General features: G+C 71.7%; 42 protein-coding genes (1 of these 42 cut by a window edge). 24 read left to right on the plus strand and 18 right to left on the minus strand.

Features of this window, described 5'->3' with window-relative positions:
* The 7 genes from QMF80_RS25255 to QMF80_RS25280 all read right to left on the minus strand — a co-directional run.
* Positions 1–182: the 5' portion of a DUF3099 domain-containing protein gene (locus tag QMF80_RS25255; RefSeq protein WP_283456995.1), read on the minus strand. It extends 109 nt beyond the left edge of the window; only the first 182 of its 291 coding nucleotides appear in the window; the start codon lies at positions 180–182; its stop codon lies beyond the left edge, outside the window.
* Between the two features lie 133 nt (positions 183–315).
* The gene (locus tag QMF80_RS25260) at positions 316–606 is read right to left on the minus strand and encodes a DUF1416 domain-containing protein (RefSeq protein WP_283456997.1); all 291 of its coding nucleotides are present in this window, start codon (positions 604–606) and stop codon (positions 316–318) included.
* Positions 607–659: 53 nt separating this feature from the next.
* Positions 660–1505: a sulfurtransferase gene (locus QMF80_RS25265; protein ID WP_283457000.1), complete on the minus strand. Its 846-nt coding sequence runs from the start codon at positions 1503–1505 to the stop codon at positions 660–662.
* A gap of 199 nt (positions 1506–1704) precedes the next feature.
* A complete protein-coding gene (locus tag QMF80_RS38375; RefSeq protein ID WP_356413286.1) occupies positions 1705–1794 on the minus strand; it encodes an Ms5788A family Cys-rich leader peptide in 90 nt (29 codons plus the stop codon).
* Positions 1795–1964: 170 nt separating this feature from the next.
* A complete protein-coding gene (locus tag QMF80_RS25270; protein ID WP_283457001.1) occupies positions 1965–2663 on the minus strand; it encodes an LmeA family phospholipid-binding protein in 699 nt (232 codons plus the stop codon).
* A 63-nt stretch (positions 2664–2726) separates the two neighbouring features.
* Positions 2727–4403: a hypothetical protein gene (locus tag QMF80_RS25275; RefSeq protein ID WP_283457003.1), complete on the minus strand. Its 1677-nt coding sequence runs from the start codon at positions 4401–4403 to the stop codon at positions 2727–2729.
* Positions 4404–4407: 4 nt separating this feature from the next.
* Positions 4408–4662: a MoaD/ThiS family protein gene (locus tag QMF80_RS25280; RefSeq protein ID WP_283457005.1), complete on the minus strand. Its 255-nt coding sequence runs from the start codon at positions 4660–4662 to the stop codon at positions 4408–4410.
* Positions 4663–5153: 491 nt separating this feature from the next.
* Here QMF80_RS25280 and QMF80_RS25285 point away from each other — a divergent pair, with 491 nt between their 5' ends.
* The 7 genes from QMF80_RS25285 (at position 5154) to QMF80_RS25315 (ending at position 11586) form a co-directional block, all read left to right on the plus strand.
* On the plus strand, positions 5154–5969 hold the full coding sequence (locus tag QMF80_RS25285) for a response regulator transcription factor (RefSeq protein WP_283457007.1): 816 nt from the start codon (positions 5154–5156) through the stop codon (positions 5967–5969).
* A 24-nt stretch (positions 5970–5993) separates the two neighbouring features.
* Positions 5994–7016 (plus strand): LacI family DNA-binding transcriptional regulator, encoded by a 1023-nt coding sequence (locus QMF80_RS25290; RefSeq protein ID WP_283457010.1) that lies wholly within the window; start codon positions 5994–5996, stop codon positions 7014–7016.
* Positions 7017–7068: 52 nt separating this feature from the next.
* Positions 7069–7515: a helix-turn-helix transcriptional regulator gene (locus QMF80_RS25295; RefSeq protein ID WP_283457011.1), complete on the plus strand. Its 447-nt coding sequence runs from the start codon at positions 7069–7071 to the stop codon at positions 7513–7515.
* Between the two features lie 10 nt (positions 7516–7525).
* On the plus strand, positions 7526–7936 hold the full coding sequence (locus tag QMF80_RS25300; protein ID WP_283457013.1) for a VOC family protein: 411 nt from the start codon (positions 7526–7528) through the stop codon (positions 7934–7936).
* 159 nt (positions 7937–8095) lie between these two features.
* Positions 8096–9337 (plus strand): S1C family serine protease, encoded by a 1242-nt coding sequence (locus tag QMF80_RS25305; protein ID WP_283457016.1) that lies wholly within the window; start codon positions 8096–8098, stop codon positions 9335–9337.
* A gap of 90 nt (positions 9338–9427) precedes the next feature.
* Positions 9428–10171 carry a response regulator transcription factor gene (locus tag QMF80_RS25310; RefSeq protein ID WP_283457018.1) on the plus strand — a complete coding sequence of 248 codons (744 nt, stop codon included), beginning with the start codon at positions 9428–9430 and terminating at the stop codon, positions 10169–10171.
* Positions 10168–11586 (plus strand): sensor histidine kinase, encoded by a 1419-nt coding sequence (locus QMF80_RS25315; RefSeq protein WP_283457021.1) that lies wholly within the window; start codon positions 10168–10170, stop codon positions 11584–11586. The genes QMF80_RS25310 and QMF80_RS25315 overlap by 4 nt, the downstream gene beginning before the upstream one ends.
* A 17-nt stretch (positions 11587–11603) precedes the next feature.
* Here QMF80_RS25315 and QMF80_RS25320 read toward each other — a convergent pair whose 3' ends face one another.
* Both QMF80_RS25320 and QMF80_RS25325 read right to left on the minus strand, forming a co-directional pair.
* Entirely contained in the window at positions 11604–12548 is a 945-nt protein-coding gene (locus QMF80_RS25320; protein ID WP_283457023.1) for a phosphatidylinositol-specific phospholipase C, read from the minus strand.
* Between the two features lie 174 nt (positions 12549–12722).
* Complete coding sequence (locus QMF80_RS25325; protein ID WP_283457025.1) at positions 12723–14540, minus strand: bifunctional metallophosphatase/5'-nucleotidase; 1818 nt, start codon at positions 14538–14540, stop codon at positions 12723–12725.
* 214 nt (positions 14541–14754) lie between these two features.
* Here QMF80_RS25325 and mshD point away from each other — a divergent pair, with 214 nt between their 5' ends.
* From mshD to pstB, 7 genes are all read left to right on the plus strand, one after another.
* Positions 14755–15684 (plus strand): mycothiol synthase, encoded by a 930-nt coding sequence (gene mshD, locus QMF80_RS25330; protein ID WP_283457027.1) that lies wholly within the window; start codon positions 14755–14757, stop codon positions 15682–15684.
* A gap of 268 nt (positions 15685–15952) precedes the next feature.
* Positions 15953–18184, plus strand: a complete 2232-nt coding sequence (locus QMF80_RS25335) for an RNA degradosome polyphosphate kinase (protein WP_349372237.1) — start codon at positions 15953–15955, stop codon at positions 18182–18184.
* Entirely contained in the window at positions 18165–19151 is a 987-nt protein-coding gene (locus tag QMF80_RS25340) for a CHAD domain-containing protein (RefSeq protein ID WP_283457030.1), read from the plus strand. The genes QMF80_RS25335 and QMF80_RS25340 overlap by 20 nt, the downstream gene beginning before the upstream one ends.
* A 571-nt stretch (positions 19152–19722) precedes the next feature.
* Positions 19723–20862 (plus strand): phosphate ABC transporter substrate-binding protein PstS, encoded by a 1140-nt coding sequence (pstS, locus tag QMF80_RS25345; RefSeq protein ID WP_283457031.1) that lies wholly within the window; start codon positions 19723–19725, stop codon positions 20860–20862.
* A gap of 128 nt (positions 20863–20990) precedes the next feature.
* Complete coding sequence (pstC, locus tag QMF80_RS25350; protein WP_283457033.1) at positions 20991–21980, plus strand: phosphate ABC transporter permease subunit PstC; 990 nt, start codon at positions 20991–20993, stop codon at positions 21978–21980.
* Positions 21980–23062 carry a phosphate ABC transporter permease PstA gene (gene pstA / locus QMF80_RS25355; protein WP_283457035.1) on the plus strand — a complete coding sequence of 361 codons (1083 nt, stop codon included), beginning with the start codon at positions 21980–21982 and terminating at the stop codon, positions 23060–23062. Before pstC ends, pstA begins: the two co-directional genes overlap by 1 nt.
* A gap of 55 nt (positions 23063–23117) precedes the next feature.
* On the plus strand, positions 23118–23894 hold the full coding sequence (gene pstB / locus QMF80_RS25360) for a phosphate ABC transporter ATP-binding protein PstB (RefSeq protein ID WP_283457037.1): 777 nt from the start codon (positions 23118–23120) through the stop codon (positions 23892–23894).
* 144 nt (positions 23895–24038) lie between these two features.
* Here the strand turns inward: pstB and QMF80_RS25365 are convergent, their stop codons facing one another.
* Together QMF80_RS25365 and QMF80_RS25370 are read right to left on the minus strand one after the other, a co-directional pair.
* A complete protein-coding gene (locus tag QMF80_RS25365) occupies positions 24039–25037 on the minus strand; it encodes an inorganic phosphate transporter (protein WP_283457039.1) in 999 nt (332 codons plus the stop codon).
* 5 nt (positions 25038–25042) lie between these two features.
* Positions 25043–25663, minus strand: a complete 621-nt coding sequence (locus tag QMF80_RS25370; protein ID WP_283457041.1) for a DUF47 domain-containing protein — start codon at positions 25661–25663, stop codon at positions 25043–25045.
* A gap of 194 nt (positions 25664–25857) precedes the next feature.
* On the opposite strand from QMF80_RS25370, the gene QMF80_RS25375 reads away from it, so the two are divergent.
* Positions 25858–26202, plus strand: a complete 345-nt coding sequence (locus QMF80_RS25375) for a metal-sensitive transcriptional regulator (RefSeq protein WP_283457043.1) — start codon at positions 25858–25860, stop codon at positions 26200–26202.
* 27 nt (positions 26203–26229) lie between these two features.
* On the opposite strand, the gene QMF80_RS25380 is transcribed toward QMF80_RS25375, so the two are convergent.
* Complete coding sequence (locus QMF80_RS25380; protein ID WP_283457082.1) at positions 26230–26385, minus strand: hypothetical protein; 156 nt, start codon at positions 26383–26385, stop codon at positions 26230–26232.
* 148 nt (positions 26386–26533) lie between these two features.
* A complete protein-coding gene (locus QMF80_RS25385; RefSeq protein ID WP_283457045.1) occupies positions 26534–27358 on the minus strand; it encodes an SCO4651 family lipoprotein in 825 nt (274 codons plus the stop codon).
* Between the two features lie 177 nt (positions 27359–27535).
* Here QMF80_RS25385 and QMF80_RS25390 point away from each other — a divergent pair, with 177 nt between their 5' ends.
* Both QMF80_RS25390 and QMF80_RS25395 read left to right on the plus strand, forming a co-directional pair.
* A complete protein-coding gene (locus tag QMF80_RS25390; protein ID WP_283457047.1) occupies positions 27536–27688 on the plus strand; it encodes a hypothetical protein in 153 nt (50 codons plus the stop codon).
* Positions 27689–27847: 159 nt separating this feature from the next.
* Positions 27848–28072, plus strand: a complete 225-nt coding sequence (locus tag QMF80_RS25395; RefSeq protein ID WP_283457049.1) for a hypothetical protein — start codon at positions 27848–27850, stop codon at positions 28070–28072.
* A 140-nt stretch (positions 28073–28212) separates the two neighbouring features.
* On the opposite strand, the gene QMF80_RS25400 is transcribed toward QMF80_RS25395, so the two are convergent.
* The 4 genes from QMF80_RS25400 to QMF80_RS25415 form a co-directional block, all read right to left on the minus strand.
* Complete coding sequence (locus tag QMF80_RS25400) at positions 28213–28920, minus strand: phosphatase PAP2 family protein (RefSeq protein WP_283457051.1); 708 nt, start codon at positions 28918–28920, stop codon at positions 28213–28215.
* 249 nt (positions 28921–29169) lie between these two features.
* On the minus strand, positions 29170–30180 hold the full coding sequence (locus QMF80_RS25405; protein ID WP_283457071.1) for a C40 family peptidase: 1011 nt from the start codon (positions 30178–30180) through the stop codon (positions 29170–29172).
* Between the two features lie 84 nt (positions 30181–30264).
* Positions 30265–32079, minus strand: coding sequence for a serine/threonine-protein kinase (locus QMF80_RS25410; protein ID WP_283457053.1), 1815 nt, complete (start codon positions 32077–32079; stop codon positions 30265–30267).
* Between the two features lie 21 nt (positions 32080–32100).
* Positions 32101–32940: a thioesterase family protein gene (locus QMF80_RS25415; protein WP_283457055.1), complete on the minus strand. Its 840-nt coding sequence runs from the start codon at positions 32938–32940 to the stop codon at positions 32101–32103.
* Between the two features lie 220 nt (positions 32941–33160).
* On the opposite strand from QMF80_RS25415, the gene QMF80_RS25420 reads away from it, so the two are divergent.
* A complete protein-coding gene (locus QMF80_RS25420; protein WP_283457073.1) occupies positions 33161–33961 on the plus strand; it encodes a pentapeptide repeat-containing protein in 801 nt (266 codons plus the stop codon).
* A gap of 422 nt (positions 33962–34383) precedes the next feature.
* On the opposite strand, the gene QMF80_RS25425 is transcribed toward QMF80_RS25420, so the two are convergent.
* Entirely contained in the window at positions 34384–35046 is a 663-nt protein-coding gene (locus QMF80_RS25425) for a hypothetical protein (RefSeq protein WP_283457057.1), read from the minus strand.
* Positions 35047–35453: 407 nt separating this feature from the next.
* Here QMF80_RS25425 and QMF80_RS25430 point away from each other — a divergent pair, with 407 nt between their 5' ends.
* The 6 genes from QMF80_RS25430 (at position 35454) to QMF80_RS25455 (ending at position 42584) form a co-directional block, all read left to right on the plus strand.
* Positions 35454–35762 carry a DUF8827 family protein gene (locus QMF80_RS25430; protein ID WP_136213834.1) on the plus strand — a complete coding sequence of 103 codons (309 nt, stop codon included), beginning with the start codon at positions 35454–35456 and terminating at the stop codon, positions 35760–35762.
* Positions 35763–35859: 97 nt separating this feature from the next.
* Entirely contained in the window at positions 35860–36696 is an 837-nt protein-coding gene (locus QMF80_RS25435) for a hypothetical protein (protein ID WP_283457059.1), read from the plus strand.
* Entirely contained in the window at positions 36686–38038 is a 1353-nt protein-coding gene (locus QMF80_RS25440; protein WP_283457061.1) for a hypothetical protein, read from the plus strand. Before QMF80_RS25435 ends, QMF80_RS25440 begins: the two co-directional genes overlap by 11 nt.
* A complete protein-coding gene (locus tag QMF80_RS25445; protein WP_283457063.1) occupies positions 38035–39597 on the plus strand; it encodes an SCO6880 family protein in 1563 nt (520 codons plus the stop codon). The genes QMF80_RS25440 and QMF80_RS25445 overlap by 4 nt, the downstream gene beginning before the upstream one ends.
* Positions 39598–39618: 21 nt before the next feature.
* On the plus strand, positions 39619–41043 hold the full coding sequence (locus QMF80_RS25450; RefSeq protein WP_283457065.1) for an ATP-binding protein: 1425 nt from the start codon (positions 39619–39621) through the stop codon (positions 41041–41043).
* A 2-nt stretch (positions 41044–41045) separates the two neighbouring features.
* Positions 41046–42584 (plus strand): type VI secretion protein, encoded by a 1539-nt coding sequence (locus QMF80_RS25455; RefSeq protein ID WP_283457067.1) that lies wholly within the window; start codon positions 41046–41048, stop codon positions 42582–42584.
* Positions 42585–42704 lie beyond the last annotated feature (120 nt).

A 42704-nucleotide genomic window follows, 5' to 3' on the forward strand; every position in this document is an offset into this window, starting at 1 on the left:
CGGTCGTCCGGGCCGCGCCGGTTCGCCGTCATCGCCGCCACCGGCGGGATGAGCATGGCGACCACGCACATGGCCACCGCCGCGGGCACCGACCACAGGCGCACGAAGGACCAGGCGGACACGAAGAGGAACAGGCATCCGCCCATGAGCAGGAAGTACACGCGTCGACGCCGGGCGTACATGTCTCAAGGATAGGACCGGACGGGGACATAGGACCGGACGGGGACGGCGCGAAGGACCGCACCCCGTTCCAGTGGCGTCCAACCCCCGGGGGTGCGGCCCTTCGGCCGGTTCATCGGTACGTGCCGTACGGACTCAGACCGCGATGGCCACGTCCGTCACGCCGCCGGAGTCGGCGACCACGACGGTACGGTCCGCCTTGGCGCCCGGGACCAGCGCCCGCAGGGTCCAGGTGCCTTCGGCGGCGTAGAAGCGGAACTGCCCGGTCGCCGAGGTCGGGACCTCGGCCGTGAACTCACCGGTCGAGTCCAGCAGACGGACGTAGCCGGACACCGGCTCGCCGCCCTGGGTGATCTGGCCCTGAATGGCCGTCTCGCCCGGCTTGAGCGTGTCGAGGGAGGGCCCGCCGATCTGTGCTCCACACATGTTCTCTGTCCTGTCCTAGAGAGGTAGTACGCGCGTACAGGTCGTACGGGTGGTTACTTGTTGGCGCCGAGCTCGATCGGCACGCCGACCAGCGAGCCGTACTCGGTCCACGAGCCGTCATAGTTCTTGACGTTCGTCTGGCCGAGCAGCTCGTGCAGCACGAACCAGGTGAGCGCGGAACGCTCACCGATGCGGCAGTACGCGATGGTGTCCTTCGCCAGGTCGACCTGCTCGGCCTGGTACAGGGCCGTCAGTTCCTCGTCGGACTTGAAGGTGCCGTCGTCGTTGGCGTTCTTCGACCACGGGATGTTGCGGGCGCTCGGGATGTGGCCCGGACGCTGCGACTGCTCCTGCGGGAGGTGCGCCGGGGCGAGCAGCTTGCCGCTGAACTCGTCGGGCGAGCGGACGTCGACGAGGTTCTTCGTGCCGATCGCGGCGACGGCGTCGTCACGGAAGGCGCGGATCGAGGTGTCCTGGGCCTTGGCCTTGTACGCGGTGGCCGGACGCTGCGGGACGTCGGCGCCGTCGACCAGGTCGCGGGAGTCGAGCTCCCACTTCTTGCGGCCGCCGTCGAGCAGGCGGACGTCCTGGTGGCCGTAGAGCTTGAAGTACCAGTAGGCGTAGGACGCGAACCAGTTGTTGTTGCCGCCGTAGAGGACGACCGTGTCACCGTTGGCGATGCCCTTGGCCGAGAGGAGCTTCTCGAAGCCCTCCTGGTCCACGAAGTCGCGGCGCACCGGGTCCTGGAGGTCGCTCTTCCAGTCGATGCGGACGGCGTTCGTGATGTGGTTCTTGTCGTAGGCGGACGTGTCCTCGTCCACCTCGACGACGACGACGTCGTCGTCGTTCAGGTGGGCCTCGACCCAGTCGGCGTCTACAAGGACGTCGCTGCGGCTCATGGTGTTCTCCTCCGGGCAGTGTGCGGCGGGGCGGTGCGGGTGCTGCGGGCTGCTGCTGTGGCGCTGCGTCGGCCCGGCCGCGGGGCGGCTCGGGCGGGGTCCGGGTGCGCTCGGACGTCCCGTGCGGGAAGGCGAGGGGCTGGCGGCGCGTGCGGTCACGCACGGAAGGCCGTCGTCCGGCCGGATGGGAGCGGGTCGCTCAGAAAGGGCGACAGAGCATGGCGGCGACGCGACACAGGTCTACTGCCCGTCGCTTCGTGAGGTCCGCCTGCTGATGCTTCATAGCCATGGATCGTAGGGACGAATCGGCCGCCCTGTCACCGCCGTGTCATATGTCGAGACAGGATCGTCCGAATATTGGGATAGGGTCCTCCCCACACCCCCTCCGAGGGGCCCCGGAACCCCCTCGGAACAGGCCGGAAGGCCCGATCCGCCTGCGGATCGGACCTTCTTGTCTCACTATCCGGCCAACGCCACGTCCGAGCCGTCCACCACGAGATGCACACCGCCCTCGTCGGAGGTCAGCTTGGACAGCTTCAGCCCGGCGGGAAGCGCGCCGTCGAGGTTGCGGTCGAAGTCCGTCCGCTTGCGCACCAGCGTCTCGACGCCGGGAACGCCCTCACCCGGCACCTCGTCGGCGCGCACCCGCACCGTCGTCCCGTCCACCAGGCTGATCGTGGACACCACGCTGCGCGTCAGGGTCCGGCCCAGCACCTCGACGGAGGCGGTCACCTTCACCTTGCCCGGGGCCCCGCCGTAGGTGACGGTGACCCCGTTCTGCGAGGCCTCGGTCAGGTCCGCGTACGTGATCAGCGCGGAACCGTCGGCGCGCGCCGCCTTGCCGCTGGTGTAGCCGCTGTCCAGCTTCACGTCGTGGAAGCGCGCGCCGAGCTCGGATATCCGGATCTTGCGCCCGTCCGGCCCGGCGGCCGAGACCCCCCGCAGCTTCACGTCGACCTGTTCGAGCCGGTGGTCCAGGGCCTGGGTGAGGAACGGAAACCCGTGGATGTCCACGTCCGTCTCCCCCGCCAGGCCCCGCCCCGACTGCACTTTGGCGGCCAGCTTGTCCTCGGCGTAGCCGACCGCCAGCCGGTCCACACCCGCCAGGATCCCGGCCAGGACCACCGCGATGATCACGACTACTCGCAAGAAACGCACGTTCCACTCCCCCTACTAATCGGTACGTGCGTTCTAGTTGACCATGACCCCGGCCCGCCGGGGTCAGCCCACGACCCGCCCGATGAGGTAGACCGCGGGCGCCGCGGCGGCCAGCGGCAGCGCGACTCCGGCCGTCATGTGGACGAACTTGGACGGGTAGTCGTACGCCGCCACCCGCAGCCCGACCAGGGCGCACACCCCCGCGGCCAGGCCGAGCAGCGCCCCGCCCGGCCCGACCGGGGTGAACCCGCCGACCACGATGCCGGCACCCGCCGCCGCGACCAGCGACACCACCACGGAGGGCACGGTGGGCAGCGGCAGGGCGCGCGCGAACACGGCCACCGCGACGGCGGCCGCGCCGACGCTGACGGCGGCCGTACCGGCGGCCAGGTACCCGGCGCAGACGATCGCCAGGGCCGCCGAAGCCACCGAGGCCATCAGCCCGTACATCCGCTCGTCCGGGTCGGCGTGGCTGCGCAGCTGGAGCATCAGGGTCAGCAGCACCCACGCCCCCAGCGTCCCGATGATCGCGCCCGGCCCGTACGGACGGCCCACCGCGAGCACCGCGACGTCCGCCACGACGGCTCCGGCGAAAGCCAGCGCGATGCCCTGGCGGGCGGGCCACATTCCGTTGAGCCGGAACCAGCCCGCGGCCGTGAGCCCCTGGAGCGCGATGAGCGGGACCAGCAGCGCGAACTGCCCGAGGGCGGCGGCCCCGGCCAGCAGCAGCCCGAGCGCGGCGGTCAGTATCGCCGCCTGCGGACCCGGGTCGATGATCGGCGAGCGCCCCTCGGCGCGGGCCTGCCCGGGGTCCACGACGCGGGTGCTGCCGCCGAGGGTCGGGTTCGAGTACCCGGCGCCGGTCCCGGCGTCCGCGGCTTCCGCCACGTCCGCCGCCGGGGCCGGGGCCGGGGCCGCCGGGGCCCCGTAGGACGGCTGCGGCTGCGGCTCCTGCTCCTCGCGGTAGGGCGGCAGGTACGCGGTCCGCTCGGCCGCCGCCTCGGCCGGGGCGGGCCAGGGGGCGCCCGTACCGGCCTGGGACCAGTCCTGCGCGGGCGCCGGGGCCTGGTACTGATGCTGGTACTGCCCCTGCTCCTGCTCCTGCTCCTGGTACTGCGGCTGGGCCTGGGCCTGCTCCGGGGCCCGGACCGGGGGCTCCTCCCGGAACCAGCCGTCGGGAGCCACCGGCTCCGGGGCCGGCGCGGGCGCGGGGACGTACGACTGCTGCTGCGGGTAGCCGTCCTCGCGGTAGGGCGGCAGGTACGCCGTCTCGACGGCCGCGGCCGCACCGGAGCCGTCCGGCCAGGGCACGCCCCGCACGGGCTGGACCGGCTGTACGGGCTGCGCCGGCTGCTGGGCCTCTTCGCGGAACCAGCCCTCGGGAGCCGCGGGCTGCTGGTGCTGCTGCGGCTGGTGCTGCTGCTGGTCCCAGAGCGGGGGCTGCGGCTGCTGGTACTGCTCGTGCTGCGGCTGCTCGTGCTGCGGCTGCTCGTGCTGCGGCTGGTACTGCTGGTGGTGCTGCTGCTCGTACGGCTGCTGCTGGTGCTGCTGCTCGTGCGGCGGCCGGTCCGGGATGCCCTCCACCGGCTCCTGGCCCGCGGCCGGGGGCTGGGGCTGGGGCTGGACCGGCTGGTAACTGGTGTCCCAGGTGTCCGACTGCCAGGTCTGGGTTCCGTACGGATCCGCGAAGGGATCCTGCGGCCGCTCGGGCCGCTGCTCTTCCGGCGTGGGAGTGGTCATCGGATCACCCGCCCGCGAACGGCGGCAGCACCTCTACGGTGCCGCCTTCGGTCAGTCGCACGGACGCGTGCGGGCGCAGTCCCACGGGCTGCTCGTCCACCAGGAAGGAGCAGCGCTGCAGGACCCGGGTCAGCTCCCCGGGGTGGCGTTCCCGCACGGCGTCGAGCGCCTCGGCGAGGGTCTGTGCCGAGTACGCCTCCTCCGCCGTCTTGGCCGCGGACTTGGCCGCGGCCCAGTAGCGGATGGTTCCGGTTGCCACTGCAGCTCCTATCGTCGGCTCCGTACCGTCGGGCTCCATGATGGCCCCTCCCGCCCGCAACCCCGGCGTGCCTCCGCGCGCCCCGGGTGCGCCCAACCGGCCGCACGCCGGTCCACCGATCCGGTGAAACCGGGCGCAACCAGGCCCGGAGGGTGGCGGGGACCACAGAATCCGGGCTCACCGAAACCTCGGCCCCCGGCCGACAGGTGGGCTATTCTGGCGTTGAAGAGGATCCGGGCAACGTAGCCCCCGGGTCCTTTTGTGCTTTCAGCACGTTGAACAGAGCGAGAACAAGCAGGACGACAAGCAGAACGAAGAGCAGAACAGTGGCGGCCACGCGGTCCTCAGGGCGCGGGGACCCGGAGCCGCCGCCCAGACGTACGAAGCAGTGCCGCATGTCCTCGACGGGACCGAGGAGGAACCGACGTGATGGCCCAGCGAACCGTGCACCACCGGCCCGACCGCCAGACCCTGGCAGGGGGGTGGCGGCGATGAGTTCCCTGCTGCTGCTGACCAACGCCCTGCAGCCGTCCACCGAGGTGCTGCCCGCCCTCGGACTGCTGCTCCACAGTGTCCGGGTGGCGCCCGCGGAGGGCCCCGCCCTCGTGGACACCCCGGGGGCCGACGTCATCCTCATCGACGGCCGCCGCGACCTGCCCCAGGTCCGCTCCCTGTGCCAGCTGCTCCGCTCCACCGGGCCCGGCTGCCCGCTGATCCTCGTGGTCACCGAGGGCGGCCTCGCGGCCGTCACCGCCGACTGGGGCATCGACGACGTACTCCTCGACTCCGCGGGCCCCGCCGAGGTCGAGGCGCGGCTGCGGCTGGCCACCGGCCGCCAGCAGCTCGGCTGCGACGACTCCCCCATGGAGATCCGCAACGGCGACCTGTCGGTCGACGAGGCGACGTACTCCGCCAAACTCAAGGGCCGGGTCCTCGACCTCACCTTCAAGGAGTTCGAGCTGATCAAGTACCTCGCGCAGCACCCGGGCCGGGTCTTCACCCGCGCCCAGCTGCTCCAGGAGGTGTGGGGCTACGACTACTTCGGCGGCACCCGGACGGTCGACGTCCACGTACGGCGCCTGCGGGCCAAGCTCGGCCCCGAGCACGAGTCGCTGATCGGGACCGTCCGCAACGTCGGCTACCGCTTCGTGACCCCCGAGAAGGTCGAGCGCGCGGCCGAGGAGGCCCGCAAACAGGCCGTCACCCAGGCCGCCGCCGGGGTGGTCGCCGAGGCCGCCCAGGCCATCCCCCGGATGGCCGACACCACCCCGCACACCCGGACGCCCGGCCGACCTGCCCAGACCTAGTTCCCCCCGCGTAGACTCCAGCCCGTGGCCAAGGTGACGCGGGACGATGTGGCACGACTTGCGGGAACTTCTACCGCGGTCGTGAGCTACGTCATCAACAACGGACCCCGGCCGGTCGCCCCGGCCACGCGCGAGCGTGTCCTCGCCGCGATCAAGGAGCTGGGCTACCGCCCGGACCGGGTCGCGCAGGCCATGGCCTCGCGGCGCACCGACCTCATAGGCATGATCGTGCCGGACGCGCGCCAGCCGTTCTTCGCGGAGATGGCGCACGCCGTCGAACAGGCCGCGGCCGAGCGCGGGAAGATGGTCCTGGTCGGCAACTCCGACTACCGGGACGAGCGCGAGGTGCACTACCTGCGCGCCTTCCTCGGCATGCGGGTGTCCGGGCTGATCCTCGTCAGCCAGGGCATGAGCGAGCGCGCCGCCACCGAGATCGAGGCCTGGGACGCCCGGGTGGTGCTCCTGCACGAGCGCCCCGAGGCGATCGACGACGTCGCCGTCGTCACCGACGACATCGGGGGCGCCCAGCTCGCCACCCGCCACCTGCTGGAGCACGGGCACGAGTACGTCGCCTGCATCGGCGGCGTCGAGAACACCCCCTCCGTCGGCGACCCGGTCGCCGACCACGTCGAGGGCTGGCGCCGGGCCATGCGGGAGTCCGGGCGCTCGGTGGAGGGGCGGCTCTTCGAGGCCCCGTACAACCGCTACGACGCGTACAAGGTCGCCCTGGAGGTCCTGGCCGGACCCCAGCGGCCCCCGGCGATCTTCTGCGCCACCGACGACCAGGCCATCGGGGTCCTGCGCGCCGCCCGCGAGCTGCGGATCGACGTCCCCGGGGAGCTGGCGGTGGCCGGCTTCGACGACGTGAAGGAAGCCGGGCTGACGGACCCGCCGCTGACCACGGTCGCCTCGGACCGCCCGGCGATGGCCCGCGCGGCCGTGGACCTCGTCCTGGACGACGCCCTGCGGGTGGCGGGCTCCCGGCGCGAGCGGCTGAAGCAGTTCCCGTCGGCGCTGGTCATCCGCCGCTCCTGCGGCTGCCGCTGACCCGTTTTCACAGGTCAGAAGCCCTGTCGGGGGTGGCTGTTAGGCTCGGAACATGACCCCGCAAGAGCTCGCGGCCCTCGGGCACCTGCGGCGGGCACGGGACCTGATCGACCGGGAATACGCCCTTCCGCTCGACGTTCCCACCATCGCCCGCCACGCGCTCATGTCGCCCGCGCACTTCTCCCGTCAGTTCCGCGCGGCCTACGGCGAGACCCCGTACGGCTACCTCATGACCCGCCGGATCGAACGCGCCACGTACCTGCTGCGCGCGGGCATGAGTGTGACCGACGCGTGCATGACCGTCGGCTGTACCTCGCTCGGTTCGTTCAGCTCGCGGTTCACCGAGCTGATGGGCGAGACCCCGAGCGCGTACCGCGCGCGGGAGCACCCCGCGGTGGCGGCGATGCCCTCGTGCGTGGCGAAGGCCACGACCCGGCCGATCAGAACCGCTTCCGAGAGGAGCAGGATTCGAGAAGCGGGTGGCGGGGCCGCCGCCTAGCGTGGTCCGCATGAACATCTCACTCCAGTACTGCCACATCACCGTCAACGACGTCGACGAGTCGCTCGGCTTCTACCGTGACGCGCTCGGCCTCGACGTCCGCAACGACGTCGCCTCGGGCGGGTTCCGCTGGGTCACCCTCGGCAGCCAGGCCCAGCCCGACCTGGAGATCGTCCTCTCGCAGCCGCACGCCGGCCGGTCCCAGGCCGACGGCGACGCCCTCCAGGAGCTGCTCACCAAGGGCGTCCTGACCCAGGTCGTCTTCCGCACCGACGACCTCGGCACGGCGTTCGAGAAGGTGCGCGCGTCGGGCGCCGAGGTGCTCCAGGAGCCCATCGACCAGCCGTGGGGCCCGCGCGACTGCGCGTTCCGCGACCCCTCCGGCAACATGGTCCGCATCTCGCAGGCGCCGAAGGCCTGAGCAGCCGCCGTCGTACGGGCCGTCCGCGCTCCGTCCGAGCTCTTCGCCAGCTCGGTCCGAGCGGTCGCGGGCGGCGCTTATATCGGGCATACGAGGTTCTGTCGGGCTTCTCAGCGGGGACTCAGGAAGCTCTCATGATCCGCGCCCAGAGTCATATCCATGACCGAGAGCTTCCGCCGCGAAGGCGACCCGCAGGAGAACCGCCCGGCTCAGGACGCGCCCTTCGGCGAGGACTGGCAGCGGGGCCACGACCGGCTCGCGCAGGAGGCCCGGGGCGGGGCCGGGGCGTACCCCCCGCCCCCGGTCCACCCCCCGGCAGCTCCGGCCCCCGGCTGGTTCGAGGCCCACGAGCCCCCGCCGCAGGGCGCGGGCATGGGAATGGGCACGGGCGCGGGCACAGGCACGGGTCCGGGTCCGGGTCCGGGTGGGGACATGGCCGGGGGCGCCAGTCACGCCCGCCGCCCCCGCCGTCCCGTCGTCCTGCTCGCCGCGGTCGCCCTCGCGGCGGCGATCGTCGGCGGCGGCACCTCCGCCGGGATCCAGCAGTACCTCAGTCACCGTGACGCCGGCGCCACCGGCATCTCCGGCTCCAACGTCTCGCAGTCCACCATCGGGACCGTCTCCGGCGTGGCCGAGCAGGTCAGCCCCTCCGTCGTGCGCATCGACACGAAGACCGCCGCGGGCACCGGTACCGGCTCCGGCGTCGTCGTCACCGCCGACGGGGAGATCGTCACCAACAACCACGTGGTCAGCGGCGCCACCGAGGTCCAGGTGACGATGAGCGACGGCAAGAAGTACCGCGCGAAGGTCCTCGGCACCGACCCGGACAAGGACCTCGCCCTGATCAAGCTGCAGGGCGCCGGCGGCCTCAAGCCCGCCAAGCTCGGCAACTCCGACGCCCTCAGGGTCGGCGACCAGGTCGTCGCCATCGGCTCCCCCGACCGCCTCACCGGCACCGTCACCAGCGGCATCGTCTCCGCGCTGAACCGCGACGTGAACGTCCCCAAGTCCGAGCAGCAGTCACCGCAGAGCCAGCGCCAGCAGGGCGGCAGCGGCGGCTGGCCGTTCTCCTACGGCGGTCGCCAGTTCAACGGCGACACCGGCCAGAACACCACCTCGTACAAGGCCATCCAGACGGACGCCTCCCTCAACCCCGGCAACTCCGGCGGCGCGCTCGTCAACATGAACGGCGAGATCGTCGGGATGCCCTCCGCGATCTACTCCCCCTCCACCGACAGCTCCGGCGCGGGCAGCGTCGGCCTCGGCTTCGCCATCCCCGTCAACACCATCAAGGCCGACCTGGACTCGCTGCGCAAGGGCGGCCCCGGCGGCGCCGGTGGCGGCAGCACGGACAACGGCGCGGACAACGGCACCGGCACCGGCTTCGGCACCTCCTTCTGACACCGTGGCACGCTGGAGCCCCAAAGCCGCGGCCCGCCGACCGCTGACCGCTGACCGCTGACCGACGAACCTTGACTGGGGAGCCCACCGATGAATCCCGCCGAAGGCGAAGCGCGCGTACTCGTCGTGGACGACGAACCGGCCGTCCGTGAAGCCCTGCGCCGCAGTCTCGCCTTCGAGGGATACGGCACCGAGACCGCCGTGGACGGCCTCGACGCCCTCGACAAGGCCGCCGCCTACGCCCCGGACCTGATCGTCCTGGACATCCAGATGCCCCGGATGGACGGCCTCACGGCGGCCCGGCGGCTGCGCGCCGCCGGATCCGTCACCCCGATCCTGATGCTCACCGCCCGCGACACCGTCGGCGACCGGGTCACCGGCCTCGACGCGGGCGCCGACGACTACCTCGTCAAGCCCTTCGAGCTGGACGAGCTCTTCGCCCGCGTCCGCGCCCTGCTGCGCCGCAGCTCCTACGGCGCCGCGGCCGGCTCCCCGGAGGCCGCCGCGGACGTACTGACCTTCGGCGACCTGCGCATGGACCTGGCCACCCGCGAGGTGACCCGCTCGGGGCGCGCCGTGGAGCTGACCCGCACCGAGTTCACCCTGCTGGAGATGTTCCTCGCGCACCCGCGCCAGGTCCTCACCCGCGAGCAGATCCTCAAGGCCGTCTGGGGCTTCGACTTCGAGCCCAGCTCCAACTCCCTGGACGTGTACGTCATGTACCTGCGCCGCAAGACGGAAGCGGGCGGCGAACCGCGCCTCGTGCACACCGTCCGCGGGGTCGGCTACGTCCTGCGCGCCGCCGTCTCCGGCGACAGCGGCGGCCCGGAATGAGTCCAGCCGCCAGATTCCGCGGGCTGCCGCTGCGCTCGCGCCTGGCCCTGCTCGTCTCGGTCGCCGTCGCCGTCGCGGTGGCGGCGGTCGCCGCCGTGTCCTGGGTGATGGTCCGCACCCAGCTCAGCGACCAGCTCGACCGCTCCCTGGTGTCCACGAACGTCAGCGGACAAGTGGCCAGATCGCTCCGTGAGGGCTGTGTCGTGCGGCCTCAGCAGCCCACGCAGCAGATCGCCGGGAACCTGAACGCGACCGTGCAGATCGTCCTCGCCGACGGCACCCGGTGCTGGGTGAGCGGCCTGGCGAACCTCCCGGTCACCAGGGCCGACCAGGCGGTCGCGGGCGACGAGGGCGCCCGGTCCATCCTGCACGACGTGACGACCGCGGACGGCGTGGACATGCGCGTCTACACGATGCAGAGCAACCCCGGCGGGCCCGCCTTCGGCGTCTCCATCGCCAAGCCGCTCGCCGACATCGACAAGCCGCTGTCCACCCTGGCCTGGGTCCTGGTCCTCGTCGCCGGCATCGGCGTGATCGGCGCGGGCGCGGCCGGCCTGTGGGTGGCCCGTACCGGCCTGCGGCCCGTCGACGAACTGACCGGCGCCGTCGAGCACATCGCCCGCACCGAGGACCTCACCGTCCGCATCCCCGACACCGGCGACGACGAGATCGCCCGGCTCTCGCGCTCCTTCAACTCGATGACCAGCGCGCTCGCCTCCTCCCGCGACCGGCAGGCACAGCTGATCGCCGACGCGGGCCACGAACTGCGTACGCCGCTCACCTCGCTGCGCACCAACATCGAGCTGCTCGCCCGCAGCGAGGACACCGGCCGGGCCATCCCCCCGCAGGACCGCAAGGAGCTCCTCGCGTCGGTCAAGGCCCAGATGACCGAGCTTGCCTCGCTCATCGGCGACCTCCAGGAACTGTCCCGGCCGGACGCCGCACAGCACGGCCCGCTCCAGGTCGTCGCCCTGCACGACATCGCGGGCAACGCCCTGTCCCGGGCCCGGCTGCGCGGCCCCGAGCTGACGTTCACGGCGGACCTGGAGCCCTGGTACGTACGCGGCGAGGCCGCCGCCCTCGAGCGGGCCCTGGTCAACATCCTGGACAACGCCGTCAAGTTCAGCCCGCCCGGCGGCGCGGTCGACCTCGCGCTGCGCGCGGGCGAGCTGACCGTACGGGACCACGGCCCCGGCATCCCCGCCGAGGACCTCCCGCACGTCTTCGACCGGTTCTGGCGCTCCCCCTCGGCCCGGGCGCTGCCGGGCAGCGGGCTGGGCCTGTCGATCGTGGCCCGTACGGTCCACGGCGCGGGCGGCACCGCCGAACTGCGGGCCGCCCCGGACGGCGGTCCGGGCGCGCAGGCCGTCCTGCGCTTCCCTGGCGCGCCGACCCCGCCGCCGCAGGTGCCTTAGCCTCCTGGGCCGAGGGCCTAGGCGGGGTTGTGCCGGATCAGTGAACCGACCAGGCCGGAGCGGGTGTTGGGGAAGTCCATGGGGACGATCCCGAGGCCGGTCCGCCCGCTCAGCTCTCCGCCGTCCACGAAGGACTGCACCTGCGGGTTGAGCCGGTCGGAGTTCCAGCGGGGCGGCAGGGCGGCCGCGGTGCTGGTGTAGTTCATGAACAGCTTGCCGGGCTGCTGCACCGAGCGGCGGAACTGGCCCTCGATCTCGCCGCGTTTGGCGAACGGCTCCGCCATGTAGTCGTCCTGGATGTCGAAGACCGAGCCGTCGCCGTACCGCAGGCCCGGCAGCCCGCCGTTGTCGGCGAGCAGGACCACCGCGCCGCGGGCCTGGCCGAGCGAGCCGGGCAGCGCGTCGGCGATGCGGAACAGCGGCCGCCAGCCCCGGTTGTCGAGGTAGTCGTCGAACACGGCCCGGAAGGTCGCGTCGCTCTCCTGCGAATACTCCTGCTTGACCCGCATCAGTACGGTCTCGGTGGGGTGCGCGGCGAGGAAGTTCCAGCAGGCCACCAGGACGTCGCCGAACATCAGGTTCTGGAAGTACGCGGCGTGGTGGATCGCGAAGGACCCGCCGGTGACCCGGCAGCGTACGTCGAGGAAGCGGATCCCGGAGTCGAGCTGCTCGGCTATCGAGGTGTTCTGGCAGGCGACGTACAGGCCGCCCTGGCGGGCACCGGAGTCGTGGGTGCCGGGGATCGTCATCCGCTGGAGCGCGGTGGCGTCGGGGACCCCGGCCATCCAGTCCTGGGCGCCGAGCGCCCTGGCCGAGGCGGGCGCCGTCGCGAGCCCGAGCGCGGCGCCCGCGCCCACGGCCGCCGCCCCCGCCAGGAACCCCCGCCGCCGCAGCCCCGTACTCGAACCGCCGCCCGCGCCGCCGCCCGTACCGGTGCCGCCCGTACCGCTGCCGATGCCCATGCCCGCCCCTTCGCCGTCCCAGTGGTGGCCCGGATTATGGCGTGCGGGGCCCGCGTTTACTACCCACGGGTACGTACCGGCTCTCCGACCGGATGTGAGGGTCGGCACGGCCGCAGACACGGAAAGGGGCGGCGGGCCATCAGGCCCACCGCCCCTCCGGAGTCTCCGCGCCCGCTACTGGACGACGGTGATCCGGTCCGCCACCGGCGGGGCCAGCGGGGCGGCCTCCGACGAGTGGTTCGCCAGGTAGGCGTTGAAGCAGTCCAGGTCGGACGCGCCCACCAGCTTGTTCTTGTGGTCCTTCAGGACGGTGAAGCCGTCACCGCCGCCCGCGAGGAACTCGTTCATCGCGACCCGGTAGGTCGTGGCGGGGTCGATGGCCGCGCCGTTCAGCTTCACCGAGTCCACGACGATCCGGTCCGCGCCCGTCTTCGTCGTGTCGAGGGTGTAGGTGAAGCCCTTCGACACCTGGAGGATCTTCGGGTTCGGGCCGTTCACCGTGCCGCTGACCTGCTGCTGGAGCGCCGTGACCAGCTGCGCGCCGGTCAGGTCCACCACGTTCATCATGTTGGTGAAGGGCTGGACCGTGTACGACTCGCCGTACGTCACCACCCCGTCGCCCTCGGCGCCCGCGGCCTTGAAGGCCAGGTCCGCCCGGATACCGCCCGGGTTCGTGATGGCCAGCTGCGCGCCGCCCTTGTCGGCCGGGGCCAGTGCCTCCAACTGCGCGTCGGCGATCACGTCACCGAGCGGCTTCTCGAACTTGTCGGAGCCGCGGCCGGGGATGTCCGCCGAGATGTACCCCTGCGGGCGGCCCGCGATCGGCGCCGCGAGGGTGTTCCAGCGCTTGATCAGCTCGCTCATGTCCGCGGCCTTGGGCTGGTCGCGGGAGACGACCTTGTTGACCGGCTTGGGCGCGCCGAGCGGCGTGCGGACGATGTCCTTGGTCTGCCGGTCGTAGGTCAGCGTGGTGTCCGTGAACACCCGGCCGTAGGAAGCGGCCGAGGTGACCATGCGCGGGTTGCCCGCCGGGTCGGGGATGTTGCAGGCGTACGCCTGGTGCGTGTGGCCGGTGACCAGGGCGTCGACCTTCGGGTTCACGTTCTTGGCGATGTCCACGATCGCGCCGGAGATGCCCGCGCCCGCGCCGGGGCTGTCGCAGTCGTAGTTGTAGGCGCCGCTGGCGGGCAGGCCGCCCTCGTGGATCAGCGCGACGATCGACTTGACGCCCTGCTTGTTCAGCTCGTCGGCGTACTTGTTGATCGTCTCGACCTCGTCGCCGAACGCGAGGCCCTTGACCCCGGCGGCGGTCACGACGTCCGGGGTGCCCTCCAGGGTGACGCCGATGAAACCGATCTTCACGTCGCCCTTCTTCCAGATGAAGGTGGGCGACATCATCGGACGCTTGGTCTTCACGTCCGTCACATTCGCGGCGAGGTACTGGAACTCGGCGCCGGTGAAGGTCTTGCCGTACTCGGAGCAGCCGTCGACCGGGTGGCAGCCGCCGTACGCCATGCGGCGCAGCTCGGTCTTGCCCTCGTCGAACTCGTGGTTGCCGACGCTGGTGACGTCGAGGCCGAGCTTGTTCATCGCCTCGATGGTCGGCTCGTCGTGGAAGAGCCCCGACAGCAGCGGGCTGGCCCCGATGATGTCGCCGGCCGCGGCGGTGACGGAGTACTCGTGCCCCTTGCGGGCGTCGCGCAGGCTGGAGGCGAGGTACTCGACCCCGCCCGCCGGTATCGACTTGGTGCTGCCGTCCGCCTGACGCTCGCTCACCGCGCCGGAGGAGCCCTGCGGGGGCTCCAGCGTGCCGTGGAAGTCGTTGAAGGACAGCATCTGCACATCGACGGTCCGGCTCGCGCCGGCACCGCCGCCACTGGCGGCCCCGGCCGGGAGGGCGGCGGCGACCATGGCCCCGGCCCCGGCAGTGAGGGCGAGAGCGGCGAAGGTCAACCGGCGGGCTCGGCGGTGCCGTTGTGGCGTCGCTGACATTTAGTCCCCTTTTGGACAGCGATACGGACATGGGAGGTGCCCCGCAGCCTATGGTCAACGCGCGTAGCACGACAGGGGGTAACGGGTTGCGAGCCGGTTACGCACAAACTTCGCGAGCGCACCCCCCGCCCGCCGTCCCCTCAAAAGGCGGGAACCTCCGGGGCCGCGGCCGGGAGGGCAAGTCAAGGCGAGGTCGCGGTCGTAGGCTCGTCGCATGACTGACGCAGCAGCGGCCCAGGAGCCGGGACGGCAGATTGACACCCTTGACGAACTGACGGAGGAACAGGCGGTCGCCGTACTCACGCTGATCCAGGACGCGGCCCGTACGGACGGCACCACCGCCGTGTCGGAGCAGGGACGGCTCCAGCTCCGCGGCGGGCGGCGGCCCGGCATCCGGCACCTGCTCCTCACCGCGGGCGGCCAGCTCGCCGGGTACGCGCAACTGGAGGACACCGACCCGGTGGAGGCGCCCGCCGCGGAACTCGTCGTGCACCCCTCGCTGCGCGGCCGCGGGCACGGGCGGGCGCTGGGCTCCGCGCTGCTCGCCGCCTCCGGCAAGCGGATCCGGGTCTGGGCCCACGGCGGCCGCTCCGCCGCCCGCCACCTCGCGCAGGTCCTCGGCCTGACCCTCTTCCGGGAGCTGCGCCAGCTGCGCCGCCCGCTGGGCCCGGACGCGGACCCGCTGCCCGACCCGGCCCTGCCCGCCGGGGTGACCGTACGCACCTTCGTACCCGGCGCCGACGACGCGGCCTGGCTCGCGGCGAACGCGGCGGCCTTCGCCCACCACCCCGAGCAGGGCTCCCTCGACCAGCGGGACCTCGACGACCGGATCGCGCAGCCGTGGTTCGACCCGAAGGGCTTCTTCCTCGCCGAGCGGGACGGGAAGCTCGTCGGCTTCCACTGGACCAAGGTCCACGACGAGCAGCGGCTCGGCGAGGTCTACGTGGTCGGCGTACTGCCCGGCGCGCAGGGCGGCGGCCTCGGCAAGGCCCTCACCGCGATCGGACTGCGCCATCTGGCCGCGTCCGGACTGCCCACCGCCATGCTCTACGTGGACGCCGACAACCCGGCGGCCCTCGCCGTCTACGAGGGCCTCGGCTTCGTCACCCACGAGGTCGACCTGATGTACCGCACCGAAAGCTGAGCACCGGGGACCGGGGCGCCCGCGCGCCCCGGGCCCCGCGCACCACCCCCGGGGACCCCGCACCGCCCCCGGGACCCGCACCACCCCCGGGACCCCGCACCACCGGCACCCCGCACCGCCCCGGACGCCAGCCGCACCCTGGATGCCACACGCCATTAACCGGGCATTCAGCCACGCTTGCGACTCTCCGTGCATGCAGCCTGGACCTCGACCACTCACGGACGCCTCCGACGCGCCTGTCCTTCCGCGTGCGCGGAAGAATGGAGTCATGAGCCACAAGCCCGGCGCCAGCCCCACCGAGGTCCCCGTCCAGCACTCCCAGGCAGAGCGGCACGCGCGCCTCGGCTCCATAGCCGCGCACCGCCCCCACGTGGACCTCGAACCCGACCTCGACGCGGATCTCGAGGCCTACGAGTTCAAGGACGACGGCGAGCTGCCCGCCGGCCGCTTCCTCGACCGGGAGCGCAGCTGGCTCGCCTTCAACGAGCGCGTGCTGGAGCTGGCCGAGGACCCGGGGACCCCGCTCCTGGAACGCGCCAACTTCCTCGCCATCTTCGCGAGCAACCTCGACGAGTTCTTCATGGTCCGGGTGGCGGGCCTCAAACGGCGCATCGCCACCGGCGTCGCCACCCGTTCGGCCTCCGGCCTCCAGCCGCGTGAGGTCCTGGACCTCATCTGGACCCGCTCGCGCGAGCTCATGGCCCGCCACGCCGCCTGCTACCAGCAGGACGTCGCCCCCCAGCTCGCCGAAGAGGGCATCCACCTCATCCGCTGGGCCGACCTCACCGAGAAGGAGCAGGCGCGCCTCTTCACCCTGTTCCGCAACCAGATCTTCCCGGTGCTGACCCCGCTGGCCGTGGACCCCGCGCACCCCTTCCCGTACATCTCCGGGCTCTCGCTCAACCTCGCCGTGGTCGTCCGCAACCCGGTCAGCGGCCACCGGCACTTCGCCCGCGTGAAGGTCCCGCCGCTCCTCTCCCGCTTCCTGGAGGCCTCCCCGCAGCGCTACGTCCCGCTGGAGGACGTCATCGCCGCGCACCTGGAGGAGCTGTTCCCGGGCATGGAGGTGCTGGCCCAGCACAAGTTCCGGGTGACCCGCAACGAGGACCTGGAAGTGGAGGAGGACGACACCGAGAACCTCCTCCAGGCCCTGGAGAAGGAGCTCATGCGGCGCCGCTTCGGCCCGCCCGTCCGCCTGGAGGTCGAGGAGTCCATCGACGCGGGCGTACTGGACCTGCTCGTCCAGGAGCTGAAGATCTCCGCGGCCGAGGTGTACCCGCTGCCCGGTCCGCTGGACCTCACCGGCCTCTTCGGCGTGGCCTCCCTGGACCGGCCGGAGCTGAAGTACCCCAAGTTCATCGCCGGGACGCACCGCGACCTCGCCGAGGTCGAATCGGCCTCCGCCCCCGACATCTTCGCCGCGCTGCGCGAGCGCGACGTACTCCTGCACCACCCGTACGACTCGTTCTCCACCTCGGTGCAGGCCTTCCTGGAGCAGGCCGCGTCCGACCCGGACGTCCTCGCGATCAAGCAGACGCTGTACCGGACCTCCGGCGACTCCCCGATCGTCGACGCCCTGATAGACGCCGCCGAATCCGGCAAGCAGGTCCTCGTACTCGTCGAGATCAAGGCCCGCTTCGACGAACAGGCCAACATCAAGTGGGCGCGCAAGCTGGAGGAGTCCGGCTGCCACGTCGTCTACGGCCTGGTCGGCCTCAAGACGCACTGCAAGCTCTCGCTCGTGGTCCGCCAGGAGGGCGAGACCCTGCGCCGCTACGCGCACGTCGGCACCGGCAACTACCACCCCAAGACCGCCCGGCTCTACGAGGACCTCGGCCTGCTCACCGCCGACCCGCAGGTCGGCGCGGACCTCTCCGACCTCTTCAACCGGCTCTCCGGCTACTCGCGCCGCGAGACCTACCGGCGGCTGCTGACCGCGCCGAAGTCGCTGCGCGACGGCCTGATCGCCAGGATCGACAAGGAGACCGCCCACCAGCAGGCGGGCCGCCCGGCGTACGTACGGCTCAAGCTCAACTCGATCGTCGACGAGGCCCTGATCGACTCGCTCTACCGGGCCTCCCAGGCGGGCGTACCGGTGGACATCTGGGTCCGCGGCATCTGCGCCGTGCGCCCGGGCGTCACCGGGCTCTCGGAGAACATCCGGGTCCGCTCCATCCTCGGCCGCTTCCTCGAACACTCCCGGGTCTTCGCCTTCGCCAACGGCGGCGAGCCCGAGGTGTGGATCGGCAGCGCCGACATGATGCACCGCAACCTCGACCGCCGCATCGAGGCGCTGGTCAGGGTCGTCGACCCGGCCCACCGCGCGGCCCTGGACCGGCTGCTGGAGACCGGCATGTCCGATGCCACCTCCTCCTGGCACCTCGGCCCGGACGGCGACTGGACCCGGCATTGCACGGATGCCGAGGGGCAGCCGCTGCGGCACGTACAGGAGATGCTCATAGACGCCCGGAGGCGCCGGCGTGGCTCAGCGAAACCATGACCTGACAGCGGGCACGGGTACGGAGGCGGCGGGCGACGTGCTCGGCGCGTACCTGCGCTCGCAGGCCACCGCGTTCCTGCGCGGGCTGCGCCTGCACGAGGAGAGCGGGGCCGACGCGGCCGAGGGCAGCGAGGCGGCGCGCGCCCTGCGGGGGGCCGCGCGCCGCATCGGCGGCTCCCTGGCCACCTTCCGCCCGGTCACCGAGTCCTCCTGGGCCGACGGGCTGCGCACCGAGCTGGTGTGGCTGTCCGCGACCCTGGCCGACGAACACGCCTACGGGGCCCGGCTGACCCGGCTCCTGGACGCGCTGCACCGGCTGTCGGGCGCCCCCGAGGTCCCGGCGCAGCGCGGGGCCGCCGGATCGGGCTCCCTCACCGTGGGCGCGGCGCGGGCGGCCGCGCTGCTGGAACGACAGCTGACCCTGGCCCGTACGAGGGCCCACTCGGCCACCCTCCAGGCCCTCGGTTCCTCCCGCTTCCACGCGGTGGCGGACGCGGTGGCGGTACTGGCCTCCGAGGTGCCGCTGAACGAGGTGGCGGCCCGGGGGCGGGTCGCGGACGTCCTGGTCCCGCTGGCCGAGCTGGCCGGGTCCCGGCTGGATGCGGCGGTGGCGGCGCTGCCGCTGACCCGGGCGGCCCACCCGTACAACGCGGACGCGCTGATCGACGACGCGCACCAGGACGCGCCGTGGCACGAGGTACGCCGCCTGCTGCGCGCGCGCCGCTACGCGCGGGAGGCCCTCGGCGAGGACGTGACCCGGCTGGCGGCGGCCTGCGAGGCCCTGGACCGGCACCGGGACGCGGCCGAGGCGGCGGCGGCCTCCGCGACGGCGGCCCGCACTCCCCGCATCGCCCCGGCGACGGCCTACGCCCTGGGTGTCCTGCACGCGGACCAGCGCCACGAGGTCGAAGCCTCCCGCTTCGCCTTCCACCACCTCTGGCTCCGCCCCCCGGTCCCCACCCCCTGACCCCGCCCCCGACGAACACCCTCAAGCGCCGGGCGGGCTGTAGGGGTGCCCTCAAACGCCGGGTGGCCTCCGGCATGCCCTCAAACGCCGGGCGGTCGGCACCGGCCCGCCGCATCCAGCCCGTCCGGCGTTTGAGGACCCGCCGGAGGCCACCCCAGCCCGTCCGGCGCATTGAGGCGACCCCGAGGGCAGGGCGACCCGCCGCCGCCACCCGCCGCCCCGCCCGGATCCGCCCGCCCCGCCCGGGGAAGGGGGCACTTTCCGGCCACCCCGCCCAGGGGGGCGACGTACCCCCCGCCCCCGCACCGCGATACCGTCACAGCCCAATAACGGCCAGGTAACGACGGTGTGCACCCCACCCGAACCCCCACCCCCCGCACCAGGCCGTCCGCCACGGTTCACCGTCCGTTCACTCACCCCCGTCGGCCGCTTCACCTGTTCTGCCTAATTTCGGAAGTGCACGGTGCGAGTCGCAGCCGAAAGGCACGACCCCCGGGCAACGACGTAGTCCTCTTCGCACGCCGCCCCGATACAGAAAGCGGTCGGCGGCTTCTGGAAGGAACACCCGATAGTGAAGCTTCAGCGCAACAACCGGCTTCGTGCCTCCGTGCTCGGTGCGCTCGTCGTGTCCGGTGCCCTGGTCCTCACGGCGTGCGGCTCGGACGACAACACCACCAAGGACAACGGCTCGGCCTCGGCCAAGCCGCCCGTCGCCGCCGGTGACGTCAAGTGCGACGATGCCAAGGGCCAGCTGCTCGCCTCCGGCTCCTCCGCGCAGAAGAACGCGGTCGACCTGTGGGTCAAGAACTACATGGCCGCCTGTTCGGGCGTCGAGGTGAACTACAAGTCCTCCTCCTCCGGTGAGGGCATCACCCTCTTCACCCAGGGCACCGTCGGTTTCGCCGGTTCGGACTCGCCGCTCAAGCCCGCCGACGTCGAGGCGTCGAAGAAGGTCTGCACCGGCGGCCAGGGCATCAACCTGCCCATGGTCGGCGGCCCCATCGCCATCGGCTTCAACGTCGCCGGCGTGGACAAGCTGACGCTGGACGCCCCCACCCTCGCCGCGATCTTCAACGACAAGATCAAGAAGTGGGACGACGAGGCGATCAAGAAGCTGAACCCGGGCGTCACCCTCCCCTCCACCGCCGTCCAGGCCTTCCACCGCTCCGAGGACTCGGGCACCACCGAGAACCTCACCAAGTACCTCAAGGCCGCCGCGCCCGACGCCTGGCCCTACGACCCCGCGAAGAAGTGGGCGGCCCCCGGTGGCCAGTCCGCCAACGGATCCGCCAGCGTCGCCTCCCAGGTCAAGTCCGTGGACGGGGCCATCGGCTACTTCGAGCTGTCCTACGCCTCCTCGCAGAGCATCAAGACGGTCGACGTGAACACCGGCGCCGCCGCTCCGGTCAAGGCCTCCGGCGAGAACGCCTCCAAGGCCATCGCCGCCGCCAAGGTCACCGGCACCGGCTCCGACCTGGCGCTGAAGCTCGACTACACCACCAAGGCCGAGGGTGCCTACCCGATCGTCCTGGTGACGTACGAGGTCGTCTGCGACAAGGGCAACAAGCCGGAGACGCTCAAGACGCTCCAGTCCTTCCTGAACTACACCGCCTCGGACGCGGGCCAGAAGCTGCTGATCGACAACGGCTACGCGCCCATCCCGACCGAGATCAACGCCAAGGTCCGCGAAGTCGTCAAGTCGCTGGCCTGATCCAGAACCCCGTGGTGCCCGTCCCTCCCCGTCCGGAGGGCCGGGCGCCCGGGGGCCCTCCCCTTCACCCGGGGGAATCCGGTGCACCGCCGCCAGGGGGCCTGCCCCCCACACAGACCGGAAAGACCATGGCTTCCACCACACCCACCCAGACAGACACGGCTCCGCCTGTCGCCAAGAGCGGAAGGTCCACCGGCCGCGCCGGTGACAAGATCTTCGCCGGGCTCTCCAAGGGCTCCGGCATCCTGCTCCTGGTCATCATGGCGTCGATCGCCATCTTCCTCACCTACCGTGCCTCGATCGCCCTGGCGGACAACAAGGGCAACTTCCTCACCACGTTCGACTGGAACGCGTCGGGCACGCCCCCCGTCTTCGGCATAGCCGTCCTGCTCTTCGGCACGGTCGTCAGCGCGGTCATCGCGATGGTCATCGCGGTTCCGATCGCCGTCGGCATCGCCCTCTTCATCTCGCACTACGCGCCCCGCAAGCTGGCCCAGCCGCTCGCCTACGTGGTCGACCTGCTCGCCGCGGTGCCCTCGATCGTCTACGGCATCTGGGGCGCGCTCTTCCTCGTCCCCTACCTCGGCGGCCTGAACTTCTGGCTCGACGAGTACATGGGCTGGACCTACGTCTTCGACAAGACCCAGGTCGGCGTGGCGCGCTCACTCTTCACCGTCGGCGTCCTGCTCGCGATCATGATCCTCCCGATCGTCACGAGCGTCAGCCGCGAGGTCTTCCTCCAGGTCCCGCGCATGAACGAGGAGGCCGCCCTGGCCCTCGGCGCGACCCGCTGGGAGGTCATCCGGATGTCGGTGCTGCCCTTCGGCCGCTCCGGCGTCATCTCCGCCTCGATGCTGGGCCTCGGCCGCGCGCTCGGCGAGACCATGGCCGTCGCGACCGTCCTGTCGCCCAGCTTCTTGATCTCCGGCCACATCCTGGACCCGGGCGGCGGCACCTTCGCGCAGAACATCGCCGCGAAGTTCGACGAGGCCAACGAGTTCGGCCGGGACGCGCTGATCGCCTCCGGCCTGGTCCTCTTCGTACTCACCCTGCTGGTCAACGGCGCGGCCCGGCTGATCATCGCCCGCCGCAAGGACTTCTCGGGGGCGAACGCCTGATGAGCCACGTACTCCAGGACCAGCGCCCCACCCGGGCCCGCACGTCCGTCGCCCCCACCAGCCTCACCCGCGGTGGTCTGCCCCGCTGGGCCCCGGCGGGCATCGCGGTCCTCGCCGTCGCCCTCGGCTGCGGCATCGGCGCGGTCTCCGGCCTCGACAGCAAGATCCAGTGGGGGCTGATCGCCTCCCTGCTGTTCGTCGGCATCACCTACACGGCCAGCGCGGTCATCGAGAACCGCCGCCAGGCCAAGGACCGGGTCGCCACCTCCCTCGTCTGGGTCTGCTTCATCCTTGCCGTCATCCCGCTGCTGTCGCTGCTGTGGACCACGGTGAGCCACGGCATGAAGGCCCTCGACGGGGGCTTCCTGAGCCACTCGATGAACGGCGTGACCAGCTTCGAGCAGGGCGGCGGCGTCTACCACGCCCTGCTCGGCACCATGGAGCAGGTCGGCCTGGCCACCGCGATCGCGGCCCCCGTCGGCCTGCTGAGCGCCGTCTACCTGGTCGAGTACGGCAAGGGCGCGCTGGCCAAGGCCGTCACCTTCTTCGTGGACGTCATGACCGGCATCCCCTCCATCGTCGCGGGTCTGTTCATCCTGACGACGTGGAACCTGATGCTCGGCTTCGGCCCCTCCGGCTTCGCCGGCGCCATGGCCCTGTCGATCCTGATGATGCCGGTCGTGGTCCGCTCCACCGAGGAGATGCTCAAGCTCGTCCCGAACGAGCTGCGCGAGGCCGCCCTGGCCCTCGGTGTCCCGAAGTGGCGCATGATCCTCAAGGTGGTCCTCCCGACCGCCATCGGCGGCATCGCCACCGGTGTGATGCTGGCGGTCGCCCGCATCGCCGGTGAGACCGCCCCGATCATGCTGCTGGTCTTCGGTACCCAGCTGATCAACGGCAACCCCTTCGAAGGCGCGCAGTCCTCGCTCCCGCTGTACATCTGGGAGCAGTACAAGGTCGGCAGTGACGCCTCCTACGACCGGGCCTGGGCCGCTGCCCTCGTCCTGATCGCCTTCGTCATGATCTTGAACCTGGTGGCTCGCGGCATCGCGCGCTGGAAGGCCCCGAAGACCGGCCGCTAGGTATCGACTATGCGGCTCCGCCGCGTGTGACCGCATGAAAGAGAAGTGACCCCTCATGGCCAAGCGCATCGATGTCAGCGGCCTCTCCGCCTTCTACGGCAACCACAAGGCCATCGACGACATCTCCATGACCGTCGAACCCCGCTCGGTGACGGCCTTCATCGGCCCCTCCGGCTGCGGCAAGTCCACCTTCCTGCGCACCCTGAACCGCATGCACGAGGTCACCCCCGGTGGCCGCGTCGAGGGCAAGGTGCTGCTGGACGACGAGAACCTGTACGGTCCCGGCGTCGACCCGGTCGCGGTCCGCCGTACGGTCGGCATGGTCTTCCAGCGCCCGAACCCCTTCCCCACCATGTCGATCTTCGACAACGTGGCGGCGGGCCTGCGCCTGAACGGCAGCTTCCGCAAGTCCGAGCTGGCCGAGATCGTCGAGAAGTCCCTCAAGGGCGCCAACCTCTGGAACGAGGTCAAGGACCGCCTGAACAAGCCCGGCTCCGGCCTCTCGGGCGGCCAGCAGCAGCGCCTGTGCATCGCCCGCGCCATCGCGGTCGAGCCCCAGGTCCTGCTGATGGACGAGCCCTGCTCGGCGCTCGACCCGATCTCCACCCTCGCGATCGAGGACCTGATCGGGGAGCTGAAGGAGCGCTTCACGATCGTCATCGTGACGCACAACATGCAGCAGGCGGCCCGCGTCTCGGACCGCACCGCCTTCTTCAACCTCTCGGCGGTCGGCCAGCCCGGCAAGCTCATCGAGATCGACGACACCGACCGGATCTTCTCCAACCCGTCCGTGCAGGCCACCGAGGACTACATCTCGGGCCGCTTCGGATAAACCCCCCACACGTCCTGCGGTGCTGCATGGCGGTGCCACCGCACGGCGAAAAAGGGCCGGCTCCCCCTGGGTGGGGGGAGCCGGCCCATTCTCTTCTTCACGGTGGTCCGTAGCCGGGAGACCGGTACGGGCCTCAGCTCGCCCTCACTCGAAGGCGAGGTGGACGAGACCGAAGCTCACCGCCGCGACGGCCGCCGCGGCGGGCATGGTGATGAACCAGCCCAGGATGATGTTCTTGGCGACGCCCCAGCGGACCGCGTTGACCCGCTTGGTCGCGCCCACACCCATGATCGCCGAGGTGATCACGTGAGTGGTGGAGATCGGCGCGTGGAAGAGGAACGCCGAGCCGAACATGATCGAGGCGCCGGTGGTCTCCGCCGCGAAGCCCTGCGGCGGGTCCAGCTCGATGATCTTCCGGCCGAGCGTCCGCATGATGCGCCAGCCGCCCGCGTACGTACCCAGCGACAGCATCACGGCACACGCGATCTTGACCCAGATCGGGATCGCGTCGCCCGCGGCCTGCACGTCCGCGATGACCAGGGCCATCATCACGATGCCCATGGTCTTCTGCGCGTCCTGCAGACCGTGGCCCAGCGCCATACCGGCCGCCGAGACGGTCTGCGCGATACGGAAACCGCGCTTGGCCTTGTGCGGGTTGGACCGGCGGAACATCCACAGGATGGCCACCATGACCAGGTAACCGACGACCAGACCGACGACCGGCGAGATGAACATCGGGATGACGACCTTGTCGAGCACGCCCGACCAGATCACGTGGGTGCCACCGGCCAGCGCCGCGCCCACCATGCCGCCGAACAGCGCGTGCGAGGAGGACGACGGCAGCCCGAAGTACCAGGTCACCAGGTTCCACACGATCGCACCGACCAGTGCGGAGAACAGGATCCACATGCCGTGGTTGCCGTGGGGCGTCTCGATCAGGCCTTCGCTGACCGTCTTGGCGACCCCGCTGCCCAGGAAGGCACCGGCGAGGTTCATCACCGCGGCCATCGCGAGGGCGGCGCGCGGCGTCAGCGCCCGCGTCGAGACCGAGGTCGCGATCGCGTTCGCCGAGTCGTGGAAGCCGTTCGTATATGTGAAGCCGAGCGCGACACCGATGGTGACGATCAGCGCAAAGGTGTCCACGAGGTTCAGGACTCCTTGACCGCGATGGTCTCCACCGTGTTCGCGACGTGCTCGAACGCGTCGGCGGCCTCTTCAAGCACGTCGACGATCTGCTTGAGCTTGAGCACCTCCATGGCGTCGTACTTGCCGTTGAAGAGGTGGGCGAGCAGCTTGCGGTGGATCTGGTCGGCCTGGTTCTCCAGCCGGTTGATCTCGATCCAGTACTCGGTGAGGTTGTCCATCGTCCGCAGGTGCGGCATGGCCTCGGCGGTCAGCTCGGCCGCCCGCGCCAGGACCTCGATCTGCTGCTCGACGCCCTTGGGGAGTTCCTCGACCTGGTAGAGAACGACCAGGTCGACGGCCTCCTCCATGAAGTCCATGATGTCGTCGAGGCACGAGGCGAGGTTGTAGATGTCCTCGCGGTCGAACGGCGTGATGAAGGAGGAGTTCAGCTGGTGGAAGATCGCGTGGGTGGCATCGTCCCCCGCGTGCTCCGCCGCCCGCATCCGCTCCGCGATCTCGGCCCGCGCGGACGAGTCCGCTCCGAGCAGTTCCATCAGGAGCTTCGAGCCCGTGACGATGTTGTCCGCGGAGGCGGCGAACATGTCGTAGAAGCTCGTCTCCCTGGGGGTCAGACGAAATCGCACGTGAGGTCCTCGGGGTGCATTGGATTCGGTCAGGCTGATGCTAGGCGCATCCTCCAGCCACGGCTAACCGGCGGTTCCCCAGTGTCCTCCATCAGGCAGAGTGAGCGGTACGGACCCCCGCCCACCCGCGCGGCGGCCGGTACCCTATACCCATGAGGGGTATGCCCCCCTCATGACGGACCACGGGAGGACGCATGACGACCACCGAGGCAGCGGCGGCGGACCCCGCGCAGGGCGACGGGCCCGGCGCTCCCGCCGTACACGGCTACCACCACCAGAAGGACGAGCACCTCAAGCGCCTGCGCCGGATCGAGGGCCAGATCCGCGGCCTGCAACGGCTCGTGGACGAGGACGTCTACTGCATCGACATACTCACCCAGGTCTCGGCCAGCACGAAGGCGCTCCAGTCCTTCGCACTCCAGCTGCTGGAGGAGCACCTGCGCCACTGCGTCGCCGACGCGGCGGTCAAGGGCGGCACCGAGATCGACGCCAAGGTCGAAGAAGCGACGAAGGCGATCGGCCGCCTGCTGCGGACCTGAGCGCGCACGCTTCCCGGCCCGATCCGGCTACGGGCAGCAGATAGCGCCGAGCACCTCGTCGATGCGGTCCTGACTGAGCCGCTCCTCGGCGGCGGCGGAAGCCGCGATGATCAGCTCGCCGCACAGCTCGATCTCGGCGAGCGCCACGTGGTCCTGCACCGTTGTACCGCCCGCGGGAGTCACGCGTGTCACCTCTCTCTGCCGTCTTCGGGCATCAGGCTTGCGGTCTCCCAGCGTAGGGAGCGCGGCTCGCTGCGCGCATGACACGGATGGACCATTTCCAGCTACCCGGCCATGGCCCGATCGCGCTGCCCGCGGACCACCGCGGCGGCTAGTCGGCGATCTTCCCGGCGAAAATGTCCCCGCTTGCGGGGAGAACGACGGTCACCGGAGTTCCGAAGCCGTAGAGCAGCGTGGTCGAGGAGACATCGATCACGCCATTGTTGACATAGCTGAAGCGGTGCCGGACCTTCCGCAACCGGCCCTCGTGGTCGATGTAGGCGTCGAACGGCACGCTGTCCTTGCTGAACCCTTTCGCCGCCGCCTCCAGCGCGCCTCTGACGTCAGGCGACGCGCTGCGCGCGGCCCGCCCGATGTCGGTGGTGCCCCGGTAGTGCCGGACCTTCGTCCCCGCCAGGTCCTCCTCACCGGCGTACGTCACCTCCCGCGCCCCGCGCAGCAGCTCGGCGGCGACGATCGGATCGGTGGCCCCGCCGGTGACGAGGTTCCCGTCCGCGAGGGTCGTCGTATCGATCCGGACCCACTTGTCGGCGGGCACGCCCGCCCCCCGGTTCTTCATGTAGAGGGCGCCCGGCGTGAGCAGCTCGGTCAGCGGGGTGTGGCCCGCCTTGCCGGTCACATCGGCGGGGAGCATCACCAGGAGCTGGCCCATGCGGTGCGCGAAGTCGACCCCGCCCTCGCCGCGGATGGTGACCAGGGTCCCGCCGGTGGCCATGTCCATGGCCGTACGGGTCTGCGCGCTGCCGGAGCGGGCCAGTACGTCGGCCGCGCCGCGCACGGCCGCCGCCGGGTCGCCCGGTGGCCGCCCGTCGTCTCCGGCGGGCGCCGCGTTCGAGCCGCCGCACCCCGCCGTCGTGGCCATGGCCGCGACGGCCAGGGCCGCCGCCGCCCGCCGCATGTGCTGGTGCACCACCATCGCCTGCCAACCCCCAACGCATGAACGCTGCTTGCCCGAGGCCTCCACCCGCTCCGGTTAACGAGACCCCGGGTTCCCCGTCACGGCCCACAGCCCTCCCGCACCCGCACCCGACCCGGGTACCGTGGTGGCGTGGACTCGCACACGCTGGCGCCCCCCGTCCCTCCGTTTACGACCGTGCCGCTCCCGTCGCAGTCGGCCGGCCACTCCATCAGCACCTCGGAACGCGGTTCGTTCTGCCTCGCCGTGTGCAGCTGCGGCTGGCGCGGCCCGGCCCGCCGTTCCCGGGACCTGGCCCGCAAGGACGCGAACGCGCACCTGGCGGGGTAGGCCGCCCCGCCGCGTCCCCGCCACCCGTTCGGACGACCCCGCTGGCCGGTCCGCCCCGGACCGGATGCCCTGGAGAGGAATCCCCCCTCCCCAGAGCGGAGCCCCATGCCCGGACGTCCTCCGGTTCGACGCCCACGCGCCCGTACGGCCCCGCGGGCCGTGGCCCTCGGCTGGGCACTGCTGCTGGCCCTGACCCCGGCTTCGGCCTGGGCCAAGCCCGTCGGCACGGCGGACGGCCCGGGCGATGTGGCCCTGGCCATCGGGGCGACCTCCGCCGCGGCCGCGGCGACCGGCCTGTGGCTGCGCTCGCGCTACCGCCGCGAGTCCCCGGACCCCGAAACCCGGCCCCGCGACCGCCGGGACCAGGAGCGCGGCGGCCCGTGACCCGCCTGCGCCCCCGACCCCCCGCGGTCCGCCTCTGCTTCGCCGCCTCGGCCCTGTGCCTGCTCTCCGCGGTCCTGCTCACCCTCTGGAACGCGTACACCCAGGGCTGAGTAGGCCTCCTCCGCCCGCGATCGGACGGGTCAGGCCGCCAGGTCGTTCTCGCGGGGGTGGGCGCCCGGCGGGGTGTGGGGCTGGGGGAGGTCCAGGGGGAGGGGGCGGCCGTGACCCCGGGCGCGGACCAGGAGGGCCGCCCGGGGCGAGCGGGCCACCGCCCGCACCAGCGGGGTCAGCAGGGCCATCGCGAGCGGCGCCAGCAGCAGCACCACGGCCGTGCCCAGCGCGAGCCCGCCGATGACGTCCGTCGGATAGTGGACGCCCATGTACACGCGGCAGAAGCCCTCGACCAGGGCGAGACCGATCCCGACCAGCCCGAGCCTGCGGTTGGCGATGAAGACACCGACGGCCAGCGCCATCATGAGCGTGGCGTGGTCGCTGACGAAGGAGAAGTCGCTCTTCCCGGGGACCAGCACCTCCAGCCCCTCGTGCTGGACGAACGGCCGCGGCCGGGCCACGAACCCGCGCAGCGGGATGTTCACCAGCAGCGCGATCCCGGCGGCGAGCGGCGCCCACACCAGCGCGGCGAACGCCTCGGCGGCTGCGGGCCCGTCCTGCCTGCGCGCCCCGCGCCAGCACCACAGTACGAGCGGCACCATGGCCAGCGGCAGTCCGTACTCACCGACGAGGGAAACGATCCGGTCGAGCGCTTCCGGGGCGTGCCGGGCCAGTCCGTTGATGTCGTACAGCAGGTCGACGTCCACATTCGGCCCACCGGTCGTGAGTCCAGCCATGGCGATGCGACCCCTTGCCTCGGTTCCCCTGAGAACGCACCCCTGTGTACGCCCCTGCGCCCCCCGTTGACCAAACCCCCGTGACCATGGAACGCCCGTTCTGGCGGCTGGGTTCCACTCTCCACCGAATGATCACTCCAACGTTATCCAAGAGTGACCGGTCGTCGCAGCTCAGGGCCCGGGCCTCACGGAGAGTCGCCGGAACGGATCCGGCCACGTCCGCCCCCCGCTTGGCACGTCCCGGACTCCCTACGCCCCCTTGGCCGCCGAGTCCCGCACCGGTGAGGCCTCCGCGCCGTCCTTGGTGACCCGCGTCGCCCCGAAGTAGTCCGGGCTGTCGATCTTGTCGAAGCGGATCACCGCCCCGGTGTAGGGCGCGTTGATCATGTACCCGCCGCCCACGTACAGCCCGACGTGGTGGATCTCCCGCGAGTTCGCCAGATCGTTGGAGAAGAACACCAGGTCACCCGGCAGCAGTTCGCTCCGCGACGGATGCGGTCCCGCGTTGTACTGGTCGTTCGCGACCCGCGGCAGATCGATCCCCACCGTCTTGTACGCCGCCACCGTCAGCCCCGAGCAGTCGAACCGCCCGTCCTGGTCAGCCGTCCCGTTCCCGCCCCACAGATACGGCGTACCCAGCTGCTTCTGCGCGAAGTAGATGGCTCCCGCGGCCTGCTGCGACGGCGCAACCCGCCCGACCGGCCGGGCGAAGCTCAGCGCCAGGGTGGTGATCGTCTTCACGTACCCCTGGGTCTCCTTGTACGGCGGCACACCCTGGTACTTGATGACCGCGTACGCCCCCGCGTTGTAGGCGGCCAGCATGTTAGACGCCGCGTCACCCGGCACCCCCGCCACGTCCTTGGACAGCTCGCAGTCGTAGGAGGCCGCCGACGGGATCGCGTCGTTGGGGTCCCAGATGTCCCGGTCCCCGTCCCCGTCCCCGTCGATCCCGTGGCCCGCCCACGTCCCCGGAATGAACTGCGCGATCCCGCGCGCGTCCGCCGGACTGACCGCCGTCGGATTCCAGCCACTCTCCGAGTACAGCTGCGCCGCCAGCAGCGGCGGACTGATCGCGGGACACAGGTTCCCCCATCTGGCCACCAGCTGCTGGTACTTCGCCGGTACGGCGTTCGGCGCGAGCCCGAGCCCACCGCCCCGCCCACCGCCGGGGCCGCCCAGCCCCGCCGCCGCCGAGTACGTCCCCACGACGAGCAGCATGACGAAGGTCAGGCACACCCCGACCCCGATCCCGCCCAGCATCCAGAATCTGCGCACCCGTCAACCCTCCCCCACGAACAGCCCCTCACGGGGTGTTTTCCCTCGGTTCGCCCGTGTCGCACCCCACTACCCCACCCGAAAGCCCGAACAGGAGAACCGCGCGTACTTCTTGGGGTCATCCTCGACGTGGTAGAAGACCACCGTCCAGTCCCCCGGGTCCGACGCCAGGGGCACCGGCGGCGTACTCGTGCCCCCCGTGTACATCCGGAAGTGCTCCGGATAGGTCAGCTCCAGGTACTCGCCCGAATCCCAGCTGCCGTAGAGGTCCACCGGCGCGCTCGTGTATCCGAGCGCCCCGCTCGCCTGCGCCCCGGGAGGTTTGACGGCCACCGAGACGTAGTACGGCGCCGGGCGCTTGCCCCGGTCCGGCTCGCCCGCCCCGCTCGCCCGCATCTTCACCGACACCGTCTCGCCCGGCACCCCGTTGGTGTTCGAGGAGACCGTGGACGTCTCCGCCCCCTTGCCCGGCGCGTCCTGGCCACCCGCGGGGTCGTTGCACGTGCCGCTGCCGAACGCGGCCATCTTCGGATCCTTGGAGAGCGTCCACCGCTCCCGCGAGGCCCGGGAGCGCTCGATGTGGTCCGCGGGCGCCTTCGCACCGCCGCCGGGGGACCGCGCGCCGGTGCTCGCGCTCGCCGACGCGCCCCCGGAACCGCTGGGGGCCGCCGCGCCCCCACTCCCGGAACCGCTCCCGGAACCGCCCCCGCCGGTCAGCGGGAACTGCCACGCCGCGACCGACCCCGCCACGGCCAGCGCGAGCCCGAGGGCCACCCGGGTCCCGGCCCGCCGACCGCGACGGGAGGACGCCCGGGCGACGTACTCCGTGGTCCTTTCCCGCTCTTCGGCCCCGCCGGAGCGCTCCGGCGCGAGGTCAGGAGCCGGGGCCGGGGCGGGGGCCAGCTCCGGCTCCGGCAGCGGCTGCGGCTCCGGCTGCGGGCCTGGCAGCGGGTCTGGCTCCGGCTCCGGCAGCACGTGGGTGCGTACGGAGTCCTGCGCGCCCGGCGCCGCTCCCGGCCCCCCGCCCGGCAGCGGATCGCGCGCCGCCCCCAGCTCCGCGTACACCGGATCGTCGACCAGCGCCCCCGTCACCGCGCACCGCCGGATCACCTCCGCCAACGACGGCCGCGCCCCCGGGTCCTTCGCCACGCACGCCCCGATCAGCGCCGCCAGCCCCGGCTCCACCCCGGCCGCGTCCACCGGCTCGTGCACCGTCCGGTACGCGATGCCCGCCACCGTGCCGTCACCGAACGGCGGCCGCCCCGTCGCCGCGTACGCCAGCGTCGCCCCCAGCGCGAAAACGTCGGACGCCGCCTCGCCCGTACCGCCCAGCAGCACCTCCGGCGCCGTGAACCCCGGCGTCCCCGGCGCCTCGCCCTCCCGGGTCAGCATGGTCAGCCCGACGCCCCGCGCTATCCCGAAGTCGATCAGCTGCGGGCCCTGCGCGCCCAGGATCACGTTCTGCGGCTTCACGTCCCGGTGCGTCACCCCCTGCGCGTGCACACTGGCCAGCCCCTCCGCCAGCGCCGCGCCCAGCGCCCGGCAGGTGCCCGGCGGCAGCGCGCCCCGCTCCCGCACCGCGTGGGCCAGCGTGGGCCCGGCGACGTACTCCGTGGCCAGCCAGAACGGGGCCTCCTCCAGCGAGGCGTCCACCAGGCGCGCGGTGTACGCGGAACGCACCTCCGCCACCGTGCGCGCCTCGCGCCGGAACCTCGCCAGTGCCTGCGGATGCCCGAGGAACTCCTCCCGGACCACCTTCACCGCGACCAGCCGCCCCCCGGGCGAACGCCCGAGGTACACCTGACCCATCCCCCCGGAGCCCAGCCGGGCCACCAGCACGTGCACCCCGATCCGCGCAGGATCGGTCTCCCTCAGCGCGTCCATGCGCGAGAGCCTGTCACAGCGTCAGCGCGCGGCGACATAAAGGCTCTGCGCACCGCGCCCGATGGGCCCCTCCTCGTCGTGCAGCCGGGAGTCGGCGAGCCCGATCCCGCCCGGGTCCACGCTGGTACGCGCCTGCACGCACACCCACTCGCCCACCGGATGGCGGTGCAGATGCACCGTCAGGTCCCCGTTCACGAAGAGGTACTTGGCGATGTCGAGCACCGCGCCGACGCCGTTGCCGGAATCGGCGGCGACCAGCACCCGGTCCAGCGGCCGGGTCTCCTCCCCCACGACGAGCGGCACCCTCATCCGCATCCAGCAGGTCCCCGGGCCCGGCTCGACGAACGTGCCCTCGGTGAACCGGGTCTCCATCGCCGTGTGGTAGCCGGTCTTCCACGGGATCCGGAAGAACGGCGTGAGCCCCACCTCCCGCGGCGGCGTCAGCTCGGGCCCCGACAGGACGGCGGGCACCACGTCCCCCTCCCCCGCGACCCGGATCCGCAGCGCCCGGGCGAGCATCACGGGCGCGGCCCCCGCGGGAGCGAGCGCCGCCTCGATCACCTCGGTCCCGCGCCCGGCCCGGAGCACCGACGTGGTGACCTCCAGCGGGCCGATCGGGACCGGCCGCACGATCTCGTACGTGATGCGCGCGATCCGCATGTCGTCCCGGGCGTCCGGGCGCTCCTCGACGGCCCGCCCGAGCAGCGCGGCGGGCGGCCCCGCGTGCTGCGCGCCCCGGTCCCAGGGCCCGCGCGTGTACGCCGTGGCGAGGAACCGCCCGGTGTCGACCCGCTCGTAGAACCCCTCGACCGTTACGTCGTCAGCCTCGTCCACGCCGTGCACACCGTCCACGTCAGCCATGGCGAGCACGCTACCGAGAGGTAACCACGCGCACCAGCCCCGTACGCCACCGCCACCGCACCGGTAAGGCCCCCGCCGGGCACCGCCCCGGACAGGGGACAATGGAACCGTGTCCACCCCCAACGCCCCGTCCAGCCCCGCCACCGCCGGCTCCGGCCGCGCCCCCGGATCCGTCCCCGAATCGGGCACCGGCACCGGCGCCAGCTCCGGCGCCAGCCCCCTGCCGGCCGTGCTCCAGGCCGACTGCGCGAACTGCTTCGCGCTGTGCTGCGTCGCCCTGCCCTTCGCCCGCTCCACCGACTTCGCCGTGGACAAGCCCGCCGGCACCCCCTGCGCCAACCTCAAGCAGGACTTCCGCTGCGCAATCCACACCGGGCTGCGCGACAAGGGCTTCCAGGGCTGCACCGTCTTCGACTGCTTCGGCGCGGGCCAGCAGGTCTCCCAGGTGACCTTCGGCGGCCACGACTGGCGCACCCACCCCGGCACCTCACGGCAGATGTTCGAGGTGTTCCCGGTCATGCGCCAGCTCCACGAGCTGCTCTTCTACCTCACCGAAGCCCTCACCCTCGCCCCCGCCCGCCCCGTCCACGCCGAGCTGCGCCGCGCCCTGGCCGAGACCGAGGAGCTGACCCGTTCCGACGCCGGAACCCTGGCCGCCGCCGACGTCGGCGCCCGCCGCGCCGCCGTGAACGCCCTCCTGCTCAAGACGAGCGACCTCGTACGGGCCACCGTGCCCGGCCGCAAGAAGAACCACCGCGGCGCCGACCTGATGGGCGCCCGGCTCTCCGGCGCGAACCTGCGGGGCGCCACCCTGCGCGGCGCCTACCTGATCGCCGCCGACCTCAGCCGGGCCGACCTGCGCACCGCCGACCTGATCGGCGCGGACTTCCGGGACGCGAACCTGAGCGGGGCCGACCTCACCGACAGCATCTTCCTCACCCAGGCCCAGCTGAACGCCGCCCGCGGTGACGCCGCCACCCGCATTCCCCCCGCCCTGACCCGTCCGCCCCACTGGTCCTGACCCCCGCACTCCCCACGGGGCCACCCCGCGTCCGCGCGCCCGCACGTCCGCGCGCCCGCACACCCCCGTCCCGCACCGCGGAGCCCGACCCGTACCCCCGTGCCGGGCCGGACCCCGAGACGCTCCCAGGCTGCCGCACACCACTGACAACGGGCCCGGGCCCACCCGCTCGCCACACTCCCCAGCACCATGGCACCGGGTCGCCATCACCGGCGGCCCGTTCCGCCGGTCCGGCCCCGCCATCGGCCGGCATCCTCGTGCGAACCCCGCCCCCGCTGGCCCCGCGCACCGGCTCGTGCTTCCGGCCGCGGCGCCAGCGACGGGCACGCCGTCGAAGCCCGATGTCAGCGCCCGACGCCAGAGCCCGGCATCAGGTCATGGCGTCAGCTCATGGCGTCAGGGCCTGGCGTCAGGGCCTGGCGTCAGGGCTTGACCAGCGCCGTCCAGCCCGACTGGCAGTTGAGCGCGGGCGTGACCGACGGAGCGATCGTGCAGGTGTTCTCGTACACGTCACCCGACACGGTCAGCACCTTCACGTACACCGTCGGGCCCGAGGACTCGACGGACACGCTGCACGCGTTCTTCGGGTACCCCGGGTTCTTCGGGCCGGTCAGGTTCTTCCAGGCGTACGGGCCCGGGGTCGGCTGCGACTTGCGCACGCCGATGAAGGTCCTCCCCTTGGAGATCGCGGCACTGAACTCCAGGTCGGCCGGCCCCTTCGCCGAATCGACGTCGGCGCACGGTCCGGGCTGACCAGCCGGACCCCGGTCCCCCTTCGGACCGCGCGGCCCGGGGCAGCCGGAGCCGCCACCGTTCATGACCGGCGCGGCGGCCTTGGGCCTCTTCTTCGCCGTCTCCTTCGCCGTCTCCCTCGCCGTCTTCTTCGCTGTCTTCTTCACATCACCGCCCGGGCCCTTCACGGGCTTGGCTGACGTGACGTAGCAGCCACCGCCCGCGGTGGGTGCGCCCGCCGTCGACGCGACGGCCATGGCCGGAGCCGAGACCATCGCGAGTCCGAGCGCCAGCGGGAGTGCGAGCCCACCGGCGAGCCACATGCGCCGACCAGCCATTGATGCGGAACCCATCCGTTTGCTCCTTGTGTCGTCTTCATCGCGGAACCTCGTGCTCCGGCCGGGAGCGGGTGGAGCATCCCCCGCACCCGGCGCCACGATGGTCCGACATTCCGTCAGTACGCTGATATGTCAGCGGGTTGGTCCAACGACACGCGGTCCACTGCGCCGAACGGCGGCCCCCCGCGCGGACCCGCAGCCCGCCTCGCGTACGCCGGGACGACAATCATTGCCCGGGGTCACACCCCGTGATACACAGAGTGACCAGGTCAGCGGACGTGGGTGGGGCCCGGACCGGGATATCAGGCAAAGAGAGCCGTCAAGTCGACATACGACGGCGATTTAATCAGCGAAGATAGGACGTGACCCTTGCCATCGGGCACGGGCACTCCGGAACTACCCATACAGGGGCGGTGAGTTACATGATCCTGGCAGCCGAAAAAGGCGACATCACCACCATCATCGGCGGAATCGCCCCGAACTGGGGGCCGTTCGGCAGTCTCGGCAACGAGGCGAAGGTCATGGTCGAGGTGGTCATGGCCGTCGCGATCCTGCTCTGCCTCGGCATCGCGATCTGGGGCGCGGCCAAGCAGCGCATCGGCGCGACCGCCCTGCGCGACACCTTCAGCGCGGAGCAGGGCAAGGGCCTGATCGTGGCCGGGCTGACGGGAGTGTTCATCATCGGCTCCCTCGGCACCCTGTTCACGATCGTGTACGGGATGGCCGTCTAGCCACACCACCCGCTCGCGACCTGATGACGACTCACCACACCGCGTCCACGCGGCCACCAGCGCTACCGTCGTACGACGCCGAGGGGGCGGACAGGGAATGAGCCACGACGACCAGTACGGCGGCACCGGCCCAGGCCACGGCGAGGTCGGGGGCACGGGCCAGACCCGCACCCGCCTCCCGGACTCCCCGACCGACCCCTACCCGGGCCCCCGCCGCGGCTCCCGCCCCTCCCGCGGCCTGATCACCGTCGTCGGCGTGGTCGTCCTCCTGATCGCAGCCATCGCGTTCGCGAACCAGAACCAGGACCCCCCGACCACCCCGTCGTCATCAAAACCCCCCACCACCACCTCCACCGCAGCCACGGGCACCACCCCGGTGGACGGCAAGAACAACGGCGTACCCTCCGGCTTCCCCCAGAACGAGCAGGGGGCCCAGTCTGCGGCGACCAACTACGCGGTGGCCCTGGGTTCTGACGGCATGTTCAACACGGGGCGGCGCCAGTCCATCGTGGGTGCCGTCTCGGAGGACAGCTCAAGAGCGAAACTCCAAGCGGGATTCGACGCCGACTACTCGGCAGGGCTGCTGTCCCAGATCGGACTCACGAAGGACGGGTTCGCCCCCGCGGGCGCCACCTTCGTCAGCCGTACCGTCCCGGTCGGGGCCAAGGTCAAGAACTTCACGAGCGACAGCGCCTCCGTCGACGTGTGGTGCATCGGCATGTTCGGCCTGACCGGGGAGAAGTCCACCCGCCCGGTTACCAACAGCTGGTTCACCATCTCCATGACGCTGAAGTGGAACGGGTCGGACTGGAAGGTCCTCGACACCTCCCAGAAGGAAGGACCCACCCCGGTCAGCAGCGGCAACGCGATCTCCACCTCGGACCTGATCGCCGGAGCCGTCACTGAATTCGGAGGGTTCACCTATGCCCGGTAGCCTCCGGCTCCCGCTCCGGCGGGCCGCCGCGACCGTCGCCGCCCTCCAGGTGTCCGCCGTGCTCCTCGCGTCGCGCGCGATGGCCGCGCCCACCCCCGGCCCGAGCACGAGCTCCACCCCGAGCCCCACCGGGAGCAGCGACCCGTGCGCGCTGATCGCGGGGCCCGCCAAGGAGTACTGCCAGAAAGGCGCCGACGCCACCGGCGGAGCCCCCCGCACCGGCCTCGCCCCCTCCGACCCCACCGACGCCCTCAACCCCCTCGCCTCCCTCTCCAAGGGCTGCGCCGAAGCCGCCGCCTGGATCGTCGGCAAGCTCAGCGAAGCGGTCAACGGCACCGCGAAGGTCGACTTCACCAACCCCACCTTCCTCAAGCAGTACGCCGTCGTCTTCGCCGCCTCCGCCATCCTCACCCTCGTCCTGTGGCTCTTCGCCGTCGCCAAGCGGGCCATCCGCGGCGTCCCCTTCACCACCGCGATGTCCGAAGCCATCGGCTTCCTCTGGCTCACCGTCCTCGCCTCCGCCTTCACCCCCCTGATCCTCTACACCGTCGTCTCCGCCACCGACAGCGTCACCCAGGTCATCGCCACCGCGACCGGCAGCCAGAACGACGTCTTCTTCGGGTCCTTCGCCGAAGCCCTCAAGAAGGGCGACAGCATCGGCGGCGGCCCGGTCATGCTGATCGTCGTGGCCCTCGTCACCGTCCTCGCCGCGGGCGTGCTCTGCCTCGAGCTCGTCATCCGCGCCGCCCTGCTCTACGTCGGCGCCCTCCTCGGCGTCGTCGTCTACGCCGGGCTCGTCGACCGGAACCTGTGGGGCCACGTCCGCCGCTGGGCCGGCATCATGATCGCCGTCATCCTCGTGAAACCGGTCATCGTCATCGTGCTCGGCCTCGCCGGAGCCCTCGCGGGCGAGAAGGGGCCGAATGCCTTCTCCGCCGTCGTATCCGGCCTCGCCATCATCCTCCTGGCGATCTTCGCCTCCGCGATGATCTACCGTTTCGTACCCGGCTTCGGCGACGAGATCGCCTCGGCCCGCTCCAACCGCAGCAAGGCCACCGACGGCGCCCAGGCGGCCGCCGTCATCAGCTCCCCGGCCTCCCTCGTCTCCCAGGGCATCAAAACCCACAGCAGCCGCGGCTCCCACCGCGCGGGTGACGGCGGAGGCGGAGGCGGAGGCGGAGGCAACACCGCCCCCCGCCCCGCCAACCCCCTCTCCGGAGGGGTCGCCGCCCACAGCAGCCGCCCCTCCGGCGGCGGATCCGGCGGATCCGCAGCCGCCCCACCGCCCCGCACCGGCTCCGGCACGAGCAGTACGAAGAACACAGGAGGTGACGGGCGTTGACGATCCAGTCCCACCAGATCCATCCCATCGCGCCCCGCCGCACGTATCTCATCGGCCGGGCCCGGCCGAACGCGATCGTCGGCAAGAACCGCGAAACCGGCGAGATCGCCCTGATCATCGCCGGCGCGTTCCTCGGCATGATGAGCGGACTGCTCGTCCCCGGCATCGCCCCCCGCATCGCCATGCTCGCGGGCTTCCCCGTGCTCGCCCTCGCCGCCGTGTACATCCCCTACAAGGGCCGCACCTTCTACAAGTGGTTCGAGATCAACCGCAGCTTCAAACGGACCCTGCGCCGCGGTACGACGTACCGCTCGGCCGCCATGGAAGCGGGCATCCGCGGCTCCGACGGCCGCGAGGTCGAAGTCGGCCCGCCCCCCGGCATCGGCCGCATCAACTGGCTCGCCGCCCCCTTCGGCCCCGACGAGATCGCCGTACTCCTGCACGCGGACCGCCGCACCGTCACCGCGGCCATCGAGATCGAGGGCCCCGGCGTCGGCCTGCGCGACAGCGAGGACCAGGAAGCCCTCGTCGACCGCTTCGGCACCCTCCTCAAGCACGTGGCCAACGGCGACGGCTTCGTCACCCGCATCCAGATGCTGGCCCGCACCCTCCCCGCCGACCCGGACGCCCACGCCAAGGACGTCGCCCAGCGCGGTGACACCACCTCCCCCGGCTGGCTCCGCGACTCCTACGACCAGCTCCAGTCGATGGTGTCGACCTCCTCCGAGCAGCACCGCGCCTACCTCGTCGCGTGCATGCACTTCAGCCGCGAACTCGCCGCCGAAGCCGTCACCATCGCCCGCGCCGGCACGCCCCAGAAGGGCCGCAAGCTCGACCGCGACGCGGGCCTCGCCATCGTCATGGCCCGCGAACTCACCGACATCTGCGCCCGCCTCGCCGAAGCCGACATCCGCGTCCGCCAGCCCCTCGGCCAGAGCCGCCTCTCCTCCCTCGTGCACTCCATGTACGACCCCGACCACCCCATCGACCACATCCAGGCCATGACCAAGCGCAACGCCTGGCCCGCCGAACTCGACGCGATGGAACCCACCTACCTCCAGGCCAAGACCCGCGAGTCCTCGACCCGCGCCCCCTGGTGCCACGCCACCGCCTGGGTGAAGGAATGGCCGATGACCCCCGTCGGCGTCAACTTCCTCGCCCCCCTCCTCGTCCACACCCCGGACGTGATTCGCACCGTCGCCGTCACCATGGACCTCGAACCCACCGAGATCGCCATCGAACGGATGCTGACGGAGAAGACCAACGACGAGGCGGACGCGAGCCGCGCCGCCAAAATGAACCGCACGGTCGACCCCCGGGACATCGCGGCACACGGCCGCCTCGACCAGAGAGGCGAAGACCTCGCCAGCGGCGCCGCGGGCGTCAACCTCGTCGGGTACATCACCGTGTCCTCCCGCTCCCCCGAGGCCCTCGCCCGTGACAAGCGGACGATCCGCGCCTCGGCCGGCAAGTCGTACCTCAAGCTGGAGTGGTGCGACCGCGAGCACCACCGCGCCTTTGTGAACACACTGCCGTTCGCGACCGGCATCCGACGCTAGCCGGAGGGAAGAAGCCGCCCCATGCGAGATCCGCTGTCCGCGATGTCGGACGCCTTCACCAGCTTCCTCTTCGGAAAGGTCGAGACGACCCGCCTGCCCGTCCGCACCTCCACCGGCCAGGCCCAGGCCGTGTACCTGCCCACCGCCGCCCCCGGCCTCGGCGACTCCGGCGTCATCATCGGCCGCGAGGTCTACAGCGGCAAGGGCTACATCTACGACCCCTTCCAGCTGTACGGCCAACAGCTCCCGGCCCCGCACTGGCTGGTCCTCGGCGAATCCGGCAACGGCAAGTCCGCCCTGGAGAAGACCTACGTCCTGCGCCAGCTCCGCTTCCGCGACCGGCAGGTCGTCGTCCTCGACGCCCAGGGCGAGGACGGCGTCGGCGAATGGAACCTCATCGCCCAGCAGCTCGGGATAATGCCCATCCGGCTCGACCCGGTCGCCGCCCTCGACGGCGGCATCCGGCTCAACCCCCTCGACCCGGCGATCACCACCACCGGCCAGCTCGCGCTGCTCCGCACCATCATCGAGGTCGCGATGGGTCACGGTCTGGACGAGCGCTCCGGCTTCGCCCTCAAGGTCGCGCACGCCTACGTCAACGAGATGATCACGGACCGGCAGCCCGTACTGACGGACATCGTCGAGCAACTGCGCCACCCGGAACCCGAATCCGCCGAGGCCATGAACGTGGGCATAGACGACGTACGGGCCTGGGGCCTGGACGTCGCCCTCGTCCTGGACCGCCTCGTCGACGGCGACCTGCGCGGCATGTTCGACGGCCCCACCTCCGTCGGCATCGACCTCGACGCGCCCCTGATCGTCTTCGACCTCTCCCACATCGACCGCAACTCCATCGCCATGCCCATCCTCATGGCGATCGTGGGCGTGTGGCTCGAACACACCTGGATCCGCCCCGACCGGAAAAAACGGATCTTCCTGGTCGAAGAGGCATGGCACATCATCAACTCCCCCTTCGTCGCCCAGCTGTTCCAGCGCCTCCTGAAGTTCGGCCGCCGCCTCGGCCTGTCCTTCGTCGCCGTCGTCCACCACCTCTCCGACGTCGTCGACGGAGCGGCCGCCCGTGAAGCCGCCGCCATCCTCAAAATGGCCTCCACCCGCACCATCTACGCCCAGAAGGCCGACGAGGCCCGCGCCACCGGCCGGGTCCTCGGCCTCCCACGCTGGGCCGTCGAAATCATCCCCACCCTCACCCCCGGCATCGCGGTCTGGGACGTCAACGGCAACGTCCAGGTGGTCAAACACCTGATCACCGAGGCCGAACGCCCCCTCGTCTACACCGACCGCGCCATGACGGAATCCTCGGTACAGCACCAGCTCCCCGACGAGCTGCTGGCGGCCGAACTGGAAGCGGAGGAGCGCGCCCTGCGCATCGAACGCCATCGCAACGGCGGTCACGGCCCCGGCTCGGCGACGACGGTGGCCTGAGCATGGCCGACCCCCACCGTACGAGCCCCCGCCCCACCCCCGGCGAGCGGCGCGGCGGCATCCCCGACGGGCTGCTGCTCACCCTGCTCGCCTTCCTCCTCGGTCTGGCCGTCATGGTGTGGTCCGCCACCGGCCTCTCCGCCTGGATCGCCCGCGGCGCCTGGCCGGACACCGTCACCTTCGGCCACACCCCGTCGGCGGTACGCGCCCTGATAGCGCAACCCCACGACGTGGCCGGCGCCTGGCCGGCCACCGACCCGGCCGCCCTCCCGGGCTGGGGCCTGTTCTGGGGCACCTTCATCAGCCAGCTGCTCGTGCTGTTCGTCGTCACCGTCTTCGTGATCGGCGTCGTCGCCCGCACGAAGTCCCGCCGCGCCCGGGCCCGCCGGACCCCGGAACCCGCCGCGCCCCCGGCCCCCGTACCGGTCCAGTCCACCGCGGCCTACGAGCCCCCGCGCACCGCGCCGGCACCGCTCCCGCTCTCGCTCCCAGTCCCGGAACCGGTCAAGTCCCACCCCCCGGTGGACGAGGCCTACCGCTACGGCTTCGGCTACGCCCCCGCGGCCACCCCGCCGCGGCCCCAGGCCCCCACACAGGCAACGAGCCCGGCCTCCACCACCGCCCTGCGGTACGCCGACCCGGCCCAGCGCCACCAGGCGGCGGCCGCCCGCATCACCGAGGCCGAGGGCGCGGCCCTCATCGTGACCTCGTCCCCCGCCCTGTGGGCCGCGACCAAGGACGCCCGCGCCAAACTCGGCCCGGTCCTCCTCTACGACCCCGCACACCTCTGCGACACCCCGGCCCGCATGCACTGGAACCCGGCCGAGGGCTGCGCCGAGCGCGACACCGCCGCGGCCCGCGCGATCGCCCTGCTGGCGCCCGTACGCCCCCAGGCCCGTATCGACGCGGCCGTCGCCGACACCGCGGAAACGCTCCTGCGCAGTTGGCTGCACGCCGTCGCCCTCGACAGCCGCCCCTTCAAGCAACTCCAGCGCTGGGCCCAGGGCACCAACGCCCAGGAGCCGGTGCGCATCCTGCGCACCCACCCCCACGCGGCCCCCGGCGCGGCGGGCGAACTCGAAAGCGCCCTCACCGCCCACCCCGAACGCCGCGAGATGGCCCAGCACGTGACGGCCCGTGCCCTGAGCTGCCTGTCCTCGATCCACATCCGCGAGGCCTGCAACCCGAACCGAACGGATTCGCTCACACTGGCTTCGTTCCTGACCGAAGGGGGCAGCCTCTACGTGGTGGGCGAGCCCCTGGAGGACCCGCGCACCCACCCGGGTGCGATGCCCCTCCTCACCGCACTCACCGCAAGCGTGGTCGAGCACGGCCGTCGCATGGCCGCACGGTCATCCCACGGTCGGCTCGACCCACCACTGTCACTGATCCTCGACGACATCGCCGCCGTCGCCCCGATCCCGCAACTCCCCGACCTGCTGGCCGACGCCACGGGACTCCCGGTCCTGGCCCTGTGCCGCAGCCGCGAACAGGCCCGCTCCCGCTGGCCGGAGGCGGACCTGCCCCTCGCGACGCACTAGATGAATGAGTCCAAGGGATGGCCTGCGGACATGGCACGAGGGCGTCCAGTGTCGATGTGTGAAGAACGACGTGAACACCCTCGCAACAGCACTCTATGCCCGGATCGATGACGAGTTGAA

Origin of the sequence: Streptomyces sp. G-G2, from assembly GCF_030063135.1 — a bacterium.
GTDB lineage: Bacteria > Actinomycetota > Actinomycetes > Streptomycetales > Streptomycetaceae > Streptomyces.

What these genes read in the sequence shown, in the direction of transcription:
- QMF80_RS25455 (WP_283457067.1), top strand. Translation starts at nt 41,046, where the DNA reads ATGGCCGACCCCCACCGTACGAGCCCCCGCCCCACCCCCGGCGAGCGG.
- QMF80_RS25375 (WP_283457043.1), top strand. Translation starts at nt 25,858, where the DNA reads ATGACGACCACCGAGGCAGCGGCGGCGGACCCCGCGCAGGGCGACGGG.
- mshD (WP_283457027.1), top strand. Translation starts at nt 14,755, where the DNA reads ATGACTGACGCAGCAGCGGCCCAGGAGCCGGGACGGCAGATTGACACC.
- QMF80_RS25310 (WP_283457018.1), top strand. Translation starts at nt 9,428, where the DNA reads ATGAATCCCGCCGAAGGCGAAGCGCGCGTACTCGTCGTGGACGACGAA.
- QMF80_RS25265 (WP_283457000.1), bottom strand. Translation starts at nt 1,505, where the DNA reads ATGAGCCGCAGCGACGTCCTTGTAGACGCCGACTGGGTCGAGGCCCAC.
- QMF80_RS25410 (WP_283457053.1), bottom strand. Translation starts at nt 32,079, where the DNA reads ATGGACGCGCTGAGGGAGACCGATCCTGCGCGGATCGGGGTGCACGTG.
- QMF80_RS25275 (WP_283457003.1), bottom strand. Translation starts at nt 4,403, where the DNA reads ATGACCACTCCCACGCCGGAAGAGCAGCGGCCCGAGCGGCCGCAGGAT.
- QMF80_RS25260 (WP_283456997.1), bottom strand. Translation starts at nt 606, where the DNA reads ATGTGTGGAGCACAGATCGGCGGGCCCTCCCTCGACACGCTCAAGCCG.
- QMF80_RS25430 (WP_136213834.1), top strand. Translation starts at nt 35,454, where the DNA reads ATGATCCTGGCAGCCGAAAAAGGCGACATCACCACCATCATCGGCGGA.
- QMF80_RS25300 (WP_283457013.1), top strand. Translation starts at nt 7,526, where the DNA reads ATGAACATCTCACTCCAGTACTGCCACATCACCGTCAACGACGTCGAC.
- QMF80_RS25305 (WP_283457016.1), top strand. Translation starts at nt 8,096, where the DNA reads ATGACCGAGAGCTTCCGCCGCGAAGGCGACCCGCAGGAGAACCGCCCG.
- QMF80_RS25435 (WP_283457059.1), top strand. Translation starts at nt 35,860, where the DNA reads ATGAGCCACGACGACCAGTACGGCGGCACCGGCCCAGGCCACGGCGAG.
- QMF80_RS25285 (WP_283457007.1), top strand. Translation starts at nt 5,154, where the DNA reads ATGAGTTCCCTGCTGCTGCTGACCAACGCCCTGCAGCCGTCCACCGAG.
- QMF80_RS25385 (WP_283457045.1), bottom strand. Translation starts at nt 27,358, where the DNA reads ATGGTGGTGCACCAGCACATGCGGCGGGCGGCGGCGGCCCTGGCCGTC.
- QMF80_RS25425 (WP_283457057.1), bottom strand. Translation starts at nt 35,046, where the DNA reads ATGGGTTCCGCATCAATGGCTGGTCGGCGCATGTGGCTCGCCGGTGGG.
- pstA (WP_283457035.1), top strand. Translation starts at nt 21,980, where the DNA reads ATGAGCCACGTACTCCAGGACCAGCGCCCCACCCGGGCCCGCACGTCC.
- QMF80_RS38375 (WP_356413286.1), bottom strand. Translation starts at nt 1,794, where the DNA reads ATGGCTATGAAGCATCAGCAGGCGGACCTCACGAAGCGACGGGCAGTA.
- QMF80_RS25320 (WP_283457023.1), bottom strand. Translation starts at nt 12,548, where the DNA reads ATGGGCATCGGCAGCGGTACGGGCGGCACCGGTACGGGCGGCGGCGCG.
- QMF80_RS25450 (WP_283457065.1), top strand. Translation starts at nt 39,619, where the DNA reads ATGCGAGATCCGCTGTCCGCGATGTCGGACGCCTTCACCAGCTTCCTC.
- QMF80_RS25335 (WP_349372237.1), top strand. Translation starts at nt 15,953, where the DNA reads ATGAGCCACAAGCCCGGCGCCAGCCCCACCGAGGTCCCCGTCCAGCAC.
- pstC (WP_283457033.1), top strand. Translation starts at nt 20,991, where the DNA reads ATGGCTTCCACCACACCCACCCAGACAGACACGGCTCCGCCTGTCGCC.
- QMF80_RS25325 (WP_283457025.1), bottom strand. Translation starts at nt 14,540, where the DNA reads ATGTCAGCGACGCCACAACGGCACCGCCGAGCCCGCCGGTTGACCTTC.
- QMF80_RS25405 (WP_283457071.1), bottom strand. Translation starts at nt 30,180, where the DNA reads ATGCTGGGCGGGATCGGGGTCGGGGTGTGCCTGACCTTCGTCATGCTG.
- pstB (WP_283457037.1), top strand. Translation starts at nt 23,118, where the DNA reads ATGGCCAAGCGCATCGATGTCAGCGGCCTCTCCGCCTTCTACGGCAAC.
- QMF80_RS25295 (WP_283457011.1), top strand. Translation starts at nt 7,069, where the DNA reads ATGACCCCGCAAGAGCTCGCGGCCCTCGGGCACCTGCGGCGGGCACGG.
- QMF80_RS25315 (WP_283457021.1), top strand. Translation starts at nt 10,168, where the DNA reads ATGAGTCCAGCCGCCAGATTCCGCGGGCTGCCGCTGCGCTCGCGCCTG.
- QMF80_RS25415 (WP_283457055.1), bottom strand. Translation starts at nt 32,940, where the DNA reads ATGGCTGACGTGGACGGTGTGCACGGCGTGGACGAGGCTGACGACGTA.
- QMF80_RS25440 (WP_283457061.1), top strand. Translation starts at nt 36,686, where the DNA reads ATGCCCGGTAGCCTCCGGCTCCCGCTCCGGCGGGCCGCCGCGACCGTC.
- QMF80_RS25400 (WP_283457051.1), bottom strand. Translation starts at nt 28,920, where the DNA reads ATGGCTGGACTCACGACCGGTGGGCCGAATGTGGACGTCGACCTGCTG.